This window comes from Pectobacterium cacticida (assembly GCF_036885195.1).
Taxonomy (GTDB): domain Bacteria; phylum Pseudomonadota; class Gammaproteobacteria; order Enterobacterales; family Enterobacteriaceae; genus Pectobacterium; species Pectobacterium cacticida.
Genome location: NZ_CP133656.1, coordinates 4,037,007 through 4,094,677, shown reverse-complemented (window position 1 = coordinate 4,094,677; position 57,671 = coordinate 4,037,007). Strand labels below are relative to the sequence as shown.

The window sequence follows — 57,671 nt, the reverse complement described above, 5'->3', positions numbered from 1 at the left end:
ACGGCTACGCCAACGTTCTCTGCGGTCTACCCGCAGAACTCCGCTCAGCGTTATTTAGCAGAATTATTAGCCATGAAGACGGGTGTACTGGAAGCTGACGCCAGTTTTATAGAATCGCCGCCAGAGGTAAGCTGGATTCCTGTCCCACTCCATATCTACAGCGAACACGTCGTTGAAGTGATTGTCAGAGCGATCCGAGAAAAAAGGACTGTGCGCATCTCCTATCAGTCCTCATCATCAATGGATCATTCGCCGCGACTCATTTCTCCACACGCATTAGGCAATGATGGGCTACAGTGGCGAGTCCGCGCTTATTGCCATATTAAGCAGCAATTTAAAGATTTTATTCTTACACGAATCCTTCACATCGAAGATGGCGAGCCCTCGACGATTGATCCCGCAAGCGATGACTCATGGAACAAGCATCTTCAGCTCATTTTAAAGCCTAATGACCAACTGCCTCAGGCACGCCAACGCGCGCTGGAACTGGAATATGGTATAACCGATGGGGAGTTAATTTTGTCCTGCCGTCTGGCATGCTTGCATGAAACTCTGAATCGTTTTCATATCAACCTTCTTGATGAGGATATGAAAGACAATCAGCCCTTTATTCTCATTAACAAGGAAGAGATTCTGGCATATCTCGGATCATGATCCCATTCCATTACTGATATGGGGGGTTCCTTGGGAGATATCGCTGTGCAAGGTCATAAGACACAAGTTGCCTATTGATTTTTCCCCCAACCCTAAAGTGTGTTTATTATTAATAAATACAGTTAGTTAATAATCTATGAGAAGCCAGATTTACCGGGAACGGAATCTGGCTGGCTAAGCATTCGCCTCCGGTGATAAACGGCATATTTCTCATTTAATGCCTATCCCAGTAGGCGTAATTAGCGCCGTCATTTCGGTCACGGACTGCGCGCAAAAACCAGAGCGTATTTGGCGTAAGTAAGGATTTCGGGCACTCACTGCCCAGGGCCAAAATGGCAGGTAAAATAGCCCTAATGGGATTGGGTCTTAATGACAATGCGTTTGCTTAGGCTTGTGGCTAAGATGAGTAAATGTGGTCAATGCATATGCCGTTAGACGTATGACAGGTTTAAAATGAGTTAAGATAAGAAGTATTTGGATGTCATGATTAAACTCATTTGATCTGAATCAAATACGCTAATCGGGGAAAAAATGAAAATTCGTCCTTATGAATTATTAGTTGTTTTCATTTCAACCTTAGTTATCAGCTCATTAGGATTAATTTTCCGTTTATTAGATGACACATCCTTATTCTGGCCAGCAGATACTCTCTTATTTTGCTTTCTGATATGTTATCGAAGTCGAGATAAAAGCATTAAAAAAAAATCATTGCATAGCGTTATTTTATGCATGGTTGGTTTTTTGGGAATATTACTACCAGCAATCTATTTTGAAAATAACCAATCATTCTTGGAAAAATTAATTTATACTGTCCTCAGTCTAGTATTTACCATTACCGCTTGGATTACATTTATAACGTTATTAAAAATAAAAGGTAAATCCTATAGTATATTAAGCAGGAATTATATTTTCTTTATATTTATTTCAATATTTACAGGTTCAATAATTTCATCCATGTTTTATGGTTTATACTTATACCCCCAAAGCGGTAATGAAAACACCTTCATCCTATCGAGGAAATGGTTTAGCGAAGAACTGAGTACTAGTGTTATTTTTGTTTTTCCATTTCTTAAAGGGATAAAAAAGATAGCAAATGGATTTATCACACCGTTTACCTCAATAAAAAAACATTTGGTTATCGTTTCCTATGTTCTAGTTATTATTTTGATGGCCTCTTTAGACATTACAACAAGTATATTAGCAATACTGCCGTTAATTTATCTTTCTTTGACTCATTCGTTTAATAAGATTATTTTTATCTGTTGTGCAACGGGTGTCTCATTGAATTACATCTATATAAACAGACTAATAGAGATCCATGATAAAGTGGAAAAAAACTACTTATTTGAATCATCCTACTTATTCCAGATGAACATTTCGTTTATTATGATAAGCATTATCACCGCATCGTCATTCATAAATAAAAATAAAAAAAACATTAAAAGAATAGAACTGATAAGCAATCATGACGCCCTTACTGGCATTTTAAATAGACGTTCTCTCAATCAGCATATGATGAATATCATTAACTCTATGCGAGGTGGGGAAAATAAGATGATGGCGCTTTTCTTCCTTGATATTGACCATTTTAAAAAAGTTAATGATACCTATGGGCATGCCATAGGTGATAATGTCATTAAAGCGTTTGCAACAACGCTTAAGCAATATACTCGACCTCAAGATTTATTATGCCGATGGGGAGGAGAGGAGTTTTTAATCCTAACACAGGGTCTCTCTGTGACAGACTGTTTAGATATAGCAGAGAGAATTCGCTTTATTATAGAAAATTCTTCATTATCACTGGCTGATGGCCGTACCGTCAAATATACAACCAGTATCGGAGTAAGCTTTTTTCATCTGGAAAAAATTGAAGATTTTCATGACGCATTTAAAGAAGCGGATTCTTTGTTATACAACGCCAAAAAGCAAGGACGTAATCGCGTAAATTCCAACTATGCAAAAAAGCCGATGGCAAAACCACTATCGTGAACATCTACTACGCGCGGGTTGCCTCCAGACTATTTTAGAAACAGGGACGTTGGGTGACAAGTAATGAGCACCAACCCCGCTACTGCCGATAAATCACCGTAAACCACATAAAAAACAAGGTCATAAGTTTCAAGAATATTACTTATCAGTAACATTATAAGCAACTGAAACGATTCAATAATTTTATTGCCACTCTACGCAAAATTTAACATTTACCGACTTTTTACCTGCTCTATATCAAGGTTGTGACGCTATCCAGCAATTAGGATAAAAGTCACGATCGAGGGATTCAGGGTGGGAGAAGGTAATGAACCGATTTGTTATTGCCAGTACTCAAGACTGTATGGGGTGCCACGCATGTGAGATTGCTTGTGTGATTTCACACAATGGTGAGCAGTATCCGGATAGCGCCACCGTGTTTCAGCCCAGAATCAAGGCATTCAATTCACCAGCGCTGCGAGCCGCCGTAACCTGTCGGCACTGTGAAGAGGCACCTTGCGCCAGCGTGTGCCCTACACAAGCGCTGATTAGAAAAGACAACAGTATTCATCTCATTCAGGAAAAGTGCATCGGGTGTAAAAGCTGCGTTGTAGCATGTCCGTTCGGCGCAATGTCTATGGTTACCAACCCCATGGATAATCGCACCGTTGCCCATAAATGCGATCTTTGCATCGATCGCCCACAAGGCCAGGCGTGCGTAGAAGCGTGCCCGACTCAGGCGTTACGCCTCGTCAGCGAACAAACGCTGGTGGCCGATCGTCAGGAAAAACAGCAAGCGATGGCGCAACGTTCAGCCACATACTGGCAGCGTGAAACGCCCGTGCGACAAACGATGACGACTAACCCACTCAGTAAAAGGAAGAACTGGCCGCGCCGGGATGCTGAGAAAAAACCTCTCACACAGCGGACATCGACTTTTGATGAAATCTATCACGGCTTCTCGGCACAGCAGACGGAAGATCAGGCCGGCCGCTGCCTTTCGTGCGGTAAACGCGCGATCTGTGAATGGACCTGTCCGTTACACAATAATATTCCTGAACTGCTGCGACTGGCGAAGCAGGGACGCATTCTTGAAGCCGTTACGCTGTCGCATCAAACCAGCAGCCTGCCGGAAATCTGTGGTCGGGTGTGCCCTCAGGATCGGCTCTGTGAAGGCGCCTGCACGCTAGGCAAAGAGTACGGCGCCATTACCATCGGCAATATTGAGCGCTACATTACCGACACCGCAATGGCAATGGGCTGGTCGCCTGATATGACGCATGTCGTCCCCAGCGGTAAACGCGCGGCGATTATCGGGGCGGGCCCGGCTGGGCTAGCCTGTGCCGATGTCCTGGCACGCAACGGCGTGGAGGCCGTCGTATTCGATCGCCATCCAGAAATTGGCGGGCTGCTCACGTTTGGCATTCCATCCTTCAAACTGGATAAAGCCGTTCTGATTCATCGGCGCGAGGTATTCAGCGCGATGGGAATAACATTTCGACTAAACACAGAAGTGGGCAAAGATATTGCGCTGGCTCAACTTCTGGACGAGTATGACACCGTTTTCCTTGGCGTCGGGACGTATCGTTCGATGAAGGCCAACATTGAAAATGAAGATGCTCCCGGCGTCTTTGACGCACTCCCTTTCCTGATTGCCAATACCAAGCACGTGATGGGGTTGCCAGAATCAAAGGATGAACCCTATATCTCGATGGCAGGCAAACGCGTCGTGGTACTTGGCGGCGGGGATACCGCGATGGATTGCCTGCGCACCTCTGTACGACAAGGCGCGCTATCCGTCACCTGCGCCTACCGCCGCGATGAAGCCAACATGCCCGGTTCGAAAAAAGAAGTGAAGAATTCCCGCGAGGAAGGTGTGGAATTCATGTTTAATGTACAACCACAAAAAATCTGCCTCAATGAACAGGGGGAAGTCTGTGGCATTCGTCTGGTGCGCACCGAACTAGGCGAGCCCGATGCAAGTGGCCGCCGTCGCCCTCGCCCCATTCCGGGTTCCGAGTTCGTACAACCCGCAGAAGCCGTAATAACCGCATTTGGTTTTCAGTCACACCGGATGCCGTGGTTGAAAGAGGCTGCCGTTGATCTGGATGATGGCGGGTACATCATGGCGCCCCTCAATGGTCAAATCCCGTGCCAGACCAGCCATCCGCGCATTTTTGCCGGTGGTGATGCCGTGCGCGGCGCCGATTTAGTCGTTACTGCTATAGCCGATGGGCGCAAGGCCGCATTGAGCATGTTAGCGACAATGGGGATCGCCGCCGTCACTGGCGCCATTCCAGCGTATCCGCAACATATCGAAGTGAACGCTACTCGTGAGGAGATCCACTCATGAATCAATTTGTTATCGCCGAAGCAGAAAAATGTATTGGCTGTCGAACCTGTGAGATCGCCTGTGCAGTAGCCCATAGCGGTGGTCAAAGCGCTGAGTTGCGACCTTCTCACTTCTTTCCCCGTTTAACAGTGATAAAAAGCGCCAGCGTTAGCGTCCCCGTGCTTTGCCGCCAATGTGAGAACGCGCCCTGTGCCAGCGTATGCCCTAATGATGCGCTGGTGCGCGATCGAAATAGTATCCAGGTTATTCAGGCCCGCTGCATTGGCTGCAAAAGTTGCATTGTCGCCTGTCCCTTCGGGGCCATCGATGTGGTTGCCACCGCGTCAAATGATGGAGAGGAGTTAACACTCTTGCAAAGCGAAGTGCATAAATGCGATTTATGTGCCGATGTGGCCCAAAGCCCATCCTGCGTCAGCGTGTGCCCAACATCGGCGCTGCGATTAGTGACAGCGGAGGAACTGCATAAACAAACGTTAGAAAAACAACGGCGCTCAGCCCTGGGATGGACAACCCCTTAACGCCGCAGAAATATAGCGAACATAGTACTGTTGCCACACAGCATGCAATACAGGAAATTCGGTGAACTTAATAAATAATTTTCGCCGATTTATCCACCGATTTTTCTTTAGATCATATATTAGTCTGATAATATGCATTGGTAATACCGGATAGATTCCCCTCTTTCATCACGATCACGGAGTGAACAATGACCTGTCATTTTGTCAGGTGGACAAGCATGGAAGCGCTTCCTGGCTTACAGAGGCTGCCAGACAGGCTGATCTCATCGACACAGGTATTTTCGGCTAAGCGCCGCGAGCGCTATTTGAAAAGCCGCGTACTACTGGCCGAAATGATGTTCTATTTTTTTGGCTACCCACTACTGCCCCCGCTACTGACCGCCCCGGAGGGACGCCCCTATTTTGCCGATCCGCACTTGCCCCATTTTAGTATCGGTTATGCGGGTAATACTATTGCCATTCTCCTGAGCGAAGAGGGCCGCGTAGGGATGGATATTGAGCTCATTCATGTCCGGCCAATGACCCAGGTTGTGCCACAGATGCTGGCACAGACGCAGGCCGAGCAGGCATGGATTGACGCTCAACGCGATCCGCTGGAAGCGGCGACTCAACTTTGCACCATCCGCCAATCATTGATGAAAATCCCTGGCGCAAATGCGCACCCTTCTCATACGCTAAAACTCCACCCCGCCTCTGGCAGACTACATTCCATTGGCATTCCCACCGTAGAAGTGATGAGCGATGTTGATGATTATCTGGTGTGGGCCTGTGCCCATATTCCGACGCTTAACCGGCTAATGATGTGGAAATACACATCAGCTACGGGAATGAATAAAACGGGAGAGATTCTACAGCAGCAGCGCCAATCCGTGCGCTATATGAAATTAACCGGTCATCATGTGGAAAAAGCCACATCCATCGCGCCAACGTAGCCAGCTACGTTGGCGCAGACGGTAGCGCCGGGGAGACAGGAGCAAAGCCCCATTAATGCCCGTCAATAAACACGATTTTCAGCAGGAATAACAACGCGACGACCATCACACACGGGCTGATTTCGCGCCAACGCCCCGTCGCCAACTTCATCACACAATAAGAGATAAAGCCAAGCGCGATCCCTTCGGTAATAGAGAAGCTGAATGGCATCATCACCGCGGTGATAAAAGCCGGAACGGCTTCGGTTAAATCATCCCACTTCACTCGCGCCAGGCTGGACGTCATCAATACGCCGACATAAATCAGCGCGCCAGCCGCCGCGTAGGCAGGCACCATACCCGCCAACGGTGACAGGAAAATAACCAGAAGAAACAGCAACCCTACGACCACGGCGGTCAGGCCAGTACGCCCACCGACAGAGACGCCGGAGGAACTTTCAATATAGGCCGTGACGGACGATGTCCCGATAAACGACCCTGCCACAGAGCTGATACTATCGACATACAGCGCCTGCTTCATGCGCGGGAACTTACCCTGCGCATCCACCAGACCGGCTTTATCCGTCACACCGATGAGCGTACCGGAAGAATCGAACAGATTAACCAACATGAAGGAGAAGATGATGCCCGACATCCCCAGATTCAGCGCGCCCGCCAGATCGACCTGGCCGACGACACTCGTTACGCTAGGCGGTAAGGAAAAAACGCCCGAAAACTTAACATCTCCCAGCAGCAGACCTATCGAAGTGGTCACCACGATGGAAATCAGTATCGCAGCGTGAATATTGCGTGAGGCCAGCGCCACAATGATGAAAAAACCCAGCGCACCCAACAGCACGCTGTGTGACGTCAGGTTACCAATCGTCACCAGCGTTTCAGGATTAGCAACGATAATGCCCGCATTTTTCAGCCCCATCATGGCGATGAATAACCCAATACCGCTGGCGATACCGAGTCTCAGGCTAAGCGGAATATTAGCGATCATCCAATAGCGGATCTGGAAAAGAGTCAGCAGCAGGAAACCGATTGCGCCCCAAAAAATAGCGCCCATCGCTACCTGCCATGGCAGCCCCATCGCCCCCACCACCACAAAGGCAAAAAAAGCATTCAACCCCATAGCGGGCGCCAGCGCCACCGGCAGATTAGCCAACAGCCCCATAAGAATACTGCCGAATGCCGCAATCAGGCAGGTGGTCACGAAAACGGCTTTGGTATCCATTCCCGCCGCGCCCAATATCTGCGGGTTAACAAAAACAATGTAAACCATCGTCAAAAACGTCGTGAAACCGGCAATGGTTTCCGTACGTACTGTCGTACCGTGCTGCTTGAGTTTAAACACACGCTCCAACAGGCCTTGCCCAGTAGCAAGATCGGGTTGTGATTTATTCATGAGTAACAATCCAAAGGAAGGAAATAACCGTCGTGGGGTATCCTATAACAAAACACCGTTTTTTACGCCGCTCCTCCCTTTTTTTTCATCATATAAGCGAAAGCAATGACCTCATGGCGATGGCGCCAAATATCTCCTGAATTAAGGCTCTACCTCTTAGGATCAAGGCCCAGAAACTAACATTGCTGGTCGTAATATCGCGCTAATGGGATAAAGTAGAGGCGTCAACGTTTATCTCATCATAAGGATAGGTCATGCCCCGTATTGAATGCGTCTTCTTCGACTGTGATGGCACACTGGTTGATAGTGAAGTGCTGTGTTGCCAGGCCTATGTAAATATCTTCATCCCCTATGGGGTGAACTTATCGCTGGAGGAGGTGATAAAAACGTATAAGGGCGTGAAGCTGTACGAGATCATAGCCCGCATCAGCCAGCAGCACGGCTTAACGGTATCGATAGAAGATGCGGAGCGCCATTTCCGGCAAGAGGTAAGACGTCTGTTCGATGAATTTCTGCAACCTATCGAGGGCGCACGTGAGCTAGTGCAGTCTATCACCGTTCCGATGGCCGTGGTTTCCAACGGCCCGGTCAGTAAGATGCAGCATTCGCTCGGCCTGACACAGATGCTCGATCTGTTTGGCGACCATCTCTATAGCGGCTACGATCTGAAAAAGTGGAAGCCCGATCCGGCGGTGCTGTATCACGCCGCCGAGCAACTACAGCTTCCCATCGAGCACTGCATTCTGGTTGAAGACTCCGCCGCAGGCGTACAAGCGGGCATCACGGCGGGTATTCCGGTGTTCTATTACTGCGCCGACCCCCACAATCAGCCGATTCATCACCCGCTGGTCACAATGTTTGACGATATGCGCGAACTGCCGCAAATCTGGCGCGAGAAAGGCTGGAATATCACGGCGTAGAAGCAAAGGCCTATTGGGATAGGCTCTTAAGGTGGCAGAGCGGGAGTAACGGAGAGATCGTAAAGACGCTGCAAGTACGTCCCTGCATGCTCGGCTGGCGCAAATGCTTTACTCTTCTATTCCGTTACGTCCGTTTTGTTCTGCCAAATAGGTTTTTGAACAATTATCATCTTCAGGCTGGTTTATTGCGCCACCACAGCAAACGGCGCTTTGGTTGTTTTTCCTGCGGGTTAAAACGGGCGTTAACCCGGTTTGCCAGCAGTTCCAGCGACAGGCAAAACACGAAGTAGACCAGCGCGACAAACAGGAAAACTTCCATCGGGTAGACCATGCTGCGGTTATTGACTTGTGTCGCAAGAAACGTCAGTTCACCGACGCCGACAATGTAGGCCAGTGAGGTGTCTTTAATCAGGGAAATCCACTGATTAATGAAGGAGGGCACCATCATCCGCAGCGCCTGCGGCAGGACAATCTGCCACAACACCTGCCAGCGGCTTAATCCCAGCGAGAGTCCGGCCTGCCACTGGCCGCGTCCAATCGCGACAATGCCCGCCTTTACGCCATGCGCCAGATACGCCGACGCAATCAGCGCCAGCGCACATACGACGGTGGTAATTTCAGGGATATCGACGCCAAAAACGATCGGGAGTAAAAAATAGGTCCAGAAAATCAGCATGATGACCGGTATTGCGCGGAAGAACCCTAGCACCAGTGCCAGCAGCGCGCTCCATACGCCGCGCGACATCGCCAGCGCCACGCCCAGAATCGTACCCAAGATAGCAGACGCGATACCCGCCAGCAGGCTCATCGCCAGCGTTAACGCCGCGCCGCCAAGAGGCCCATCCGGGAACGTCCCCCACATCAAATAGCCGAGGTTATCGGTGATAATGGTAAAATCCATCTCAATGTCTCTCCGCCACATTGCGCTGCTGACGCCACATACCCCAACCTTCCATCACGGCAATAATCACGATATATAACACCGTCGCCACGCCAAACGCCTGAAAGGTGCGTAAGGTTTCCGTCTCCACCTGTCGCGACGCATAGGACAATTCAGCGACGCCAATCGCCATCGTCAACGACGAGTTCTTGACGATATTCATGTATTGCCCAAGTAACGGCGGTAGCGCAATCCTTAACGCTTGCGGCAACACCACATAACGCATGGACTGCCACCCCGTTAACCCCAACGCCTGCGCGGCATACTTCTGTCCGCGTGCCACGCCACGCACGCCAGCGCGAATCTCCTCGGCGACAAACGCACTGGAATAAAGGGTTAGCCCGATCAGCCCTGCCAAAAACTCAAAAGAAGGCCAGACCAACGTACTACCGAATAACGAAAGCGTATGGGGTGAATTCAGCCATTGCATTATCACCGAGGGAAACAGTTGTCCAGCGCCGAAATACCAGAAGAACAGTTGTACCAGCAGCGGTGTATTACGGAATAGCGAGCTATAGGCGACAACGACGCTGCGCAGTGCCCAAATCTGGCTGTCTCTGGCCGCCGCCAGCAGAAAACCCAACGTGGTTGATAGCACGATTGCGCTAAAGGAAATGCCCAGCGTGATCAGGAAACCGTGCCATAACCAGAAAAGATATTGAGGCGCTAACAGCCATGACTCAAGCAAATGCAGCGCCGTATCCATGCGTTTTCTCTCTCGTTGTCATGAAGATATATACCCTAAATAAAAATGCCCCCTGTCAGGCAGAGGGCTTAGGTTCATAGCACTACACGCTTCCGCCATCAGGATTTAGGTTGCTGATCCAGCGGGGCAAAGGTGAAGTCGCCGCGCGGCTGAAATGATTTCGTATTCGGCCCGAACCAGCGATCGTAGATCGTTTTCGCTTCACCCTGCTTTTCCAAATTAATCAGCGTGTCGTTAATTTTTGCGGTGAGGCGCGTTTCGCCTTTGGGAATCCCGATCCCCTGATATTCTTTGGTAATGCTGAACGGGGAAATTTCAAACTCTGCCTTCTGGGCGTCAGGTACGTTCGCTAACAGGCCAACCAGCTTGGCATCATCCTGCGTGATCGCCTGAACGTTGCCGTTGCGCAACGCGGCGAAAGCCAACGGCGTATCGTCGTAGGAAATCACTTTGGCCGTCGGGTAGTGCTCACGCAGGGTGATTTCCTGTACGGTGCCTTTATCCGCACCGATACGCAGCGTTTTTATATCGTCCGGGGTTTTCAGCACGCCTTTACGGGCGATGAATTTTTGCCCGGTAGCAAAATAAGGGATACTAAAATCAACCTGCTTGGCGCGTTCATCAGTAATGGTGAAGTTAGCGGCTATCAGATCCACCTTCTTCGAGCTTAGCAACGGAATACGGTTAGCCGGGTTCGTCGCCCGCAGTTCGACCTTCACCCCCAGCGCCTTACCAATTGCCTCGGCGATATCCACGTCATAACCCACCAGTTTTTTGCTCTGCTGATCGACATAACCGAAGGGGGGATTACTGTCGAAGACGGCGATTTTCACAACGCCCGCTTTCTGAATCTCATCCAGTTTATCTGCCTGTGCAGCGCCAGAAACGGCAGTCAACCCGGCTAACAACGTCACTGTCAAAATCTGCTTTCTCATACCCTGCCTCTTAGTGATTTCTGTATTATCAGCAGGCTATCAGTAGGCTGAAAACGCGGGAAATAACATAAATAGCTATAATATAACCTTATGTTACATTGCATTTTTGGCAGATTATCCTGATAGATGACGAACTGGCGCGACGTAATCTATTACGCACAGGTAGAGGCTTTTCTTATTTTTATTAATCTCCTGCTCAAAAACCCGTAGATTAATTATCTGAATTGACGCGATGGCAAAATTCGACGTCGCAGATGCCAGCGGGAATCCCAAAATGAAAGAGAAAACCTCAAACTCCCAGCTTTTATCGGACGAGAAAAAGCCTTACGAACTGGATCGCTTTGATACCGCGATCTTACGTATTTTGCAGGCCGACTCGTCGATCTCAAATGTCGCACTGGCAGAAAAGGTCAGCCTTAGCCCGCCAGCCTGTCTGAGACGCGTTGAGCGACTCCGGCAAAGCGGCTTGATAAAAGGATTTGTGGCATTACTAAACCCGCAAGCGCTTAACGCCGGGCTGGTGGTATTAATCGGGGTGGTGTTGGATCGATCGACACCCAGTTCCTTTGAAGATTTCGAGGCCGCCGTTCAGAAGATCAGCGGCTGCATGGAGTGTCACGTGGTGACGGGGGAGTTCGATTATATGTTGACCATCAGAACGAAAGACAATCAGAGCTTCAATCGTCTACACGCGGAACAATTGCTGTTTCTACCCGGCGTGCGCCAGATTCGTTCCTTCATCGGGCTGAGGGAAGTGCTTTCCACCACACAACTGACGTTTTGATCCTGATACAAAGGAACTTATTAATGTCGGTTTTTATCACCATGATATAGATAAGTTCAATGAAGTTTCGTGCGCGAAAAGCAAGGTATTTTTATGCAACGAAGTAGCACGCGCCCGACAAGGAGCGCTCAATCGCCGCAGCTCCTTGACCTGAGGCTATTGGCGGAACGGGGCCGCTACGCGGTGCCCTCGCCGGGATCGGCCTTCTGACGGACCGCCAGTGACGCGTTCCCGACGCGGCACTGGCTTTCGCCGCATCCATGCGGCTCATCCTGAAGGCCACTCCCGACTCAGCCCCTTTTACGCCGGAAGGAAACAATCTGTTGCCCGGCGTTTCCTGCTAATAGATCAGCCATTGCGGAAAATGTAGCTGTAGGCGCTCAGTGCCGGCGCGCCGCCCAAATGGGCATACAAGACTTTCGATCCTTTCGGAAACTCACCGTTACGGATCATATCAATCATGCCCTGCATGGATTTTCCTTCATACACCGGATCGGTCATTACCCCTTCCATACGCGCACACAAACGTATCGCTTCCAGCGTGCCCTCATTCGGCAGGCCGTACTCTGGGCCGCCATAGCGAGTATCCAGCACCACATCCTCTTCGGTAATTTCACGGCCCAGCTCGACCAGATTGGCCGTATTCTGTGCAATACGCAGAATCTGTGCTTTCGTTTTTTCCGGTTTGGCCGAGGCATCAATGCCAATAACATTGCGTGAACGACCATCCGCGGCGAAACCCACCACCATCCCCGCCTGCGTACTACCAGTAACGGAACACACCACGATATAGTCAAACTTAAAACCCAGATCTTTTTCCTGCTGGCGCACTTCTTCGGCGAAACCAACAAAACCTAAACCGCCATATGGGTGCTCGGAACAGCCAGCAGGGATCGGGAAAGGCTTGCCGCCATTTCGCGAGGCTTCTTCCATCGCATTCTTCCAGCTTTCACGAATGCCAATATCAAAACCGGCAGCATCCAGACGGACATCGGCCCCCATAATACGAGATAATTCAATATTACCGACGCGATCGTAAACCGCATCGGCATAATTAACCCAATTCTCCTGCACCAGGATACATTTCATTCCCAAATGCGCAGCCACTGCGGCAACCTGACGCGTTTGATTAGATTGAATGCCGCCGATAGAAACTAACGTATCACACCCCTGTTCCAGCGCTTCGGGGATCAGATATTCCAGCTTGCGCGTTTTATTCCCGCCGAACGCCAGGCCGCTATTACAATCTTCACGCTTGGCATAAATTTCTACGTCTCCACCTAAATATTCACTGAGCCTTTTCATTGGCGTAATAGGAGAGGGGCCAAAAGTTAATGGATAACGAGGGAATTTTTCCAGATTCATAATTGTGCTCCGGTGAATAAAAAGGGGTCATTGGTTGCAGGGCATGCATATTTATCAAGGAAATACCGTCACGCCATGGGAACAATATTACCTGTATTAAAACGAATTTAAATTGCTAAATAATTATGTTTTTATCTTTTAAATTTCATTAAGCATGAATTTAAAATAAAATTATTTCGATATAAACCAAGAAATAGCAATAAAATTAAGCATAAAAAATCGTGCGCCTAAAGGTAAAAGTCCTGACGAAATAGGGCATCCTGCCGCACCAGCTCATCTTCTAAGAAATCAAAAAAATTTCTCAGCACGGTCGTCACTGGTTTGTTGACTTCAGTTTGAACCTGCAACGTTCGCTGTCCCAATTGCTCCAGACCGACGGACTTCACCTGAAGGCCATCGCGCCGGGCGCTATATAACACGGAAAAGTGGCTACATATGGCAATCGCACTCGGCGTGTTGAGCAAAAAGGTATACAGGGTGGAGAAGTGGTTAGAGGTAAAAACGGGGTCGATAAACACACCACTCATACGACAGGAGAGGTCAAATAGCTGGCGGACCGTCGCCGCCTGATCGGGCAAGACAACAGGATAAGCATTCAGATCGGCCAAATAAAAATCTTGATGCGCCAGCGGATGATCGTCCTTCATCACCACCATAAACGGGGCCGAAAACGTTGAGATCACCTTGATACCGTGCTCCGGCGACAGGCAGAACTTTAGCGCGACATCACATTCACCGTGGCGAATCAGTTCGGGGATCTGTCTGGCGCTACCAACCGTTAGCACAAAATTGACTGCCGGGTGCTGCTGCCGGTAGTTCGCCAGCAGCGTTGGCAACAGATTAAAGGCGATCCCATCGGTACACACGATACGAATCGTGGTTTGGCGGGAAGATTTCAGCCCTTCAATTTCGGCAATCGCCAGCTCCATATCCGCGATGCTGCGCCGGACATGATTTTCCAGAATATGCCCGGCATCGTTCAACACCATTCCACGCGCATGTCGCTCAAATAAAGGAGCGCCGATGCGGGTTTCCAGACGCTGTATCTGGCGACTGATGGCTGATACGGCCACAAACAACTGCTGGCTGGCCGCACTCAGTGATCCGGTACTCGCCACAGCCATGAAATAACGAATTTCGTTGTTATGCATGCGATCCCCCGCCTAAGTGTTAACCGACAGACACGGTATCCGTTTTTACAGTGCCGCTACCGACGGCGGTTTTTCCATCCGCAAACGTGCATTGGCGATATCCGCCCCTTGTTCAGCCAGATCCCAGAACAGTCCGGTCATGATTTTCAGTGCTTCCAGCGTCATATCCAGCAAAATATGCTCATTCGGCGCATGCTGAGAGCAAGCCGGATACGAATGAGGCACCCACAGCGTCGGTAAACCCAGGGTTTCCGAAAAGCAGGCATTAGGTAAGCCACCGCCAAAGTTCGGTAATACGGCCGCTTTTGCGCCAACCGAATGTTTGATGGATGCCACGCCCCATTCTACCCACGGATCGTTGGGGTTTAATCGGGTAGCCTGATAGTGGCTGGCGCCATTCCTTATCTCAACATCGTCAAAACCGTTGGCATCAAGATGCTGGCGAATATAGCGGGTAAAATTTTCGACGTCGCAGCCCACCACATAACGCATATGACAATGCGCTTTTGCCCACGGTGGAATCGCGTGAGCGGGCTTATCCGGGTTCCCCGTGACGAACGCCAATACATCCAGCGTGTTCCAGCCATAGACCTTTTCGGCGGCCGTCAAACCCGGTTCCCCCCATTTAGGATCGATGACGGGATCCGTCTCACCGCCGCCCAATTCAATGTCGGACAACAGGCGACGCAGATTATCTGAGAGCGCCGGCGGACGAAGCTCTGGAATTAAAATTTTCCCGTGTTCGTCAACCATACTGGCAATGGCATGCGCCAGTCTGATCCCCGGATTACTCAACAATCCTCCCCAGTTACCCGAGTGGTGAGCGCCCTCACGTAAATTTAGCTGAAGCTCAAAGTTAAATACCCCGCGAGAACCGAGAAACAGCGTCGGCCGGGAGGCTGAAACGCGAGGACCATCCGAAGCGATGAACAAATCGGCCGCCAGCCAGTCACGATACTGTTCACACACCGCATTCAACCCCGGCGAACCGTCCTCTTCCCCCATTTCCAGGATGATTTTCACGTTGTAGCCTAATCGCCCACCCCGCGCTTTCAACACCTGCTCCAGCGCCGCCAGATTAATGGTGTGTTGGCCTTTATTGTCCGCCGTTCCACGGCCATACCAGCGATTGTCGCTCCTGACCATATCCCAGGGCGATAATCCTTCACGCCATTGTTCATCGTATCCGCGCACTACGTCGCCATGACCGTAGGTCAACAATGTCAATGCCGCCTGAGGCTCAATACGGCGGGCCAACAAAAAAGGACACCTTTCATTCACCGGGTTTTCAACCAACAGGCATTCAAATGATAACGCCTGCAATGCCGGGATCATTTCCTCCGTTAGATAAGCTGCGAGCAGCGGCCCACTGTCTTTGTTCTGGCTTTCCGTACGAAACGCCACGCGGCGCGCCAGCGTCTGCGCGAATTCTCCTGAAGCAAAATAATCAACGGTTGCCTGAATCGTCTCTTCACGCGTCATGGTCCATCTATCCTCTTTCCAAGGGTTAATGCCGTTCAATATCTGGAATACCCAATTCCGGATCGGGCGTCAGTACCGACGCCAGTAGCGATCGGGTATACGAATGCTGCGGCGAGTGAAAAACCTGTTCACGCGTTCCCTGTTCGACAATCGTCCCCTGCTGCATAACCGCCACATGATCGACCAAATGTTCTACCACCGATAAGTTATGGCTGATGAGTAGATAGGTGAGGCCGAATTCCTGTTTGAGTTCAAGCAGCAAATTGAGGATTTGCGCCTGTACGGAAACATCCAGTGCCGATGTGGGTTCATCGCAAATCAGAATGTCAGGCCGCAGAATCAGCGCCCGCGCAATCGCTACCCGCTGACGCTGCCCCCCTGAAAGCTGGCCGGGGTACTGGTTGTGCGTTCGGGCGGGCATCCCCACCACATCCAGCATCTCCTTAACCCGCGCCTTTCTCTCATCCGGGGTGCCGATGCCATGAAGGTTCAGGGCGACTTCCACAATGTTGGCGACGGTTCGCCGCGGATTCAGGGAGGAATAGGGATCCTGAAAAATAGGCTGAATGCGGGAAGCCATTTCTTTGCGCTGGCTGATGTCAATCTCGCGCCCTTCGATCAACACATTACCGGACGTGGGTTCAAGCAATCCCAACAGCATTTTTGCCAGCGTACTTTTTCCACACCCCGATTCGCCCACTAACCCAAGCGTTTCACCGCGACGCACGCGCAAAGAAACGTTATCGACCGCGCGAATTTCGCCCGCACGGGAAAATAGGCCGCGGTTCAAGCGAAACACCCGGGTCAGCGCACATAGCTCCAGCGCGATATCATCGTTGCCAGGAATATGCGTCGGCAGTGCCGTAGGGCCAGGTTCCTGATGCGTTTGACGGTTCATGCGACTTCCTCCGGCTTCAACGCCCGAATGCAGCGCACCTCATGGTCGGGGGTCACATGCACATAAGGCGCATCCTGGCGACAAACGTCACGACAGTAGGTACAGCGATTGCTGAACGCACAGCCTTGTTGTTCGCCGATCAGGCTGGGCACGACGCCCGAGATCGCTTTCAACGGTTGGCCGGGCACGGTTTTCCCCTGTACGGGGATGCAGTCGAGTAATGCGCGGGTATAGGGATGTTGCGGCTGGGTAAACAAGGCTCTTACCGGCGCGGTTTCTACAATCTGTCCGGCATACATTACCGCCACCCGATCGGCGATACGCGCCACGACGCCCAGATCGTGTGTGATAAAAATCACCGCCGTACCCAGTTCCTGCTGAAGCTCGCGCAACATCCGTAAAATCTGCGCCTGAATCGTTACGTCCAGCGCGGTAGTGGGCTCATCGGCGATAATCAACGCCGGCTCGCACATCAGCGCCATGGCAATCATGATGCGCTGACGCAGGCCGCCAGAAAGTTGATGGGGATACTGATTCAATCGTGCGGAAGCCATTGGAATCCCCACCCGCTCCATCAGATACACCGCCCTGTCTCTGGCTTCGGCCTGTGATACCTTGCGGTGCGCCAGCAGCGTTTCACAAAGCTGGTTTCCCAAAGTGAAAGATGGATTGAGCGAGGTCATTGGCTCCTGGAAAATCATCGATATTTGATCGCCGCGCAACGCGGTAATCTGCCGCTTTTGCAGCGTCAGTAAATCCATTCCCTTGAAACGCATTCTGTCCGCCGAACGCACCGCCTTACGCGGCAGTAAATCCATCAACGCCAGCGAAGTCATGGATTTACCACAGCCCGATTCGCCTACCAGACACAGCATCTCCCCCCGCTTGACCGAAAAATCAATCCCCCGCACCGCGTGCAACGTCCCTTGGGAGGTGGGCAGAGCGACCCGCAGGTTTTTTATATCCAGCAATATGTCATTCGTCATGGCCATTTCCTCAGTTACGCCCGTCCAGCGCGGTGATATCACGTAGGCCATCGCCTACCAGATTGATCCCCAACACGACGATCGCCAACACAATGCCCGGAATCAGAATCACCCAGGGTTGAAAAAACATATAAGCCTTACCTTCGGCGATCATCAGCCCCCAGGACGGCATCGGCGGTTGAACGCCCAAGCCAAGAAAGGAGAGCGTGGCTTCCAGCAAAATGGCGTGGGCAATTTCCAGCGTCGCGACTACCGTCAATGGCCCGATCAGGTTGGGAAGGATTTCTCGCAGCATGATAAATAGCGACGATGCGCCCAGCGTTCTGGCCGCTGCGATAAATTCAGCCTCACGCAGTTGACGAGTCACCGATCGCGAAACAATCAGAAAACGGTCCCACAAGAGTAAACCGAGCAATAGGATAACCACCTTTACCGAGCCGCCCACCAACGCAGCGGTCGCCAGCGCCACCAGAATTACCGGCATGGAGAGACGAACGGTCAGAATGTAGCTGACGACAGCATCGACGCGCCCGCCGAAGTAGCCCGCCAGTACCCCCAAGGTGACACCGATAAACCCGGAGACCACCACGGCGACCAGCCCGATAATCAGGGAGACGCGCGCGCCGTACAGCAAGCGGCTTAGGTAATCACGCCCCAGCTTGTCGGTGCCCAATAGGTGATCCCAGCTTCCTTTCTCGTGCCAGACCGGCGGTATCAAACGCTGGCTGACGTCCTGCGCATAGGGATCGTGCGGGCTGATAAACGGAGCGAAGATCGCCGCCACCATAATGACAGCGAGAATAATCAGCCCCAGCGTCATGCTGTGATGACCCAGAATGGCCGTCAGTCCACGCCGCAGACACGTCGGTTTCGGTGTCAGCCCTGATTCAAGCACCGGCGCTTTCGCCGCTAACGTTGAAGAAAGTGATGATGAAGTTTTCATGGCTGCTCCTCATTGGGTACGTAAGCGCGGATCTAACGCCGCATTAAGCACATCCGCCAAAAATGTCAGCCCGATATAAAACACGGAAATAATCAATACGATGGCCTGCACCACCGGAAAATCATTTCGGGAGATGGAGTCCCACGCCAGTTGCCCTAATCCCTGTAGCGCGAAGATAGATTCAATGACCACCGACCCGCCCAACATAAAGCCCAGTTCAACCGTCGCCAGCGCTACCACAGGAATAATGGCGTTACGCAAACCGTGCTTAACAATCACGTTAAAGGCGCTCAACCCTTTCGCCCGCGCGGTGCGGATATAATCCGAACCCAGCACATCCAGCATCCCGGAGCGGGTCAGCCGCATCAGTGACGGCATCGCGTAATAGCCCAACGCCACCGCTGGCAATACAAAGTTATGCCAGCTCGTATTCCCTGCCACTGGCACCCACTTGAGCCCAACGGCAAAGATAAGAATCAGGATCAGGGCAAACCAGAAATTCGGCATGGCCTGGCCAATAACCGAGATAAAAATGGCGCATCGGTCAATCCAGGTATCACGAAATACCGCCGCCAATACGCCAAGCGGAATCGCCACTACCAGCGCCAGCAGCAGAGAAACTACGCCCAGCTTGAGCGTCACCGGCATTCTCTGACCAATTAGCTCCATAACCGTATTTTCAAAATAGAAAGAGCGCCCGAAATCGAGATGTAGCGCCGCCCACATCCAGTGCATGAACTGCGTGGTTAATGGCTGGTCCAGCCCGTGTTGAACCCGAATACTTTCAATGACATCGGCTGAGGCGTCCGGCCCGGCAATGGCGGCGGCCAAATCGCCGGAAAGGTTCAAGAGGGAGAAACTGATGACGGCAACGGTAAACAACACCGCCAGCGCCACCAGAAGCCGCTGTAATATATAGACAATCATGACCAGTTCCTCGTTATCATCAGATGCCAGAGGGAACCGGGAACCAATGCGCTGATTGATTCCCCGGCAACATTTTATACCCGTCATCTTTCAAGCCGCAGATGCGTTGGCTGCCCTTACTCACCCCAATCACTTACTGGTGTAAGCTCTTGGGGATTCCCTCGGTTGCCGCCTTCCTGCAACTTGAAATCTATTGGGTATCCTTCCAGCTAGCCATGGCAAAACGCGGCAGCTCATCCGGCCAGCTATCGAAGTTCAGATCGGAGGTAAACGCATAGTTTGTTGAGTAGGAGAACAGCGGCGCCAGATAGGCCTGAGAGGAAATACGGCCCAATAAATCGGCATATTGCGCGCTGCGAACGTTTGGATCGATGCTTTGGTCGGCTTTTTCCAACATGCTGGTGACGTCGGCATCTTTCCATATGTCGTCGCCTTTGCCACCAAAGTAGGGCGTAACGAACGCAGAAGCGTCATTGATGGAATACGATCCCCAGGTGCGGATCCCTATCGGCGCTTTACCTGAGATCAAATCGGCGGACATCACCTGGTACTGTACATAGTGCAGGCGGGCGCGAATGCCGACTTTGCGCAGGTCGCCAATAATCGCTTCCGCGTAATCACGCTCACGGTAAGCCCAGATATCGGTATCGAACCCATCGGGATAGCCCGCCTCGGCGAGCAATTGTTTCGCTTTTTCCGGGTTGTAATCGTACTGGATAACCTTGCTGGTATTACACGCTGTCTGAGCATGGAAACAGGCGGAATAAACTGGCTGGCTCCCTCCTTGCACCAGGTTATCGACAATCCCTTTACGGTTAATGGCGTAGTTTATCGCCTGACGAACACGCAAATCTTTTAATGGCGCCCCTCCCGCTCCGCTGGCGTTAATATTCAGCGCCAGGAAACCGACCCGCATGGTTTCGCCACTTTTTACCGTGATGTTCGGCATCGCCTCCAGTGACGGCATTTGGTCCGCTGACACGCGCCAGATCCAGTCGACCTGCCCAGTCATCAACTGCGCCAGCCGCGTTTCCGGATCGCGGATAACCACAAATTTCAGCTTGCCGATTTTGGGTTGCCCGATCGGACTTTCTTTGAAGTAATCGGGATTCTTTTCCATTGTGACCCCCTGACCCGGCGTCACGCTGGTTATTTTGTAAGGTCCGGTGCCTATCGGCGCCTTGCTGAAACCGGCTAATTTAACCTGCTGAAAATATTTAGCCGGAAGAATCGGCGTCGGACCGGATAAATACTCCAACGCCGCGGGGAAAGGCTTGGCCAGATGCAACTTTACGGTATAGTCATCTACCTTTTCCGTTTCTTTAATCCAGTTAACACTCTGCGGCATTACCGATCCGGTATTATTCCCGGCAATATTATTAAACGTATAAATTACATCGTCTGCGGTAAAATCATCGCCGTTGTGAAATTTAATGCCTTTACGTAGGTGCAGAACCAATATTTTCGGTGAATCCCACGCCCAACTTGCGGCTAATTGGGGTTTATATTCTCCCGTTTTGGGATCGCGATAAATAAGGCGATCCCAAACCAAATTCGAAATAATGACGCCCTCACGGAGCGTGTTGTGATAGGGGCTAACATTTTCTACCTCGTTATCCGAGGCATAAACTAACGTGTCGTTCTGTTTTCCCGCATAACTCTGTGAGGCGAAACTCATTAGTAATACGGATAAGGTATATTTATTTATCAGTCTTGCTAGGGAATGCATCATGCTATTCTCCATACCATCAGTGAAAAGACACCAGGTATTTATTGCAAGACTGAAGCCAATCGTCGGTTTATATCTTTACTGATTTTAGGGGATGCCTTTCTAAAAAGGAGAAACCGTAGTCGTGGCGTGCTTTATTTTTGAATACTGGGCATCAATAAATAACACGATCGGGGTCTACGATAAGTATTTCTTTGCGATTCTCGGTACGTCAATAGTGCATACCAGGCTAACACTGCACTATGAAAAAGCAGACACGGATCACCGTGCTAGAAAATTTTAGATTAATAACACTCACGCCCTGCTTGCAGGGCGTGAGTGTTATATTGAACGCAGATTGACTATTCCGCTTTCTTATCTTTCTGCACCAGCAGTTTTTCCAACGCATCACCACGAAGATGACGGAAATCATGTCCCTTGACGAAGTAGAAGATAAATTCACAAATATTCTGACAGCGGTCGCCGATACGCTCAATAGAGCGAGCACAGAACAACGCGGTCAATACGCTGGGGATAGTGCGAGAGTCTTCCATCATGTGCGTCATCAATTGGCGCACAATGCCTTCGTACTCTTTATCCACTTTCTTATCTTCGCGATAAATACGAATCGCTTCATCCAGATCCATACGAGCAAAAGCATCTAGTACATCATGCAGCATTTGCACGGTGTGACGCCCCAAGGATTCCAGGCTCACTAACAGCGGCTGATGCTGATGGGAGAACTTCTCCAATGCGGTGCGACAGATTTTATCCGCCACATCGCCGATACGTTCTAATTCAGAAATGGTTTTGATGATCGCCATCACCAGACGCAAGTCGCTGGCGGTAGGCTGGCGTTTCGCAATAATGCGCACGCAGGCTTCATCGATGGCCACTTCCATCATGTTAACGTCATCGTCACCTTCAATGACCTGCTGAGCCAGCTCCGCATCCTGATTGTGCATCGCGGTAATTGCGTTACTCAGTTGTTGCTCCACCAGCCCGCCCATCGTCAGAACCTGGGTACGGATATGTTCCAATTCGGCATTAAACTGACCGGAGATGTGTTTGTTCAGATTCAGATTATCCATGATGCTTCCTAATCAACCGTAACGACCGGTGATGTAATCTTCAGTCTGTTTCTGCCGCGGAGCAGTAAACAGGGTATCAGTATCGCTGAACTCAATCAGCTCACCCAAATACATAAACGCCGTATGATCGGAACAACGCGCCGCCTGCTGCATGTTGTGCGTAACAATAACCACGGTGTAATCTTTTTTCAGCTCGGAAATCAGCTCTTCAATGCGGCTAGTAGAAATCGGGTCAAGAGCAGAGCAGGGTTCATCCAGCAGCAACACATCCGGGCGAATCGCAATGCCGCGCGCAATGCATAAACGTTGCTGTTGACCGCCAGACAGGCTATAGCCGCTCTGGTGCAGTTTGTCTTTGGTCTCTTGCCACAGTGCCGCTTTAGTCAGCGCCCACTGAACACGTTCATCCATGTCGGCACGAGACAATTTCTCAAACAGACGGACGCCAAACGCGATGTTATCGTAAATGGACATCGGAAACGGCGTCGGCTTCTGAAAAACCATTCCCACCTTCGCCCGCAGCAGAGAAATATCTTGCTTATCCGTTAGAATGTTATTGCCATCCAACAGAATATCGCCTTCCGCGCGCTGTTCAGGATAAAGCTGATACATTTTATTCAGGGTGCGCAGCAGCGTGGATTTACCACAGCCAGACGGGCCGATAAACGCAGTAACCTGATTCGCAGCAATATCCAGCGTGATGTTTTTCAGCGCATGGTATTTTCCGTAATAAAAATTCAGATCGCGAACCTGAATTTTGTAGGATGTCTCAGTAGCCATACTCATCAAGACTTCTCTCTTTTACCTGGCGCTGTCGGGCAACGCCTTGAATTTGTTTAACGTTTCCCAGAAAAGAACGATTTTTAGCAAACTGCTTTTTCAGCAACCTAATGTTTCTTCGCCGAGAAAATAACACGCGCTAAGATATTGAGTAACAGAACGCACAGCGTAATCAGCAATACCCCCGCCCAGGCCAACTGTTGCCACTCGACAAACGGACTCATGGCGAACTTAAAGATAGTGACTGGCAGGTTAGCAATAGGATGCATCAGATCCGTACTCCAGAACTGATTCGACAACGATGTAAACAGCAATGGCGCGGTTTCCCCGGCGATACGCGCGATGGCCAACAATATTCCGGTGATAATGCCGGATACGGAAGCTTTCAGCGTAATCGCAGAAATCATTTTCCATTTCGGTGTCCCCAGCGCGTAAGCCGCTTCTCGCAAACTATCCGGCACCAGTTTGAGCATATTTTCCGTGGTACGAATCACTATCGGCACCTGCAATAGCGCTAACGCAATCACGCCCGCCCAGCCGGAGAAATGCTGCATCTTTGTCACCACAAGGGTATAGACAAACAGGCCCACCACAATGGAAGGTGCTGACAACAAGATGTCGTTGATGAAACGGGTCACTTCGGCAATCCAGGATTTACGGCCATATTCCGCCAGATAGATACCGGCCATAACGCCCAACGGCGTCCCCAGCAGCGTCGCCCATAAAATTAACAACCCGCTCCCGACGATGGCATTCGCCAGACCACCACCCGCCGTATTTGGCGGCGGCGTCATCTCGGTAAACAGCGCCAACGACATACCATCAAAGCCGCGGGTGATGGTAGAAACCAGAATCCAGATCAGCCAGAACAGACCGAAAGCCATCGTAGACATGGATAGACACAGTGCAATACGGTTTTTCTGTCGACGCCAGGCCTGCATTTTACGCCGCGAACGCGCCAGTGCGGTTTCTTGTTCTATACCTAAGGTCGCCATTAGCGCGCTCCCTCATTTTTTGCCAGTCGCATCACCATCAATTTTGAGCATGCCAGTACGATAAAAGTAATCACAAATAGGATCAGCCCCAGCTCCATCAACGCGGCCGTATGCAGCCCGGATTCGGCTTCGGCGAATTCGTTCGCCAACGCGGAGGTGATACTGTTGCCGGGCATATACAACGACGCACTATCGAGTTGGTAGGTATTACCAATGATAAAGGTCACAGCCATGGTTTCGCCCAGAGCGCGCCCCAGCCCCAACATGATTCCGCCGATAACGCCATTTTTGGTATAAGGCAACACGATGCGCCAGATCACTTCCCACGTAGTACAACCAATACCATAAGCGGACTCTTTCATCATGACTGGCGTCTGCTCAAACACATCGCGCATAACCGCGGCGATATAAGGGATAATCATGATAGCCAGAATGACGCCAGCCGCCAGAATACCGATCCCGAACGCCGGGCCGGAAAACAGCGAACCAACAATAGGAATGCCGGATAGGACGTTACCTACCGGCTGCTGGAAATACTTGGCAAATAGCGGCGCAAAAATAAACAGCCCCCACATGCCATAAACAATACTCGGAATGGCCGCCAGTAATTCAATCGCCACGCCAAGCGGGCGTTTCAACCATGCTGGCGCCAGTTCAGTCAGAAATAACGCAATCCCGAAGCTAATCGGGATGGCGATAATGAGTGCAATAAGCGAGGTCACGACAGTACCGTAAATCGGTACCAGCGCACCAAATTGTTCTGCGGGCGCATCCCATTCTTTCGTCCACAAGAAGGCAAAACCAAACTTTTCGATGCTCGGCCAGGATGCCACAATCAGGGAAACGATGATGCCTCCCAATAACAGCAACGTGACCAGCGCCGCCAGTTTTACCAGCGTGCCGAAAAGGATATCGCCATATTTCCCCGGGGCTTTGATAGTTGGCTTGTACTCAGCCATACGTCTCTCTTCTCGTTTTAACAACATTAAATAAGCTATTGAAGGCAGAGAAGTTACCATCACCTCTCCGCCCCGATACAACCTGTTGTTCTACTGCTTATTTTCCAGAATCTGACAACCTCATCATGATCTGGTTACCAACACGATGGATACGCTAAATTAGTACAGCGCTTTACCGCTGCTATCTTTTATCTGCGTTTTCCATGCTGCGCGGATTTGCTCAACAACTTCTTGTGGCAACGTAGCATAATCTAACGCTTCAGCTTGCTCACCACCCTTATTGAACGCCCAATCGAAGAATTTCAACACTTCAGCGCCCTGCTCAGGTTTATCCTGTTTAGTATGAACCAGAATAAACGTGGTTGACGTGATCGGCCAGGCATCCGCGCCTTTTTGATTGGTTAGATCCTGAGCAAATGACTTGCTCCAGTCGATCCCTTTAGCCGCATTACTGAAGTTAGGGCCTGTCGGGCTGACCGCTTTGCCATCAGCAGAAACCAGTTTGGTGTAAGCCAGGTTATTCTGTTTAGCATACGCGTATTCAACATAACCGATAGAACCAGGCAGACGTTGTACGAACGCGGCGATACCATCGTTGCCTTTACCACCCAGACCGGTCGGCCAGTTTACGGTAGAGCCGGCGCCAATCTTCTCTTTCCATTCAGGGTTTACTTTAGACAGGTAGCTGGTGAACACGAAAGAGGTTCCTGAACCATCAGCACGACGAACCACGGCGATATCCTGATCCGGCAGTTTGGCGTTCGGGTTCAGTTTAGTGATAGCCGGGTCATTCCATTTTTTGATTTTACCCAGGTAGATATCACCCAGCGTTTTACCATCCAGCGTTAAATCGCCAGTTTTAATACCCGGGATGTTGACTGCCAGCACCACGCCGCCGATCACGGTTGGGAACTGGAATAGACCGTCTTGCGCTAATTTGTCGTCAGACAACGGCGCATCGGAAGCACCAAAATCTACCGTTTTAGCAATAATTTGTTTTACACCGCCAGAAGATCCAATCCCTTGATAGTTAACTTTATTACCGGTTTCTTTTTGGTAGGAATCAGCCCATTTGGCATAAACAGGCGCTGGGAATGTCGCACCAGCGCCGGTGAGGTTAGCAGCAGCAAAAGCAGAAAATGCCGTTAGAGAAAGAGTTGCCGCAACAACACTGGCAAGAGTGGTACGCATCAGTTTCATAATCCCTCCTGTGGGATACTCGACGTGTCAACGTGGAGCCGTTATCAATCAGAGTTATCAAATCAGAGTGTAGTTTGCAGAAGGAAAAATAGGACAATTCAGTGACAGTAAAATGTAGATAATGTGACAGTTTTATGACAATGAAGATGTACAGGTAAAAAGTAAGCACCGCCGACCAGAATACCGGTTCAGATCGGTGCTGATAAAAAACAGTGAGTCAATCGATGGGGAGACAGATCATCAACCCCATCGACTTTCCCGGCTCAGAGAGCCGGGATCTCATCAGAATGTAACATTCAGCTTAGCCCAGAAGGTTCGTCCAGGCTCGTTAACCGACGTATTCGCCGAATAGCCGAAGCTGCTGTTACCCGCCAGATTTAAATGCTCGCTATAGGCCTTGTCAAATAAGTTGTCTACCCCGGCGCTTAGCTTAACGTGTTTATTGACCCGATAAGCCGCATTCGCAGAAAAGACCGCAAAACCGGCGCTGTGGTCGAAATCTTTCCCGACGACATTACCATTATTGTTATCGGTTCGATGCTGCGCGCTGACGATACGTAATAGCCCAGCGCTACTCCAATCCCCTTTTTCCCAGGTTAACCCCAGCCGCGCTTCCAGCGGCGGGATTTGTGGTAACGGTTGGTGGTCATCGGTATTTTTACCCCAGGAGTAGGCTACGCTGGCGTCTGTTTTCCACGCGTCGGTTAACTGATAGCTTACCCCAGCTTCCCCTCCCATGATTGTGGCGTCTATGTTATCGACCTGACTGTCACGCGGATTGGTGGGATCGTAGCGAAAGAGAATAAAATCGTTTACCCGCCCAACGTAAGCCGATACCCAACCATTGAGTTGGCTGCCTTTGTACTGCGCACCGATATCAATCTGGGTGGTTTTTTCCGTTTTAACACGGTCAAACGTATTGGTAGATCCATCCGGCCAATACTTTTTGGGCGAAAATAGCTCCCAATAGTCGGGAAATCGCTCGGTGTAGCCCACTCCGGCATAAAACATGACTGGAATATCAGCAAGATGATGCTCAAGACGGACAAACCCCGCCGGCAGCGTATCAGTGCGTTTAGAGGAACCTGTTTGGGTGAAATTATCGACAATCACCCGATCCAGACGCGCTCCGCTGATAACGCTGCTGTGCTCTGTAGCCATCCATGTCAGCTCGCTAAACACGCCATAATCATGGAAGCGGGCATCTTTCGTCCACCCTGCATTGCTTTTGTTGCGGTGGGTATTAAGTTGCGTATCCGCACCGCTGCGCAATTCCACGTCTGACCACTGCCAGGTTCCCATCATGCGGCCGCCCACCGTTCGGCGATCGAGCTCCATCGCCATTGGCCCGTTCATCATCATCTTGGCACCGGAATGCATCGAGGACCCCATTCCTGATCCCATCGATCCGCCGCCGTGCCCCGTTCCGCCAGGCGTAGTCATCCCCCCCGGTGAACGCAGTGAGTAATTATCCATAACGTGGTCAGCGTAGTTGTAATAAACATTGGCCTCAAATTTGTCAAAGACCTCACCGATATTGGACTTCTCAACGCGCATTCCCAGACTTTCTCGCTTGAACTGGGAGCCATCCATCCCCCGGCCGGCATAACGGGCTTCGCCATCCCCTTTTCCCGCCGTTAGCTCAATCAGTGTATCTTTGTCTGGCGTCCAACCGAGCGCCATATCGCCATTCCATTTATCCCATTTTGACGGTACACGTTTGCCAGCGCCGTCTTTATAGTCATCAGCACGTGATTTATTTCCCATCAACCGCAGATAGCCTTCTTCACTGCCTACGCTAATGTCTGCATTTTGATCCCACCGGCGGTTTGAGCCAGATAGCAGGCTGGCCGAACCTTGAATACCGGGTTGGTCAAATCGTGGCGGCTCACGGTCAAAGCGTAGCGTTCCGGCTGAATTTCCCGGCCCCCACAGTACGGTTTGCGGCCCCTTAATAAACGTCATAAGATCATAACTTTCCGGGGAAATATATGAACTGGGCGCATCCATGCGCGCCGGACAGGCACCCAGCATTTCTCCGTTGTTGGTCAAAATACGCAAGCGTGAGCCGAACATGCCGCGAAAGACCGGATCGCCATTGGTGCCGCCGTTACGAATCTGCGAAAAACCCGGAATCGTTTTCAGGTAATCGGAACCATCGCTCGCGGGGACAGGCTGGCGCGGCGTTTTGGGTGAAGTGACGATTTCCAGGGGCGAAGAAAGGGGCGCGGTTACGATCATAACAGGGCCTTCGTTCTGCTCATGGCTGTGCGGCTCATCGGCGAACGTTGTCCCCGAAAGAAGTGCTAACAAAACCATAGAAGCGATTGGTGTCAGTACAACATCATGTTTTTTCATCATATCCCTTACTGTTTTTCTGGCGTAAGCCCATCCGGCCCATCAAGAGATGAGCTAAAAGGCAACGCAATCGTGGTAATTAGTGGTTACACGGAAACAGAAAAGCAGCAGGGGGAGCACGCGCGCGCTGAGGCGACCAGGCGCGATAAATTGGCGTACAAACGATCGGCATTAACCGGATACGAATAATAAAACGCAGTAGCAGCCAGAGCAGTACCGCCAGTATCAATTGAACAAAAGGTAGGTGAACCAGCAATTGGCAGTAGCCGCAGGCGATCTCCTCCATTGGCGACATCGCGTGGCCGGGCATCATTTGGTGAACCTGAGAAAAGGTACCTTCACAAGGCATCGCCCCCATCATAGCGTGGTGCTTATCCGGCGTGTGCATTGACACAATGGCAGATGAAGGCTGGCAGGCGGCAGTTTGGCGGGTAATGGCTTTAGAGATTACGGGGGCAACAAACAACATGGCGATAGCTAACAACGCAAGCCATGACGCGATGAAATATGTCCGTGTACGCTCGTGCAAAATGCAGCCGGTTATCAGTGTCTTTTCGGTGTAAGTGAGTGTATCTCATTCGCATTGCGAATGTTACAAAAAACACGCAGAACCGGATTAAGAAGATAGAAAATCCGCCTTATGTTCATAGACATAAGGCGGATTTTAGCGACTCGCTACAAAGGGGATCGTTATTCGACAGTCACCGACTTCGCCAGGTTGCGCGGCTGGTCAACATCCGTGCCTTTAATCAGCGCAACATGATAAGACAGCAGTTGCAACGGCACCGTGTAGAAGATCGGGGCAATCACTTCTTCGACATGCGGCAGCGGAATAATCTTCATATTTTCGCTGCTGGTGAAGCCAGCATCTTCATCAGCGAAGACATACAGCTCACCGCCACGCGCGCGAACTTCTTCAATGTTGGATTTCAATTTCTCTAACAATTCGTTGTTCGGCGCCACGACAACCACCGGCATATCGGCATCGATCAGCGCCAGCGGGCCATGTTTTAATTCGCCCGCCGCATAGGCTTCAGCATGGATATAAGAGATCTCTTTCAGCTTCAACGCACCTTCCATGGCGATCGGGTACTGATCGCCGCGCCCTAAGAACAGCGCATGATGTTTGTCAGAGAAACCTTCCGCCAGAGATTCGATGAGTTTGTCCTGAGACAACATCTGTTCAATACGTGCAGGTAATGCCTGCAAGCCATGTACGATGTCATGCTCGATCTGCGCATCCATACCGCGCAGGCGACCAATTCGCGCCACCAGCATTAGTAGGACGGTGAGCTGGGTGGTAAAGGCCTTGGTCGAGGCGACACCAATCTCGACGCCCGCTTTGGTCATCAGCGCCAGATCGGATTCACGCACCAGAGAGGACCCCGCCACGTTACAAATAGCCAGCGACCCCAGATAGCCCAGATCTTTGGACAAACGTAACGCCGCCAGCGTATCTGCCGTTTCCCCTGATTGAGACAGGGTAATCATCAGGCTATTTTTACGTATGGCCGGTTTGCGATAGCGGAATTCGGAAGCGATCTCTACGTCACACGGCACGCCCGCCAACGCTTCGAACCAATAGCGAGACACCATACCGGAGTTATAGGACGTCCCACAGGCGATGATCTGAACATGCTCAACCTTAGCCAGCAGTTCATCCGCTTTCGGGCCTAATTCAGAAAGATCGATCTCACCGTGACTGAAACGCCCTTCAAGGGTGCTCTTAATCGCCATCGGCTGTTCGTAAATCTCTTTCTGCATGTAGTGACGATACGCGCCTTTGTCACCGGCATCGTAATTCACTTTTGATTCGATTTCTTCACGAGTAGCAAGCTGGCCTGATTTATCAAACACGCGCACGTCACGGCGGGTAATCTCCGCTACGTCACCTTCTTCCAGGAACATGAAGCGGCGCGTCACTGGCAGTAGCGCCAGCTGATCGGAGGCGATGAAGTTCTCGCCGACACCAAGACCAATCACCAATGGGCTACCGGAGCGTGCGGCAACCAGCACGCTGGGGTCGCGATTATCCAACACCACCATGCCATAGGCACCGCGCAGTTGTGGGATCACGCGTTTAACCACCTCAACCAGCGTCCCGCCGTTTTGCTTCTGTTCAAAATGAATCAGATGAGCGACCACTTCCGTGTCGGTTTCCGACACAAAACGATAACCGCGACCGATCATCAGTTCGCGCAGCGGTTCGTGATTTTCGATAATGCCGTTGTGGACGATGGTGATATGTTCAGAAACATGCGGGTGAGCGTTCTCTTCGGAAGGTTCACCATGCGTTGCCCAACGGGTATGAGCTATCCCCGTGCCACCGTGTAATGGATGTTCATCAGCGGCCTGAGACAGCACTTGCACTTTCCCCAGGCGACGCAAACGAACAACCTGTCCTTCATTATCCACAACCGCCAGCCCCGCAGAGTCATAACCACGGTATTCAAGACGGCGTAAACCTTCTAACAAGATCTCTGCAACATCACGTTGCGCAACTGCGCCTACAATTCCACACATCGATGGTATTCCTATAAAAGTGACATATTGTGTCACCAGGGATGTCTTAGACCTGATTGTTCCGGTTTTTCCGGATTCCCCGAGCCTTGTAGAGAGTTGGGGATTATTATGTTTTGGCCTGTGTTCTGGTATCGATAAAAACACAGGGCAAAACCGTCTCCGCCGCGTGCGGAGACGAGTAGATTATGGCTTTTTCACCGGGCGTTGCCAGCCAGCGATATGCTTCTGCTTCACTCGGCTGATCACCAGCTCGTTTTCTGCCACATCGCGTGTGACCGTGGTGCCCGCCCCAATCGTTACGCCGTTGGCAATGCTTACCGGCGCGACCAGTTGGGTATCCGATCCGACAAAAACGTCATCGCCGATAATCGTTCGATGTTTGTTCGCGCCATCATAGTTACAGGTGATCGTTCCCGCGCCGATATTAACACCGGAACCAATCTCCGCATCGCCCAAATAGCTCAGATGACCGGCTTTTGATCCTTTACCCAAGCGCGCCTTTTTCAGTTCGACAAAGTTGCCGACATGCGCGCCTTCTGCCAGTTCCGCCCCCGGACGCAAGCGGGCAAACGGGCCAACGGTGCACTGAGCGTCTAACACAGCGTCTTCCAACACAGAATAAGGGCTAATCTCACAGTCATCGCCAATAACGCAATTCTTAATTACACAGCCCGCACCAATTTTCACCCGATGACCTAGCTTAACATGGCCTTCCAACACCACATTGACATCAATCATCACATCACGACCGTGCGCCAGTTCGCCGCGTAAATCAAAACGTTCAGGATCGAGCAGCATAACGCCAGCCAGCAATAGTCTATCTGCCTGTTCATGCTGATAAACCCGCTCCAGCGCCGCCAGTTGACGACGATTATTAACGCCTTCAACTTCGCTCAATCGTTCGGGATGAACCGCTTCGACGCGCTGGCCTTCTTCTGCCGCCATCGCAATGATATCGGTAAGATAAAACTCACCCTGCGCGTTATTGTTGGTTAGCTGGCTTAACCAACGCTTCAAGTCCTTGCCGTTGGCAATCAAAATGCCGGTATTGATCTCATCAATCTGACGCTGTTGTTCGCTAGCATCCTTATGCTCAACGATCCCCACTACAGCCCCGTTTTCCCGCACAATTCGCCCATATCCCGTTGGATCGGCCAGCCTCACCGTCAACAGACCGATCCCTCCCGGCGGTTTAGCCTGGCGTAATCGCGCCAGCGTTTGTGGTGAAATTAGCGGCACGTCGCCATACAGTATGAGGATATCTTCATCGTCGGCAAAATGCGGCGCGGCTTGCTGCATTGCATGGCCGGTACCCAACTGCTCCGCCTGTAGCACCCAATTCAATGCTGGAGCGCTCAATTCTCGTTTTAGCAAATCGCCGCCGTGACCATATACCAGATGGATGCACTGTGCGCCCGTCGTCATGGCCGCATCAATAACATGCTGGACCATTGGTTTACCGGCTAGTTGATGTAACACCTTGGGAAGGTCGGAATACATGCGGGTTCCTTTCCCCGCCGCAAGAATCACCACACTCATCGCATTATTTGACATAAGCATCCTGACAGTGCGGAGCCATGACTCCGCGAGAAAAAATGGCTAGCCAGTGGCTAGCATGAATAATCAGAGTTTACCGAAACTCATGCATAACACGGATACTTTTCGCTGAGTTTTTTCTGAAAAACTCGCACAAAACAACGATGGTGCAGCACAGGTTGGCTCATGACGCAAAATAAAAATGGCACGCAGTTTCATAAAAAACAGACTTTTTTTTTAACTATTTTCATTTGTGACACACGCAAAAGAAACGGCGTTTCATTTATTGCAGTATACGCGGACGAAAAACTCAATAACGAAGGAGATACAATGAAACGTTGTTCTTCACCAACATGTCCGTCTTTACGAAAACACCGCGCTTTACGCCTTGCAGCCGTCACGTTGACGAATGCATTACTCTTTAGCTTTAGTTCGCACGCCGCAACAGAACCGACGCCCGTCTGGCATGGTATCGCCTTTGGTCAGTCAACCGACGTCAACTTTTCCTCCAATGTTCTGCCGGAAAAAATTGGCGTTAATGACGTCACCATTAATGGTAAGAAATTAACGCCGGAAGATAAGGCCGATTTGTCCGCCCCTATCACCATAGAGAGTCGTGGCGGAAAGATTGCCAACACCCATGATGGGCTGACGTTCTTCTATACCAAGTTACCTGCCAATGTGAATTTTACGCTTCAATCTGATATTACCGTGGAACAGTTTGGGCCTGAGAATGGCGCCAAACCCGCAGCGCAGGAAGGCGCTGGCATTCTGGTGCGCGATATTATCGGTGCGCCGCGTCAAAATCCGTTGAAAGTAGGGTATGAAGAATTTCCTGCTGCCTCCAACATGGTGATGAACGCCATTATGACGCAGGACAAGAAATCGCATACCGAAGTGAAGCTACAGGCTATTTTGCGTAATGGCGTGATACAGCCGTGGGGCAATGCCGGAGCAAAAATCACTAAAACCAGCTACCAGGAAAATATCAATCTGGAGAAAACGCCCACGTTTCGTCTGAAGATGGAGCGCACTAACGACGGGTTCATTGCCTCATATGCACCGAAAGGCACGGAGAATTGGGTATCGAAAGAGATTAAAGGTGCCGATATTGTTACCAGGCTGGATAAAGACCACTACTACGTCGGCTTTTTTGCCTCTCGTAATGCCAAAATCACCGTCAATAACGCACAACTAACGACGACGCCAGCCCAGACTAAAGCGTCACCGGAATTTAAGGCCAAAGCCTTAGCACCTTTGCTTCAAGTGATGTCCTCATCTAAAACCACGGGTGAAAACTATGTCGTGCAGGCTAAAGCCAATTACAACGGTACAATCTCGGTGCTGCAAGACGGAAAACCACTGGGGAACGCCAAGCAAATTAAAGCGGGAGAAACTTTCGCTCTGCCAACAAAAATTGTCGGTAACACGGCTGAATTTAAGGTTGTCTACCAACCAACAGACGGTGATGACAAAACGGTAAAAGAGAGCACGTTCAAAGTTGATAAGGCCGTTTATGCCGACGCTAAAAACCTGTACGTCTCGCCACAAGGCTCCGCCAGCAATGACGGCAGTAAAGATGCGCCACTCGATCTTGCCAGTGCTATCGCCGCGCTGCCAGCCGACGGCACGATTTGGCTCAACGATGGTGATTACAGCGCGACCGAAATTCCTGTCAACGCCAGCGGTCAACAGAAAGCCGTCAAGAACCTGTTTGCAGTCGGTAATAAAGCGGTTATTCACGGCTTACAACTGAAAGCAAGTTACTGGCATGTGAAAGGGATTGAAATTACAGAGAAACCCTTCCGCATCGAGGGAAGCTACAACACTATCGAGCGTGTTTTGGCACACCATTGTGATGACACCGGAATTCAAGTTAGTTCGCCAGCCAATGTAGGTAGGCCGCTGTGGGCTAGCCATAACCTAATCCTGAATTCAGAATCGCACAGTAACCAAGACCCCGGTAAAATCAACGCCGATGGTTTTGCGGTAAAAATGCGGGTAGGTGAAGGCAACAGGATCCACGGCGCGTTCTCCCACAACAACATTGATGACGGCTTCGACCTGTTTAACAAAATTGAAGACGGTGCCAACGGCGTTGTGGTGATCGAGAATTCTATCGCCATGAACAACACCAGCAACGGCTTTAAACTGGGGGGCGAAGGTCAACCGGTAGCGCATCAGGTTAAAAACAGTATTGCAGTGGGCAATAAACTCGATGGTTTCACTGACAACTTCAACCCTGGCGCCTTGATCGTTGAAAACAATATCGCGTTAGACAACGAACGCTTTAACTTTATTTTCCGTCCAAGCCCTTACTCTGGCCCGGAAAAACAAGGCGTCTTCAAGAACAATATTTCGCTAAAAACCAAAGCGGGTAAATACGATGATGCGGTTGTCGGCAATATCGATAACAGCAACTATTTCATCAAAAATCACCGCTCGGTTAACGCGCAAGGTAAGGAGATTACCGCGAATGATTTCGTCTCAGTCGCCATCCCTGAAACGTTTACGCGTGATGACAAAGGTAATCTGATACTTGGCGACTTCCTGAAGAAGAAATAAGTTTGCGCTGAGAGCATCACAGATTTTGCCATTATCCTGCGCAAAAAATTATGCTGAGGAGATAGCAGGCTTAGGATAAGCAGCATGGACGCTGCGAAAGCTTGCGCCATAATTTATCCGAAAGCCAGGGTCCGCAGGGCAGGGGCGACTGAGCGCCCCTGCGTCGGGCGCGTGATACGCAATAGTATGAAAATGGCGAAATCATCGCGCACGACCCCCTCTCTTAGTCTGCATAAAATGTAACTAAGAGGTGAATCTGTAAAGGGAGGATAGCGGCATCACCTTAAATACAAAAAGGCCAGTCAGTTCACACTGACTGGCCTTTAATTATTACAACCTTATCTGTTACATCGCTTTTCTGGTCAATTCGATAACACGCAGCTTCGCAATTGCCTTCGTCAGCTCAGCGGAAGCCTGCGCGTAATCCACATCGCCATGCGAATTGCGGATATGATCTTCGGCCTTGCGTTTTGCTTCCAGCGCGCGTGCTTCATCCAGATCCTGCCCACGGATAGCGGTATCAGACAGTACGGTGACAATATTCGGCTGCACCTCAAGGACGCCGCCAGAAAGATAAATATATTCTTCCTCACCGTGCTGCTTAACGATACGAATCATACCCGGCTTAATGGCAGTGAGCAGAGGGGCATGTCCCGGATAAATACCCAGTTCGCCTTCACTCCCCGTGACCTGGATCTTCTGCACCAGACCAGAGAACATTTGCTGTTCTGCACTCACGACATCCAGATGGTAAGTCATAGCCATGTCACCCTCCTACAAGGCGTTACAGTTTCTTGGCTTTTTCCACAGCTTCTTCAATGGAACCAACCATGTAGAACGCCTGCTCCGGCAGGTGGTCGTATTCGCCTTCCATGATCCCTTTAAAGCCGCGGATGGTATCTTTCAGGGAAACGTATTTACCTGGAGATCCGGTAAAGACTTCCGCCACGAAGAACGGCTGGGACAGGAAGCGCTGGATCTTACGCGCGCGGGATACCACCAGCTTATCTTCTTCCGACAGCTCATCCATACCCAGAATCGCGATGATGTCTTTCAGTTCCTGATAACGTTGCAGAATAGACTGCACGCCACGGGCGACATCATAGTGTTCCTGGCCCACCACTAGCGGATCTAACTGACGGCTGGTGGAATCCAGTGGGTCAACGGCCGGGTAGATCCCCAGAGAAGCGATCTGACGGCTCAATACCACGGTTGCATCCAAGTGCGCAAAGGTGGTAGCTGGTGATGGGTCAGTCAAGTCATCCGCTGGAACATAAACGGCCTGAACGGAGGTGATAGAACCCGTTTTGGTAGACGTGATACGTTCTTGCAGAACGCCCATTTCTTCTGCCAGCGTCGGCTGATAACCCACCGCAGAAGGCATACGACCCAGCAGTGCGGACACTTCCGTACCGGCCAGGGTATAACGGTAAATGTTATCGACGAACAACAGAACGTCACGGCCTTCATCACGGAATTTTTCCGCCATAGTCAGACCGGTTAATGCGACGCGCAGACGGTTACCCGGCGGCTCGTTCATCTGGCCATAGACCAGTGATACTTTATCGATAACGTTGGAATCGGTCATTTCATGATAGAAGTCGTTACCTTCACGGGTACGCTCCCCCACGCCAGCAAACACGGAGTAACCGGAGTGCTCGATCGCGATATTACGGATTAACTCCATCATGTTTACGGTTTTACCTACGCCGGCACCACCGAACAGACCCACTTTACCGCCCTTAGCAAACGGACACATCAGGTCGATAACCTTAATGCCTGTTTCCAGCAGTTCCTGTGAGTTTGACAATTCTTCATAGGTCGGTGCTGGGCGGTGAATAGCCCAACGCTCTTCTTCGCCAATATCGCCTTTCATGTCTACTGGCTCACCCAGTACGTTCATGATGCGACCCAGCGTCGCTTTACCTACCGGGACTTCAATCGGGTGATCCAAGTTGTTTACCGCCAAACCGCGGCGCAAACCGTCAGAAGACCCCATTGCGATACAACGAACAACGCCACCGCCTAACTGCTGCTGCACTTCCAGCACCAACTTTTCAGCACCGTTCTTTACCTCAAGCGCATCGTACACTTTCGGTACGGCATCTTGCGGGAACTCGACGTCCACCACGGCGCCGATTACCTGGATAATCTTTCCAGTAGCCATCTTGAATCCTCTACGTAATTCGTAAACCTGCTCTAAACCGCGGAGGCTCCCCCGACGATTTCGGTGAGTTCCTGGGTAATGCTGGCCTGACGCGCTTTGTTGTATACCAACTGAAGCTCTTTGATCAGGCTACCGCCGTTATCGGTCGCTGCTTTCATCGCAACCATGCGCGCGGCCTGCTCACTGGCCAGATTTTCTACGACGCCCTGATAAACCTGCGATTCGACATAACGACGCAGCAGAGTATCCAGCAGCGACTTTGGATCGGGTTCATACAGGTAATCCCAGGCTTTCTTCTTCAACTCACTGTCATCCGAAGGCGGTAACGGTAACACCTGGACAATAAGCGGTTCCTGAGACATGGTATTGATAAATTTGTTGCTGACGATATACAGCTTGTCCAGACGACCTTCGTCGTAGGCTTGCAGCATAACTTTAACCGGGCCGATCAATTCGGATACGGACGGGTTATCACCCATACCAGTCACCTGAGCAACAATATTTCCGCCAACCGAACTAAAGAAAGAAACCGCTTTGGAGCCAATCAGCGCTAGATCAGCTTCAACGCCTTTGTCGCTCCAGGATTTCATATCAGCCAGCAGCTTCTTAAACAGATTAATGTTCAAACCACCGCACAGGCCACGGTCAGTAGACACCACCAGATACCCGACACGCTTCACATCACGTTCTTCCAGGTAGGGGTGCCTATATTCCAGATTTCCTAACGCAAGGTGACCAATCACATTGCGTATCGTTTCCGCATAGGGACGGCTGGCCGCCATACGATCTTGCGATTTACGCATTTTGGAAGCGGCGACCATTTCCATTGCTTTGGTGATCTTTTGCGTATTCTGGACGCTTGCGATCTTACTACGTATCTCTTTTGCGCCGGCCATCTTTGCTTCTCCTCAAAGCCTTGCGGCCTGCTATAAAGCAGGCCACTGGGCGTTACCAGGACTGGGTTGCCTTGAAAGTATCGAGGATGCCTTTAAACTTGCTCTCGATCTCATCGTTATAAGCGCCAGTCTGGTCGATTTGTTGCAGAAGTTCGCCATGCTCACGATCGGCGTAAGCCAGCAGTGCCGCTTCAAAGCCACCGACTTTCGACAGCTCAACGTCTTCCAGATAACCTCGCTCTGCCGCAAACAAAACCAGAGACTGTTGTGCGACAGACATCGGCGCATACTGCTTCTGCTTCAGCAACTCGGTTACTTTCTGTCCATGATTCAACTGCTTACGCGTAGCCTCATCAAGATCGGAAGCAAACTGAGAGAACGCAGCAAGTTCACGATATTGCGCCAGCGCAGTACGAATACCACCGGACAATTTCTTCATGATCTTGGTCTGTGCCGCACCACCCACACGAGATACTGAGATCCCTGGGTTAACCGCAGGACGAATACCCGCGTTAAACAGATTAGATTCCAGGAAGATCTGACCATCGGTAATCGAAATGACGTTGGTCGGAACGAACGCAGAAACGTCACCCGCTTGCGTTTCGATAATTGGCAGAGCCGTCAGCGAACCGGTTTTCCCTTTTACTTCACCTTTGGTAAAGGCTTCAACGTAATCGGCGTTAACACGCGATGCACGTTCCAGCAAACGAGAGTGAAGATAGAAAACGTCACCAGGATAGGCTTCACGGCCTGGCGGACGACGGAGCAGCAGAGAAATCTGACGGTAAGCAACGGCTTGTTTGGACAGGTCGTCATAAATAATCAGCGCGTCTTCACCGCGGTCTCGGAAATACTCACCCATCGCGCAACCGGCATACGGCGCCAGATATTGCAGAGCAGCAGACTCAGATGCGGTAGCGACGACGACAATGGTGTTTTCCAGTGCGCCATGCTCTTCCAGTTTACGCACCACGTTAGAAATCGTGGATGCTTTCTGGCCGATAGCGACGTACACGCATTTGATGCCGGAATCACGCTGGTTGATGATGGCGTCAATAGCCAGCGCGGTTTTACCCGTCTGACGGTCACCGATAATCAACTCACGCTGACCACGGCCGATTGGAATCATGGCGTCGACAGACTTATAGCCCGTTTGCACCGGCTCATCGACGGACTGACGTTCGATAACGCCAGGCGCAATCGCTTCAACCGCAGAAAAACCGTCATGGTCCAACGCGCCCTTTCCATCAATGGGCGCGCCCAACGTATTGACCACGCGCCCTAATAGGCCGCGACCAACGGGAACTTCAAGAATACGGCCGGTGCATTTTACCTTCATGCCCTCGGCCAGATCCGCATACGGCCCCATGACAACAGCACCAACGGAGTCACGCTCCAGGTTCAGTGCGATGGCATAACGGTTGCCCGGCAGAGAGATCATCTCCCCCTGCATCACGTCGGCCAGACCGTGAATACGGATGATTCCGTCACTAACGGAAACGATAGTACCTTCATTGTGAGCTTCGCTCACCACATTGAACTGAGCAATGCGCTGCTTGATCAGTTCGCTGATTTCGGTGGAATTCAGTTGCATGCTCCAGTCCCCTTAAGACTGCAAGACGTCTGCCAGACGTTCCAGACGACCGCGAATGCTGCCATCTATCACCATATCGCCCGCGCGAATAATAACGCCGGCCATGACAGACTTATCAATTTTGCAATTCAGCTTCACTTTGCGTGACAGACGTTTTTCCATAGCAGCAGCGATCTTCGACAACTGCTGTTCATTCAATGTGTTAGCAGAAATCACCTCGACATCAACCGTCGATTCCATCGCTGCCCGTAGTTGAATAAATTGAGCCAGCACTTCGGGAAGCACTGGCAAACGTCCGTTTTCAGCCATCACCTTAACCAGGTTCTGACCGGCTTCATCAAGTTGATCACCACAAACGGCAATGAACGTTTTCGCCAGCTCAATGGGCGCTACCGCACCAGAAAGCAATTCGGCAATTTGTTCATTGCGCGCGACCTCCGCCGAGAACGCCAGCATGTTTTGCCAGCGATCCAAGGCCTGGTTTTCAACCGCAAAGTCAAATGCTGCTTTGGCGTAGGGGCGAGCTACCGTGACAAATTCAGACATCAGCCCCTCCCTCCTTACAGTTCAGCGACCAGTTTATCAACGATGTCGCTGTTAGCAGCTTCATCCACGGAACGTTCAATAATTTTCTCGGCACCCGCAATCGCCAATACGGCAACTTGCTTACGCAACTCTTCACGAGCACGTTTACGTTCGGCTTCGATTTCAGCCTGAGCTTGCGCCACAATCTTGTTACGTTCAGCTTCTGCTTCAGCTTTCGCTTCATCCAGTATCTGAGCGCGACGTTTGTTCGCCTGCTCAATGATAACCTGAGCGTCCGCTTTGGCTTTCTTCAGTTGATCTGTCGCATTGGCCTGAGCCAAGTTCAAATCTTTTTTGGCACGTTCAGCAGAAGCCAGACCGTCAGCAATTTCTTTCTGACGTTTCTCAATGGCAGCCATCATCGGCGGCCATACATACTTCATGCAGAACCAGACAAACAGGACGAACGCAATGGCCTGGCCGAGGATTGTTGCATTAATATTCACAGCACAATGCCTCTTTCAAAGTTTAATAAGTTGATGTTTTAACCTCTGCAGAAAACATTCTGCTTAGGCCACCGCAAACATCACATACAGCCCCAGACCAACAGCGATCATCGGGATGGCGTCAACCAGACCCATGACGATAAAGAACTGTGTGCGCAGCAAAGGAATCAGGTCAGGCTGACGTGCAGCGCCTTCCAAGAATTTACCACCCAGAATGCCGATACCGATCGCAGCACCGATTGCCGCCAAACCCATCATTAACGCGGCAGCCATGTACAGCAGATCCACACTCAGGTTTTCCATGACAGTCTCCAGTTTGTTTCAGTTAAAAACGTTATTTGTTGAAAGAAAATCAATGCTCTTCAGATGCCATCGAGAGATAAACAACCGTCAGAACCATGAAAATAAAAGCCTGAAGCGTAATAATCAAAATGTGGAAAATAGCCCAAGGCACATTTAACAGCCATTGTGACCACCACGGCAACAGACCAGCAATCAGGATGAAGATCAACTCACCCGCATACATATTGCCAAACAGTCGCAAACCTAAGGAAATCGGTTTGGACAGCAGGCTGACACCTTCAAGAATCAGGTTGATAGGGATAAATACTGGATGGTTGAATGGCTGCATGGTCAGTTCTTTAACAAAACCCCCAAGCCCTTTCATTTTGATGCTATAGAACAGCACTAGGATAAATACGCCCAGCGCCATTGACAGCGTAATGTTCACATCGGCGGTCGGCACGGCGCGCAAATAAGCATGCGCAGGGTCATATCCCAGCAGACTATAAACACTCGCCCAAACTTGCGGCAGGAGATCGATAGGCAGTAAATCCATCAGATTCATCAGGAAAACCCAGATGAAAATGGTCAACGCCAGCGGCGCAATCAACTTGCTTTTGCCGTGAAACATATCGCGCACGGTGCCATCTACAAAATCGATAATTAGTTCGACAGCCGTTTGCAGTTTACCTGGTACGCCGCTGGTTGCTTGTGTAGCGACGCGGCGGAAGATAACCAGAAAGAGGACCCCAAGAGCGATGGAGAAAAACATCGAATCGACATTAATTGACCAAAAACCCGTCCCGACCTGCAAATGGTGCAAGTGGTGACTGATATACTCTTGAGGAGTAGAGATTTCTCCAGCAGCCATGATGTCCCTTACCCTTTGTTGTTAACTACGGTAACGATTAATTACAGCCGGTGCGACGATCTGCATAATCAGCACCGATAAATAAGTTAGACCAAGCGGAAAGAATGCCGCGTTAAACGGGCCTAACGCCACCACCAACAGTGCAATGGTGATCAAGATCTTTAGCGTTTCACCCACCGCGAATGTCCACGCCACTCGCCCGTCAACGGGCTTACTGGACTGAAGCCGTAAGGCGTACAGTACAAATAAAACATTCGGCAACCAGGCTGATAACCCACCAGCCAATGCCGAAGCGGCGGCACGGGCGTCATTGATGCTGAAAAACGCACTCAACAAAGCAAAAGTCACTAACTGTAACAACAGTAGCCGGAAGGCTACTTTTCCGCTGTAAAGCGCTACAGACATGACGTTTACTCTCTCCGTACCTTTTCAGAGGTATACCGAATGATGTATGAAACTGCCTTTACACCGCAGAGTCAAGCTGCAAAAAACGAGCAAATTATACGGGTCATACCCGTGAATTCAATCGATAAGTAGCGAAAAGGTGAACAATTATTTAAATTTCTTTCTGAATCCTCATTTTCCTAACAATCCTCTCGGCCATTCTCAACGGAGATTGTCCGCTAAAGGGCGATAATCTGTGATATGACTCACATAAACGCATTTACGATTATTTATAACAGAAGATGTTTTTTTTTGTCTTTAGCAAAAGAAGTCATTTATCCTATTTAACTTCAATGAGTTATAAAAAAACAAATGTTAAAGTCGGCATAAGCAAGCCTTCAACCACCTATTGACATTATTTATATTATTTCTTTACCCAATTAACATAAAAATAACCAGATCCCAGTGCCGATGACTTATTTTCTCTCGTTATTATTTAGCGCCAAAGTATGAGAACCGCATTGAAAAATGCCAAGATGTAAAAATTGAGTGATCATGATGCACTCAGGAACGATGCCACCCAAGTACAAGGCGGCTGGCTAGACCACGATATTTAGTTATATTTTTTTTGATAAATGACAAAATTAGTTTGGTTTAAGCACGACCAAATGCCGCTCCCCCTCCAATTCAGGAACAGACAACCGAACAATCTGATCCAATACGATACCTTGCGGCAAGGATGCTAATTCCTCTTCAGGGAGTACGCCTTTCAGGGCATAAAACCGCCCGGTCGTCTTGGCTGGCAGATGATTGCACCAGCGAACCATATCCTGTAAGGAAGCAAATGCGCGGCTAAGCACGCCATCAAAAGGCGGCTCAGCGGGAAATGCTTCTACACGAGATTGCACCGGCACGATATTCTCGATCTGAAGTTCATGCTGAACCTGGCGCAGAAAGCGTACACGTTTACCCAGGCTATCGAGCAGAGTGAAATGCGATTCAGGACGAATAATCGCTAAGGGAATTCCCGGTAAACCTGGCCCCGTACCCACATCAATAAAACGCTGACCGTTTAAATGAGGCCCAACCACAATACTGTCCATAATATGGCGAACAAGCATTTGCTGCGGATCGCGTACCGATGTCAGGTTATACGCTTTATTCCACTTATCCAGCATCTCAACATACTGTATCAGAAGCGTTTTCTGTTTATCTGAAACCACAATGCCAGCCGTATCGAGCAAATGATCTAGCGTGTCACGCACAATAAAATTCCGATAAAAATGCGGTTAATCATAAAAATAGCCGGATGACCGGCTATTCAGGAGATAATTTACCCTAATCAGGCACTGCGACGCAGTAGACCTTGCTTTTTAAGCCAGACTAGCAAAATAGAGATCGCTGCCGGCGTAATGCCAGAAATCCGTGAAGCCTGACCAATAGACGAAGGTTTGTGATCGTTCAGTTTGGCAATAACTTCATTTGACAGCCCACTCACCTGTTTGTAATCCAGTTCGGCTGGTAGCAACGTACTTTCATTACGCAGTTGTTTCTCAATTTCATCCTGTTGGCGAGCAATATAGCCTTCGTATTTAACCTGAATTTCAACCTGCTCAGCCGCCTGCTCATCGGTTAATGCCGGTGCAAACAGCGGCAACGCGGTCAGTTGACGATAATCCACTTCTGGGCGACGTAATAGCTCCTCACCGTTAACTTCACGCGACAATGGGGTTTTCAGTAGTGAATTTACCCGATCGCGAAGCTCTGATTGAGGATGAATGTAAATGTCACGCAGACGCTGGCGCTCTTTCTCGATATTCTCACGTTTTTCATTGAAACAGGCCCAGCGGTGGTCATCGACCATCCCCAGTTCGCGACCGATTTCTGTTAAGCGAAGATCGGCATTATCTTCACGCAGCATCAAACGATATTCAGCACGTGATGTAAACATACGGTAGGGCTCTTTTGTGCCCAGTGTACAGAGATCGTCAACCAGAACACCAAGATAGGCCTGATCGCGACGTGGCGACCACCCTTCTTTATCGGCAGCCAATCGCGCCGCGTTCAGCCCGGCTAGCATTCCTTGCGCAGCGGCTTCTTCATACCCTGTTGTCCCGTTGATTTGACCGGCAAAGAACAGACCATGAATATATTTATTTTCCAACGTAGGTTTAAGATCGCGCGGATCGAAAAAATCGTACTCAATCGCATAACCAGGACGAACTATGCGCGCATTTTCCATTCCTGGCATTGAGCGAACAATTTGCCACTGGACGTCAAACGGTAAACTGGTCGAAATTCCGTTAGGGTATATCTCATTACTGGTCAGCCCCTCGGGTTCAAGAAAGATCTGGTGCGAATTGCGATCGGCAAAACGCATGACCTTGTCTTCGATCGAAGGGCAATAACGTGGGCCAACACCTTCGATAATCCCAGCGTACATCGGGCTACGATCTAAATTATTCCGAATCACCTCGTGAGTTTTTTCGTTGGTGTGTGTGATATAGCAAGGCATTTGTGCCGGATGCTGGCTTGCTGAGCCAAGAAATGAGAAAACCGGCATAGGATTGTCGCCATGCTGTTGAGCCAGCACGCTAAAATCGATCGTTCTGGCATCAATACGCGGCGGAGTACCCGTTTTCAGACGGTTAACCCGCAGAGGCAATTCCCTCAGTCGACGCGCTAGCGGGATGGAAGGCGGATCGCCGGCACGCCCTCCACTGTAGTTATCTAATCCAATATGAATCTTTCCGTCAAGGAACGTCCCTACCGTCAATACGACGGCTTTTGCACGGAATTTTAGTCCCATCTGCGTTACCGCACCGACGACACGATCGTTTTCTACAATCAGATCGTCAACGGCTTGCTGGAAGATCATGAGATTAGGTTGGTTCTCCAGGGCAGTACGCACGGCTTGGCGATAGAGCACCCGATCTGCCTGAGCTCGTGTGGCTCTGACCGCCGGGCCTTTACTGATGTTTAGTATCCTAAACTGTATCCCAGCCTGATCGACAGCCCGCGCCATCAACCCTCCCATGGCATCGATCTCTTTAACCAGATGGCCTTTTCCAATACCGCCGATCGCAGGGTTACAAGACATTTGTCCTAACGTATCGATGTTATGTGTAAGTAAAAGCGTCTGTTGGCCCATTCGGGCAGAAGCCATCGCGGCTTCCGTCCCGGCATGACCGCCACCGATCACGATGACGTCAAATGGATCTGGATAAAACATGGTACTGCTCCTCGCATTATTGCGAATGATGAGTGGCGAACGATCGTTATTAGCCCTGGGGTGGGGGATTCTACTCAACTTTGAGCCAACGACCAAGTCCGTTGGATCCTCGATAATTAAAGAAAGATCTTTTTATTTAAAGATCTCTTTATTAGATCTCTTATTAGGATCGTCATACTCTGTGGATAAGTAGATATTCGTTTTTAAGATCAAGACAATATCACCGATCCTTTCCTGTGAAAGATCGGTGATCCTGAACCGTATAAGCTGGGATCTTAATGCGTACTTATGCACAGGACAAAAAGTATACTCCGGTTGTTATTGGGATAACTACCGCTTTTACACCGGAATAAAGGCTACTTATCCACAATCAAACGGTTATTATTTCGTCTTATTTGAGTAATTTAACCCAGGATCCCAGCCATTCTTCGGCGGGATCTTCAGGAATCTGATGCTGAGTAATGTCGATCTTAAGGATATCGCCGATCCGTTTGGCGCCTAATTCCGTGAGCACGCGATCCGCCGTTTGGATCGCGCCACAAAATGTGTCGTATTCTTTACTGCCGATCCCCACTGCGCCAAAACTTACCTGGGAGAGATCGGGTTTTTGCTGTCCCAATTGCTCAAATAATGTTTTCACGTTGTCAGGAAATTCTCCGGCACCGTGCGTGGATGTCACTACTAGCCATATACCACTTTCAGAAAGCGCATCTAGCATCGGGCCATGAAGTGTTTCAGTGGAAAAGCCGTCCTTTTCCAATAGCTCTGCCAAATGTTCTGCGACGTATTCGGCGCTGCCAAGGGTACTGCCGCTGATTAGGGTAATATCTGCCATAGCGATCCCATCCAGTAAAAGAGGGAACATTGTACGCTGTGATCTGGCTGGGATCTACCTGTGGATAATAGGGGTATAAGAAAGAGCATACTATGGCGTGATAGTACGCATAATGGGGTTTTGCAGGGAGATCAGCGTTTCGGTAGATTGAATCTCATCAATGGTTTGGATCTTGTTGATAAGTACGTGTTGCAATGCCTCGATAGATCGGCACATAACCTTGATAAAGATACTGTAATGCCCGGTGGTATAGTAAGCCTCTACGACTTCTTCCAGGTTGTTCAGTTTTTCCAACGCTGAGGGATAGTCTTTCGCGCTTTTCAGAATGATGCCGATGAAACAGCAGACGTCATAGCCCAGCTGTTTGGGATTAACATCAAGCCGCGTGCCGACAATGATACCCGCTTGTTTCATTTTTTCGACCCGGACATGGATCGTGCCAGCGCTGACGGAAAACTGTTTTGCCAGCTCGGCATAAGGCGTGCGTGCATTTTCCATTAATGCGGAAAGAATGCCGCGATCGAGATTATCGATCTGATAAATTTCTGCCACTTCGAGCCTCCTATTTTAGCGAATAATGATTTTATACCGCGAAAAAATGACGAATTAAAAGCACAACAGCAATTTATCCATAAGATTATTGAATGGCTAGCGCTTTTTATTGCTTAATGAATAACTAAATACGATGAATAAGAGACGCGGCAATGAAAAAGCAGTACATCGAAAAACAGCAGCAAATCAGCTTCGTTAAATCTTTCTTCTCCAGCCAGTTGGAGCAACTTCTGGGATTGATTGAAGTCCAGGCACCCATTCTTAGCCGTATCGGCGATGGCACGCAGGATAATTTGTCCGGTGCGGAAAAAGCGGTACAGGTTAAGGTGAAAGCGCTGCCAGACGCCACATTTGAAGTCGTGCACTCACTGGCTAAGTGGAAACGTAAGACGCTGGGCGCGTACGATTTTAGCAGCGGTGAAGGTATTTATACCCATATGAAAGCGCTGCGCCCGGACGAAGATCGTCTGAGCCCGATCCACTCGGTTTATGTCGATCAGTGGGATTGGGAACGCGTGATGGGAGAGGGCGAACGCAATGTTGAATATCTGAAATCGACGGTCACGCGGATTTATCAGGGAATCAAGGCGACTGAAGCCGCGGTACATCAGGTATTCGGTCTTCAACCTTTCCTACCGGAACAGATTCATTTTGTGCATAGCGAGACTTTGCTACAACGTTATCCAGAGCTAGACGCTAAAGGGCGCGAGCGCGCTATTGCTAAAGAATTGGGCGCCGTTTTCCTGATTGGGATTGGCGGTAAGCTGTCCAGTGGTCGCTCCCATGATGTGCGTGCGCCAGACTATGATGATTGGACGACGCCAGGCGAGCAGGAATTAGCGGGTTTGAATGGCGATATTATCGTGTGGAACCCAGTGCTGAACGATGCCTTTGAGATTTCATCAATGGGAATACGTGTTGATGCCAACGCATTAACGCGCCAGCTGGCTCTGACGCAAGATGAAGAACGTCTGAAGCTGGAATGGCATCAGGCACTACTGCGTGGAGAGATGCCACAAACGATCGGCGGGGGAATTGGCCAGTCTCGCTTGGTAATGCTGTTGCTGCAATTGCCGCATATTGGTCAGGTTCAGTGTGGCGTGTGGCCACACGCGCTGCGTGAGTCGGTTGCCGGGCTGCTTTAAGCCGTACCATACTGCCAACGGCGCATTAAGCGGCTTTTTAACCCAGTATCAAAGCGCCAGATATGGTCAAAGATGCGCATGATGCCGGGTTTGCCATGATCGGACATCGCTACAGCATGAAAACGATGCTGTAGCCACTTCTGACGGCTTTTCACCTTATCCACCACCTCATCCGGCAACCGCTGGGCGATGAAATCCGAAATTACGACGGCATCGGCATCGTGCCAGAGAGCATCCTCCATCGTATCCAATAACATGGACAAACAGGCGCTTAAGTCTGTTCCGCCGCGAAAGGACTGGCTGAGAAAACGTATTGCCTGCTCTAATCCATCCTCGGACGTCAGCTCATACTTCACCACGCAGGTGGAAAACAGCATGATGTAACAGCGGCGGTTATCGGCGAGCGCGATGCGCATCAGCGCCAGACAGAAGGCTTTGGCACAGCGTTCATTGAATCCTCCCATCGAGCCTGACGTATCGACACAGACGATAAAGGGGCCACGTGGTTGCTGTTCATTTTGCTGATGAACCACGGGGCGCTCGGTGATCTTTTCTCTCCAGCTCTCACCTTGTAGGCGATACGTCAGCAGCCGATGTTCCAGCAGGCGACGATAAAATTCGTATTCCAGCTCGCTGATACCTAGCGTGGCCAGCTCTGTCGGCATCAAGCGCAAAATATCGTCGCTCTGGTGCACGCCGCTCACTTGTTCGGGCACGGTGGCGGGTTCCCGTATTCTCACCCTAAAGGCTTCCTGTGGCGCTTCCTGCGTGAGAATGGATTTAGTCTCACGGCTACGTCCCAGCCTTTCCGCTAGTTTTTGTAATGCAGGCTGGCGTTGCAAAAACGCGCCAAAATCCAGTAACGGACGCGGGTCAGTTTGCATATGTTGTGCCGCGCTGAGATCCCAAAGCCGCCCGGCAGCATTTTCATTCTCAGCCAAAATCGGTTCAAGTTTGCCACTGAGCGTCAGGCGCTGTTGCAATTCATCTAACAGGATTTCTCGTTCTTGTTCCATTAACTGTTGATGCAATGAAACGGTTTGCAATGTGAGACTCAACCGCCAGCGTTGAAGAAAGAGTGCGTGGAGCCCACTCGTTATCTTCTGCCCCAGGGGCCGTTCTGGTGCCGTGATAAGCTGCGAGGCCTGAGTCAGAAACGGTGACTCCACGGTGTGCAGTGTATCCATTATTGCTGGCAGGCGTGTCTGAAAGGCCTGATTGTCAATCGATTGCGAGCGTTGGTAGCAGCTAAATTCTTTTTCCAAGTCTGGCGGTACCTGGGTGGTACGCAAGCGCTGCTTTAAGGTTTCTTTCCAGTGAGGAAGATCATTGAGTAACGCTGACTTCAGGCTGGGGTACTTTTCAAAGAAGAAAACGAGCTGAGGCGTTGCCAGCAGTGTAACGACAAGATCGTCCAGTAGCTCGTTTTCATCGATAGACAGCAGCATTTCCAGTGATTCCAGCGTGATCATCGGCGTTAATCCTGTTGCTCTGATTGCTGGATTTGCTCGGCAACCTGTTGCAGGCTGGCCTCTATTTTGGCCAACCACTCGCTCGGAACGAACAGGCAAGGCTGATGCTGGCTGAATAGGCGGCGTTGTTCACGCAGCTGCATGTTTAGTTTTTCATATTCATCGGTAATTTCGGCAGGAAGCGCAACGTCGCGCTTTTCCGGCAGAGAAAGAATAGAGGTTTGCAGGCTAATATCGCGAATGACCAGATGCTGGCGATCGTCTACCAACAGATCGAGGCGCTGGGTAAAGCCAATTCCGTTGAGCTTACCTCGGATTTCTCCGCCCTTTTGCAACCACTCCTGCAGCGCATTCTTCTCAATAACCAGATGAATAACTTCCATATCATGCAATATTAATGGGCGTTGCAGCACAAAATCCACTGTATCCGTAGTGATGGTATCAGGTAAGGCGTAATGAGATTTACGTCCGAGAAAATGCCCTTGTTTCTCAACTGAAAATGCCTGTAATTCGCTCTGCTCACGCTGATATTGCTGACGTTTGGTATTCACCTGCTGAAGACGAAACAGCAGGCTTTTTTGCTGGTAGGCCTGCTCGGTCATCAACAGTTCAAGCTGGCGTTCGATGAGCGCCAGGGTACTTTGGTCATGCCAGAGACAATCTTTCAACAGAATAATATCCACTGGCGCGATAGCCTCTCGACCACAGAAAAACGCGCTGGCTTGAAGCAGGCGCAGCGCTTTTTTCCAGCGTCGATCGGAAATGTAAGGGGCCTGTTCCAGCGCATCGAGCTGTTGGCGCAGCGTATAAATCAGCTCGAAGCTGGCTTCCGGCAGTGCAATGTGTTCTATGTCCTTTTGCCATTGCTGATATTCTTCATCACTGACGCTGAGAGCGGGGGGAACAGGATTCTCGCGATCGCTACTGTTATTTACCAGCAGTGCCCGGAAATTCTGTTTTTCCTGTACCCTGTCGAGCCATAGACGGATGAGCATCCGATCGTAGAGCGCTTCCAGGCCGCCATCCGCCTCTGGTAGTTCATTAGAGGCCGCGACCAGCAATCGCATCGGAATGGTATCTTCGCTGTTGCCGTTACGAAAACGCCGCTCATTAATCGCTGTCAGCAAGGTATTCAGAATGGCAGGACCCGCTTTCCAGATTTCATCCAGAAACACGATTTCGGCTTCTGGCAGGTAGCCTGCGGTTAAGCGTTGATAGCGGCCTTCATCTTTTAACGCCTGGATAGAAAGAGGCCCGAATACCTCTTCGGGGGTGGAAAAGCGCGTCATCAAGTACTCAAATGCATTCGCATGACGAAAGGCGAATTTGAGGCGACGGGCAATCATACTTTTAGCGATGCCTGGTGGCCCCAGCAGAAAAACACTTTCGCCGCTTAGCGCTGCCAGCAGACAGAGACGAATGGCATGCTGCCTTTCGTAGAGCCCATGTTCTAGCGCATGGCTGAGGCGAGAAATTCTCTCAGCCAGTGCCGCCGCTTGACGCATCATTAATCCGTTTACCCCATGATGTAATGGTCTGAAATCATTTATCTCTGTACCCGAAAAATTCACTAATAGGGGGCTCAGAAGCGCTATTTTCAAGACAATAGTAATAATAAACGGCAGATCACAGTTTTTTATTAGAATACTTTTGTGGATTATTCACCTGAACAAGGTAGTAAGCAATAAATCACCTTTTACAGGATGTTTCGTATACAGGGGATTGCAAAATCGATCGCACAATAAGAATGGGCTTTTATCATGATTTATGCATACTGTGCGCTTTTAGACGAGTTGCTATGTATAAGTGATGCGCTTCGCAAACTGATTAATCACAGAAGACAGATTTATGAGCACAGAACATAAACGTTCGCTGTCAGCGGTTACGCTGGCGGCAATCGGGGTAGTTTATGGCGACATAGGAACCAGCCCGCTATATACACTAAGAGAATGTTTGTCAGGACAGTTTGGTTTTGGTGTTGAATCTGATGCGGTATTTGGCTTTCTTTCACTGATCTTTTGGCTGTTGATTCTCGTCGTATCGCTGAAATACCTGACCTATGTGATGCGTGCTGACAACGCTGGCGAAGGGGGGATTCTCACCCTCATGTCGTTAGCCGGGCGTAATACCTCCGATCGCATAACATCCGTGCTGGTCATTATGGGGTTGATTGGCGGCAGTTTCTTCTATGGGGAAGTCGTCATTACGCCGGCTATCTCGGTGATGTCGGCGATGGAAGGGTTGGAAATTGCCGCGCCGTCGATGGACAGCTACATCGTCCCGCTATCGATCGTCGTTCTGACGTTGCTGTTTATGATTCAAAAACACGGTACGGGTAGCGTCGGCAAACTATTTGCACCCGTGATGCTAATCTGGTTTTTGACGCTCGGTGTGCTGGGCGCGCGTAGCATTATTGCGAATCCTGATGTCTTGCAGGCGTTAAATCCAATGTACGCCGTTCATTTCTTTATCGAATATAAATGGGTGTCGTTCTTTGCCTTGGGCGCCGTAGTCTTGGCGATTACCGGCGTTGAAGCACTGTATGCCGATATGGGGCACTTCGGCAAATTCCCGATTCGTCTGGCTTGGTTTACGGTGGTGCTGCCGTCGCTGGTGTTAAATTACTTCGGACAAGGCGCGCTATTGTTGAAGAACCCGGAAGCGATCAAGAATCCCTTCTTCCTGCTGGCGCCGGATTGGGCGTTGATTCCACTGATGATATTGGCGACGCTGGCGACAATTATTGCTTCTCAGGCGGTGATTTCCGGTGTTTTCTCCCTGACGCGTCAGGCGGTGCGTTTGGGGTATTTACCTCCGATGCGTATTGTTCACACCTCGGATATGGAGTCAGGACAAATTTACATCCCTGCCATTAACTGGATGCTTTATTTCGCCGTCGTCATCGTGATTATCAGTTTTGAGCATTCGAGCAATCTGGCGGCGGCTTATGGTATTGCCGTAACGGGGACGATGGTATTAACCAGTATTCTGTTCTGTACGGTAGCGGTGAAGAATTGGCACTGGAATCGCTATCTGATCTGGGGATTATTGACCTGCCTTTTGATTATCGACGTGCCAATGTTTTTGGCGAACGTGGTCAAAATTTTGTCTGGTGGCTGGCTGCCGCTGGCGCTTGGCATGGTGATGTTTATTATCATGACGACGTGGAAAAGCGAGCGCTTTAGGTTGCTGCGCCAGTTACATGAACATGGTAACTCATTGGATGCCATGATTGCCTCGCTGGAGAAAGCGCCGCCAATGCGTGTTCCCGGTACGGCGGTCTATTTCGCGCGCGCGACTCATGTTATCCCATTTGCATTGTTACATAATCTCAAGCACAACAAGATCTTACATGAGCGCGTAGTGCTGTTAACCATGCGAACAGAGGATGCGCCTTACGTGCTCAACGCGCGCCGCGTGACGGTCGAACAGCTTTCACCGACATTCTGGCGTGTGATTGCCAACTATGGCTGGCGTGAGACGCCGGATGTGGAAACCGTCTTTCAGCGTTGTTGGCAGGAAGGATTAACCTGCCACATGATGGAAACATCTTTCTTTATGTCGAATGAGTCGCTGATTATCGGTGAACGGCCATGGTATCTGCGCCTACGCGGTAAGCTATTTATCATGCTCAGCCGCAATGCGCTGCGCGCGGCGGATCAATTTGAAATCCCGCCCAATAGGTTGATTGAGCTGGGAACACAGGTTGAAATTTAACTGAATCCATTACAGGACTTATGCTGACTTGAGCTTGAGGTAGACGCGTTCAGACAAACGTCAGACCGAGCCCCCATTTAATCAATGGGGGCTACAGCCTCAAACCCCTTAATTGATATCCTGATCAGTTTAAGGTGTAATCGTTTACACTACGTGACTGCTATCACGTTTTTTCACGCCATACCCTCCTACCCTTAATTTATCCCGAATCCATTTCAATGGAGGGCATCGTGCCTGAAAAAAGTAAATTACAGCATTCAAAAAGAATGATGACCTTTTTCGTCTGTTTTCTTGCTGCTTTAGCCGGTTTGCTATTCGGTCTGGATATTGGCGTAATTGCGGGCGCATTGCCCTTTATTGCAGATGACTTTCAAATCAGCGTACATACTCAGGAGTGGGTGGTCAGCTCCATGATGTTTGGCGCTGCAATCGGGGCCGTAGGGAGTGGCTGGCTTTCGTTTCGTCTGGGCAGAAAGAAAAGTTTGATGATTGGGGCCATTTTGTTTGTTGTCGGTTCCCTGTTCTCTGCCACGGCGCTGAACGTGGAAATCTTAATTATTTCACGCATATTGCTTGGGCTGGCGGTCGGTATCGCCTCCTATACGGCACCGCTTTACTTATCGGAAATTGCACCAGAAAAAATTCGCGGTAGCATGATTTCGATGTATCAACTGATGATCACCATCGGTATTCTCGGCGCATATTTGTCTGATACCGCTTTCAGCTACAGCGGCGCATGGCGTTGGATGCTCGGTGTGATTATTATTCCGGCTATTTTGCTGTTGATTGGCGTTATTTTTTTACCCGACAGCCCGCGTTGGTTTGCTGCTAAACGGCGTTTTATCGATGCTGAGCGGGTCCTGCTGCGTTTGCGTGATACCACCGAGGAAGCCAAACGTGAGCTGGATGAAATCCGTGACAGTCTGAAGATCAAACAGTCCGGCTGGTCTTTATTTAAAGACAACAAAAATTTCCGTCGTGCGGTTTATCTCGGTGTACTGCTACAGATTATGCAGCAATTTACCGGTATGAACGTGATTATGTATTATGCGCCTAAAATTTTTGAGCTGGCGGGCTATACGAACACCACCCAACAGATGTGGGGTACGGTGATAGTTGGTCTGACCAATGTGCTGGCAACCTTTATTGCTATTGCGCTTGTCGATCGGTGGGGGCGTAGACCAACTCTGCTCCTGGGGTTCATTGTCATGGCATCCGGGATGGGCGTCTTAGGGATCTTGATGCATACAGGGATCCACTCCACGTCAGTACAATACTTTGCTGTCCTGATGTTATTGATGTTCATCGTCGGCTTTGCAATGAGTGCCGGCCCGCTTATCTGGGTTTTGTGCTCTGAAATCCAGCCGTTGAAAGGAAGGGACTTTGGGATTACCTGCTCGACCGCCACTAATTGGATTGCCAATATGGTTGTAGGGGCAACTTTCCTGACGCTGTTGAATAACCTGGGCAGCGCTGGCACCTTCTGGATCTACTCCGGCCTCAATATTCTGTTTATTCTGCTGACATTATGGTTGATACCTGAAACCAAGAACGTCTCTCTTGAACATATTGAGCGAAATCTGATGCAGGGCCGTGCGTTACGTCATATTGGTAATCGCGACTGATCTGCTGCTGGCTACGAGAGCGTTCTAGCGTGGTCAGGTATGCTTTCGTGGCCGATGGAAGCGATTGGCCTTTGTCAGTATTGTGAAGGGGAGACGTTCGTACCACGGTTAGTCGGAATTCTGTGGCAGGACGACCATAACAACCAGCCCACCTTCGGGCTGATTGCTGAACGTAACCTGCATGTGGTGCAGTTTGGCGATGTTGTTCACAATGGAAATCCCCAGACCGCTGCCGGACTTTTCCTGTCCGGGAGGACGATAGAAACGTTCGCCAATTCTTGCTAGGGCCTCATCGCTGAGGCCTGGCCCGTTATCGGCGACCTTAACGCTATTTTCCGTCAGCGTCAGACTTACCGTCCCCCCTCGATGGCTGTAGCGAATGGCGTTATCCAACAGATTGCGCACCAGCAGAGTCAACAGCAACGGATGACCCTGCCGAATAATCGGGGTGTTCGGTAAATCCAGCGTCAGTTCGATACCCGCGGTTTGTGCTGTGTGGTAGTGCTCGATTACCGCCTGTTGCAGTAATTCATTGAACTCAATGGGGTGCATCCCTTCAGGGGACGATTCTGCATCCAGCCGCGACAGCGTCAGGAGCTGATCCACCAATCGAGAGGCGCGATCGATACCTTTATCCAGGTTAATTAATGCATGCCGACGCATGATCTCATCATCATGGGCTAGTTGCGCAACCTCAGTCTGAACTTTCAGCGCGGCCAGCGGACTGCGTAATTCATGTGCGGCGTCTGAGGTAAAACGGCGCTCGCGGACGAGCATATCGCTGATGCGGGAAAATAGGTGATTCAATGCGTTGACTAACGGACGAACTTCTTGCGGAATGTGCTGTGCCGCCAGCGGAGTGCTTGCGTCTGGAGCGCGCCGCTCAAGCTCGGTGGTAATTCGTTTCAACGGTGAGAGCTCGCGCGTTACTAGCCAGAATAGCAGTGCCAACATGATTGGTAGCGCAAATAACCATGGCATCAAGTTAGTTGTTACAATATCCAGCGTCATATCCTGACGGTATTCCCATTCTTGTCCGACGGCGATGACATAACGGTTATCCGCGGTCGTCAGCCAAACGATGCGCCAGGCATCATCATCATCGCGTAACTCGCCGTCAGTGAAACCGTTATGTCGGTAGTCAAAGATGAAATCTTTGCCGTTTTCACCATCGTTCAATACCATTTTCCCCTCACGAGTAAAAATGGCGAAGGCCAGCGCATCATCTTCCTGTCGGCCACGGTTTTGAGATACCAATCTTTTGGTTTTGGGCAAAGAAACAGATTGCGTTCGCAATTCATCGGGATTGATGACAGCCAATTGTTTGGCGAACAGCATTTGCTGGGTATCAAATAGCTCATTGATATTATGGCGTGTTTGATACCATGCAAGCAGGCTGGCTACGCTCCAGCACATCAGGGTCAGCAGTGTAAAACCGGTAATCAGGCGTAGGCGCAGGCTGAGACGGTTCAAGAGGCGTCTCCTAGAATATAGCCGATACCATGTACGGTACGAATAAACCCACTGCCCAGCTTTTTACGCAAGTGGTGAATGTGGACTTCAACCGCATTACTGGAGACATCATCATCCCATCCGTAGAGTTTTTCTTCCAATTGCGCGCGTGTGAGCACACGGTTTGGGTTAAGTAAAAAAAGTTCCAGTAATGCGAGTTCACGGGATTTTAATATCAACGGCTCATTGTTTAGCGTGACGCTTCGCGAGCCAGGCTCAAGGGAAACGGCTCCGTGCGTCAGGGTAGGTTGTAGCTGTCCGTGACGGCGACGAATTAATGCCTGGAGGCGAGCAGCGACTTCCATCAGTGCAAAAGGCTTACACAAATAATCATCAGCACCTTGCTGTAGCCCTTCAACACGTTGTTCCAAAGCATCACGGGCAGTCAAAATTAGCACCGGTTCATCATGCCCAGCCTGACGCCATTGGCGTAGGATATCCATGCCATCCAGACCCGGCAGGCTGAGATCGAGCACGACAGCGTCATAAGACGCCGCTTCCAATGCCGCGGCGCCAGCCTTTCCTTCCGTGAACCAGTCAATATTAAAACCCAGTTTACTCAGCCCCGCTTTCAGGCCGTCGCCAATCAGGCGATCGTCTTCAATTAACAAGACTCTCATGGCCGCCTCGCAAGTTATGTACTGTCCGCCGTATTCGTGCCTTTACGGGTTTTATACGAAATAGATAAACAACGTGTACAGGGCAAATCGCAAAAATTGAGGGGATTTACGCAATCTATAAAAATAAAGAGATAAAAATCGATCTCTTAAGATTCTGTTAAGAACGGCT

49 protein-coding genes (1 of these 49 only partly in view) are annotated in these 57,671 nt (G+C 50.2%); 11 read left to right on the top strand and 38 right to left on the bottom strand.

The features are described from left to right. From RFN81_RS18580 to RFN81_RS18560, 5 genes are all read left to right on the top strand, one after another. Positions 1-654, top strand: partial view of a helix-turn-helix transcriptional regulator gene (locus RFN81_RS18580; protein WP_264497218.1) — the 3' portion only. 231 nt of this gene lie to the left of the window's left edge; 654 of the gene's 885 nt are visible here — the last part of the coding sequence; its start codon lies off the left edge, out of view; it ends in the stop codon at positions 652-654. A 531-nt stretch (positions 655-1,185) separates the two neighbouring features. Next, entirely contained in the window at positions 1,186-2,643 is a 1,458-nt protein-coding gene (locus RFN81_RS18575; protein ID WP_264497217.1) for a GGDEF domain-containing protein, read from the top strand. A 307-nt stretch (positions 2,644-2,950) separates the two neighbouring features. Beyond that, positions 2,951-4,975: a formate-dependent uric acid utilization protein AegA gene (aegA, locus tag RFN81_RS18570; protein WP_264497216.1), complete on the top strand. Its 2,025-nt coding sequence runs from the start codon at positions 2,951-2,953 to the stop codon at positions 4,973-4,975. Then, the gene (locus RFN81_RS18565; protein WP_264497215.1) at positions 4,972-5,493 is read left to right on the top strand and encodes a 4Fe-4S dicluster domain-containing protein; all 522 of its coding nucleotides are present in this window, start codon (positions 4,972-4,974) and stop codon (positions 5,491-5,493) included. Before aegA ends, RFN81_RS18565 begins: the two co-directional genes overlap by 4 nt. A 188-nt stretch (positions 5,494-5,681) precedes the next feature. Further along, a complete protein-coding gene (locus RFN81_RS18560; protein WP_264497214.1) occupies positions 5,682-6,425 on the top strand; it encodes a 4'-phosphopantetheinyl transferase family protein in 744 nt (247 codons plus the stop codon). A gap of 52 nt (positions 6,426-6,477) precedes the next feature. On the opposite strand, the gene RFN81_RS18555 is transcribed toward RFN81_RS18560, so the two are convergent. Beyond that, positions 6,478-7,815 carry an NCS2 family permease gene (locus RFN81_RS18555; RefSeq protein ID WP_264497213.1) on the bottom strand — a complete coding sequence of 446 codons (1,338 nt, stop codon included), beginning with the start codon at positions 7,813-7,815 and terminating at the stop codon, positions 6,478-6,480. A 254-nt stretch (positions 7,816-8,069) separates the two neighbouring features. Between RFN81_RS18555 and yieH the strand changes: the two genes are divergently transcribed. After that, positions 8,070-8,735 carry a 6-phosphogluconate phosphatase gene (yieH, locus tag RFN81_RS18550; protein ID WP_264497212.1) on the top strand — a complete coding sequence of 222 codons (666 nt, stop codon included), beginning with the start codon at positions 8,070-8,072 and terminating at the stop codon, positions 8,733-8,735. A gap of 172 nt (positions 8,736-8,907) precedes the next feature. On the opposite strand, the gene RFN81_RS18545 is transcribed toward yieH, so the two are convergent. The 3 genes from RFN81_RS18545 to RFN81_RS18535 all read right to left on the bottom strand — a co-directional run bounded on the left by RFN81_RS18545 (position 8,908) and on the right by RFN81_RS18535 (position 11,316). Next, positions 8,908-9,636, bottom strand: a complete 729-nt coding sequence (locus tag RFN81_RS18545; RefSeq protein WP_264497211.1) for an amino acid ABC transporter permease — start codon at positions 9,634-9,636, stop codon at positions 8,908-8,910. 1 nt (position 9,637) lies between these two features. Further along, positions 9,638-10,381, bottom strand: coding sequence for an amino acid ABC transporter permease (locus RFN81_RS18540; protein WP_264497210.1), 744 nt, complete (start codon positions 10,379-10,381; stop codon positions 9,638-9,640). Positions 10,382-10,479: 98 nt separating this feature from the next. Further along, entirely contained in the window at positions 10,480-11,316 is an 837-nt protein-coding gene (locus tag RFN81_RS18535) for an ABC transporter substrate-binding protein (RefSeq protein WP_264497209.1), read from the bottom strand. Positions 11,317-11,590: 274 nt separating this feature from the next. On the opposite strand from RFN81_RS18535, the gene RFN81_RS18530 reads away from it, so the two are divergent. Continuing rightward, entirely contained in the window at positions 11,591-12,100 is a 510-nt protein-coding gene (locus RFN81_RS18530) for an Lrp/AsnC family transcriptional regulator (protein ID WP_264499041.1), read from the top strand. A 348-nt stretch (positions 12,101-12,448) separates the two neighbouring features. Here RFN81_RS18530 and RFN81_RS18525 read toward each other — a convergent pair whose 3' ends face one another. From RFN81_RS18525 to glmU, 17 genes are all read right to left on the bottom strand, one after another. After that, positions 12,449-13,465 (bottom strand): 1-aminocyclopropane-1-carboxylate deaminase, encoded by a 1,017-nt coding sequence (locus RFN81_RS18525; protein ID WP_264497208.1) that lies wholly within the window; start codon positions 13,463-13,465, stop codon positions 12,449-12,451. A gap of 227 nt (positions 13,466-13,692) precedes the next feature. Beyond that, entirely contained in the window at positions 13,693-14,616 is a 924-nt protein-coding gene (locus RFN81_RS18520; protein ID WP_264497207.1) for a LysR family transcriptional regulator, read from the bottom strand. Between the two features lie 45 nt (positions 14,617-14,661). Beyond that, complete coding sequence (locus RFN81_RS18515; protein ID WP_264497206.1) at positions 14,662-16,098, bottom strand: M20 family metallopeptidase; 1,437 nt, start codon at positions 16,096-16,098, stop codon at positions 14,662-14,664. Between the two features lie 25 nt (positions 16,099-16,123). Next, positions 16,124-16,996, bottom strand: a complete 873-nt coding sequence (locus RFN81_RS18510; protein ID WP_264497205.1) for an ATP-binding cassette domain-containing protein — start codon at positions 16,994-16,996, stop codon at positions 16,124-16,126. Next, positions 16,993-17,982: an ABC transporter ATP-binding protein gene (locus RFN81_RS18505; protein WP_264497204.1), complete on the bottom strand. Its 990-nt coding sequence runs from the start codon at positions 17,980-17,982 to the stop codon at positions 16,993-16,995. Before RFN81_RS18505 ends, RFN81_RS18510 begins: the two co-directional genes overlap by 4 nt. A 10-nt stretch (positions 17,983-17,992) precedes the next feature. Next, the gene (locus RFN81_RS18500) at positions 17,993-18,925 is read right to left on the bottom strand and encodes an ABC transporter permease (RefSeq protein ID WP_264497203.1); all 933 of its coding nucleotides are present in this window, start codon (positions 18,923-18,925) and stop codon (positions 17,993-17,995) included. A 9-nt stretch (positions 18,926-18,934) separates the two neighbouring features. Continuing rightward, positions 18,935-19,852 carry an ABC transporter permease gene (locus RFN81_RS18495; protein ID WP_264497202.1) on the bottom strand — a complete coding sequence of 306 codons (918 nt, stop codon included), beginning with the start codon at positions 19,850-19,852 and terminating at the stop codon, positions 18,935-18,937. 190 nt (positions 19,853-20,042) lie between these two features. Beyond that, positions 20,043-21,584 carry an ABC transporter substrate-binding protein gene (locus RFN81_RS18490; protein WP_264497201.1) on the bottom strand — a complete coding sequence of 514 codons (1,542 nt, stop codon included), beginning with the start codon at positions 21,582-21,584 and terminating at the stop codon, positions 20,043-20,045. A gap of 338 nt (positions 21,585-21,922) precedes the next feature. Continuing rightward, entirely contained in the window at positions 21,923-22,651 is a 729-nt protein-coding gene (gene phoU, locus RFN81_RS18485; RefSeq protein ID WP_264497200.1) for a phosphate signaling complex protein PhoU, read from the bottom strand. Between the two features lie 12 nt (positions 22,652-22,663). Next, positions 22,664-23,437 (bottom strand): phosphate ABC transporter ATP-binding protein PstB, encoded by a 774-nt coding sequence (gene pstB / locus RFN81_RS18480; protein ID WP_264497199.1) that lies wholly within the window; start codon positions 23,435-23,437, stop codon positions 22,664-22,666. A 101-nt stretch (positions 23,438-23,538) separates the two neighbouring features. Continuing rightward, positions 23,539-24,426 carry a phosphate ABC transporter permease PstA gene (gene pstA, locus RFN81_RS18475; RefSeq protein WP_264497198.1) on the bottom strand — a complete coding sequence of 296 codons (888 nt, stop codon included), beginning with the start codon at positions 24,424-24,426 and terminating at the stop codon, positions 23,539-23,541. After that, positions 24,426-25,385: a phosphate ABC transporter permease PstC gene (gene pstC / locus RFN81_RS18470; protein ID WP_264497197.1), complete on the bottom strand. Its 960-nt coding sequence runs from the start codon at positions 25,383-25,385 to the stop codon at positions 24,426-24,428. Before pstC ends, pstA begins: the two co-directional genes overlap by 1 nt. A gap of 159 nt (positions 25,386-25,544) precedes the next feature. Beyond that, positions 25,545-26,585 (bottom strand): phosphate ABC transporter substrate-binding protein PstS, encoded by a 1,041-nt coding sequence (pstS, locus tag RFN81_RS18465; protein ID WP_264497196.1) that lies wholly within the window; start codon positions 26,583-26,585, stop codon positions 25,545-25,547. Positions 26,586-26,867: 282 nt separating this feature from the next. Further along, entirely contained in the window at positions 26,868-28,943 is a 2,076-nt protein-coding gene (locus tag RFN81_RS18460; RefSeq protein WP_264499040.1) for a TonB-dependent copper receptor, read from the bottom strand. Positions 28,944-29,022: 79 nt separating this feature from the next. Next, positions 29,023-29,472: a DUF2946 domain-containing protein gene (locus tag RFN81_RS18455; protein WP_264497195.1), complete on the bottom strand. Its 450-nt coding sequence runs from the start codon at positions 29,470-29,472 to the stop codon at positions 29,023-29,025. 161 nt (positions 29,473-29,633) lie between these two features. After that, positions 29,634-31,466, bottom strand: a complete 1,833-nt coding sequence (gene glmS, locus RFN81_RS18450; protein ID WP_264497194.1) for a glutamine--fructose-6-phosphate transaminase (isomerizing) — start codon at positions 31,464-31,466, stop codon at positions 29,634-29,636. A 183-nt stretch (positions 31,467-31,649) separates the two neighbouring features. Next, entirely contained in the window at positions 31,650-33,020 is a 1,371-nt protein-coding gene (gene glmU, locus RFN81_RS18445) for a bifunctional UDP-N-acetylglucosamine diphosphorylase/glucosamine-1-phosphate N-acetyltransferase GlmU (protein WP_264497193.1), read from the bottom strand. Between the two features lie 312 nt (positions 33,021-33,332). Between glmU and RFN81_RS18440 the strand changes: the two genes are divergently transcribed. Continuing rightward, complete coding sequence (locus RFN81_RS18440; RefSeq protein WP_264497192.1) at positions 33,333-35,567, top strand: right-handed parallel beta-helix repeat-containing protein; 2,235 nt, start codon at positions 33,333-33,335, stop codon at positions 35,565-35,567. Positions 35,568-35,912: 345 nt separating this feature from the next. Here the strand turns inward: RFN81_RS18440 and RFN81_RS18435 are convergent, their stop codons facing one another. The 13 genes from RFN81_RS18435 to asnC all read right to left on the bottom strand — a co-directional run bounded on the left by RFN81_RS18435 (position 35,913) and on the right by asnC (position 47,411). Then, positions 35,913-36,332: a F0F1 ATP synthase subunit epsilon gene (locus RFN81_RS18435; RefSeq protein WP_010300077.1), complete on the bottom strand. Its 420-nt coding sequence runs from the start codon at positions 36,330-36,332 to the stop codon at positions 35,913-35,915. Between the two features lie 19 nt (positions 36,333-36,351). Then, positions 36,352-37,734 (bottom strand): F0F1 ATP synthase subunit beta, encoded by a 1,383-nt coding sequence (gene atpD / locus RFN81_RS18430; RefSeq protein WP_264497191.1) that lies wholly within the window; start codon positions 37,732-37,734, stop codon positions 36,352-36,354. Positions 37,735-37,766: 32 nt separating this feature from the next. Continuing rightward, entirely contained in the window at positions 37,767-38,630 is an 864-nt protein-coding gene (atpG, locus tag RFN81_RS18425) for a F0F1 ATP synthase subunit gamma (RefSeq protein ID WP_264497190.1), read from the bottom strand. 52 nt (positions 38,631-38,682) lie between these two features. Next, positions 38,683-40,224 carry a F0F1 ATP synthase subunit alpha gene (atpA, locus tag RFN81_RS18420; protein ID WP_264497189.1) on the bottom strand — a complete coding sequence of 514 codons (1,542 nt, stop codon included), beginning with the start codon at positions 40,222-40,224 and terminating at the stop codon, positions 38,683-38,685. 12 nt (positions 40,225-40,236) lie between these two features. Further along, positions 40,237-40,770, bottom strand: coding sequence for a F0F1 ATP synthase subunit delta (atpH, locus tag RFN81_RS18415; protein WP_264497188.1), 534 nt, complete (start codon positions 40,768-40,770; stop codon positions 40,237-40,239). A gap of 14 nt (positions 40,771-40,784) precedes the next feature. Then, on the bottom strand, positions 40,785-41,255 hold the full coding sequence (gene atpF / locus RFN81_RS18410; RefSeq protein WP_010681466.1) for a F0F1 ATP synthase subunit B: 471 nt from the start codon (positions 41,253-41,255) through the stop codon (positions 40,785-40,787). 63 nt (positions 41,256-41,318) lie between these two features. Then, the gene (gene atpE, locus RFN81_RS18405) at positions 41,319-41,558 is read right to left on the bottom strand and encodes a F0F1 ATP synthase subunit C (protein WP_005976545.1); all 240 of its coding nucleotides are present in this window, start codon (positions 41,556-41,558) and stop codon (positions 41,319-41,321) included. Positions 41,559-41,607: 49 nt separating this feature from the next. Then, positions 41,608-42,408, bottom strand: a complete 801-nt coding sequence (atpB, locus tag RFN81_RS18400; protein ID WP_264497187.1) for a F0F1 ATP synthase subunit A — start codon at positions 42,406-42,408, stop codon at positions 41,608-41,610. Between the two features lie 21 nt (positions 42,409-42,429). Further along, positions 42,430-42,813, bottom strand: a complete 384-nt coding sequence (gene atpI / locus RFN81_RS18395) for a F0F1 ATP synthase subunit I (RefSeq protein WP_264497186.1) — start codon at positions 42,811-42,813, stop codon at positions 42,430-42,432. Between the two features lie 623 nt (positions 42,814-43,436). After that, the gene (gene rsmG / locus RFN81_RS18390; RefSeq protein ID WP_264497185.1) at positions 43,437-44,057 is read right to left on the bottom strand and encodes a 16S rRNA (guanine(527)-N(7))-methyltransferase RsmG; all 621 of its coding nucleotides are present in this window, start codon (positions 44,055-44,057) and stop codon (positions 43,437-43,439) included. 77 nt (positions 44,058-44,134) lie between these two features. Next, positions 44,135-46,024 (bottom strand): tRNA uridine-5-carboxymethylaminomethyl(34) synthesis enzyme MnmG, encoded by a 1,890-nt coding sequence (mnmG, locus tag RFN81_RS18385; protein ID WP_264497184.1) that lies wholly within the window; start codon positions 46,022-46,024, stop codon positions 44,135-44,137. A gap of 391 nt (positions 46,025-46,415) precedes the next feature. Further along, entirely contained in the window at positions 46,416-46,859 is a 444-nt protein-coding gene (gene mioC, locus RFN81_RS18380) for an FMN-binding protein MioC (protein ID WP_264497183.1), read from the bottom strand. Positions 46,860-46,949: 90 nt separating this feature from the next. Continuing rightward, on the bottom strand, positions 46,950-47,411 hold the full coding sequence (asnC, locus tag RFN81_RS18375) for a transcriptional regulator AsnC (RefSeq protein ID WP_264497182.1): 462 nt from the start codon (positions 47,409-47,411) through the stop codon (positions 46,950-46,952). Positions 47,412-47,563: 152 nt separating this feature from the next. Between asnC and asnA the strand changes: the two genes are divergently transcribed. Further along, entirely contained in the window at positions 47,564-48,556 is a 993-nt protein-coding gene (asnA, locus tag RFN81_RS18370) for an aspartate--ammonia ligase (RefSeq protein WP_264497181.1), read from the top strand. Here asnA and viaA read toward each other — a convergent pair. Both viaA and ravA read right to left on the bottom strand, forming a co-directional pair. Continuing rightward, positions 48,553-50,028, bottom strand: a complete 1,476-nt coding sequence (gene viaA / locus RFN81_RS18365; RefSeq protein WP_264497180.1) for an ATPase RavA stimulator ViaA — start codon at positions 50,026-50,028, stop codon at positions 48,553-48,555. The genes asnA and viaA overlap by 4 nt on opposite strands. 5 nt (positions 50,029-50,033) lie before the next feature. Then, positions 50,034-51,533, bottom strand: coding sequence for an ATPase RavA (gene ravA / locus RFN81_RS18360; RefSeq protein WP_264499039.1), 1,500 nt, complete (start codon positions 51,531-51,533; stop codon positions 50,034-50,036). A 343-nt stretch (positions 51,534-51,876) separates the two neighbouring features. Here ravA and kup point away from each other — a divergent pair, with 343 nt between their 5' ends. Continuing rightward, positions 51,877-53,745, top strand: a complete 1,869-nt coding sequence (gene kup / locus RFN81_RS18355) for a low affinity potassium transporter Kup (protein WP_264497179.1) — start codon at positions 51,877-51,879, stop codon at positions 53,743-53,745. Between the two features lie 230 nt (positions 53,746-53,975). Further along, the gene (locus tag RFN81_RS18350) at positions 53,976-55,370 is read left to right on the top strand and encodes a sugar porter family MFS transporter (protein WP_319800186.1); all 1,395 of its coding nucleotides are present in this window, start codon (positions 53,976-53,978) and stop codon (positions 55,368-55,370) included. A 108-nt stretch (positions 55,371-55,478) separates the two neighbouring features. Here RFN81_RS18350 and qseC read toward each other — a convergent pair whose 3' ends face one another. Both qseC and qseB read right to left on the bottom strand, forming a co-directional pair. Then, the gene (qseC, locus tag RFN81_RS18345; protein ID WP_264497177.1) at positions 55,479-56,843 is read right to left on the bottom strand and encodes a quorum sensing histidine kinase QseC; all 1,365 of its coding nucleotides are present in this window, start codon (positions 56,841-56,843) and stop codon (positions 55,479-55,481) included. Next, positions 56,840-57,502: a quorum sensing response regulator transcription factor QseB gene (gene qseB / locus RFN81_RS18340; protein WP_264497176.1), complete on the bottom strand. Its 663-nt coding sequence runs from the start codon at positions 57,500-57,502 to the stop codon at positions 56,840-56,842. The genes qseC and qseB overlap by 4 nt, the downstream gene beginning before the upstream one ends. Positions 57,503-57,671: the final 169 nt, after the last annotated feature.

Excerpts from the sequence above, each read along its gene's own strand:
- RFN81_RS18575 (WP_264497217.1), top strand. The coding sequence starts at position 1,186 with ATGAAAATTCGTCCTTATGAATTATTAGTTGTTTTCATTTCAACCTTA.
- aegA (WP_264497216.1), top strand. The coding sequence starts at position 2,951 with ATGAACCGATTTGTTATTGCCAGTACTCAAGACTGTATGGGGTGCCAC.
- RFN81_RS18565 (WP_264497215.1), top strand. The coding sequence starts at position 4,972 with ATGAATCAATTTGTTATCGCCGAAGCAGAAAAATGTATTGGCTGTCGA.
- RFN81_RS18560 (WP_264497214.1), top strand. The coding sequence starts at position 5,682 with ATGACCTGTCATTTTGTCAGGTGGACAAGCATGGAAGCGCTTCCTGGC.
- RFN81_RS18555 (WP_264497213.1), bottom strand. The coding sequence starts at position 7,815 with ATGAATAAATCACAACCCGATCTTGCTACTGGGCAAGGCCTGTTGGAG.
- yieH (WP_264497212.1), top strand. The coding sequence starts at position 8,070 with ATGCCCCGTATTGAATGCGTCTTCTTCGACTGTGATGGCACACTGGTT.
- RFN81_RS18545 (WP_264497211.1), bottom strand. The coding sequence starts at position 9,636 with ATGGATTTTACCATTATCACCGATAACCTCGGCTATTTGATGTGGGGG.
- RFN81_RS18540 (WP_264497210.1), bottom strand. The coding sequence starts at position 10,381 with ATGGATACGGCGCTGCATTTGCTTGAGTCATGGCTGTTAGCGCCTCAA.
- RFN81_RS18535 (WP_264497209.1), bottom strand. The coding sequence starts at position 11,316 with ATGAGAAAGCAGATTTTGACAGTGACGTTGTTAGCCGGGTTGACTGCC.
- RFN81_RS18530 (WP_264499041.1), top strand. The coding sequence starts at position 11,591 with ATGAAAGAGAAAACCTCAAACTCCCAGCTTTTATCGGACGAGAAAAAG.
- RFN81_RS18525 (WP_264497208.1), bottom strand. The coding sequence starts at position 13,465 with ATGAATCTGGAAAAATTCCCTCGTTATCCATTAACTTTTGGCCCCTCT.
- RFN81_RS18520 (WP_264497207.1), bottom strand. The coding sequence starts at position 14,616 with ATGCATAACAACGAAATTCGTTATTTCATGGCTGTGGCGAGTACCGGA.
- RFN81_RS18515 (WP_264497206.1), bottom strand. The coding sequence starts at position 16,098 with ATGACGCGTGAAGAGACGATTCAGGCAACCGTTGATTATTTTGCTTCA.
- RFN81_RS18510 (WP_264497205.1), bottom strand. The coding sequence starts at position 16,996 with ATGAACCGTCAAACGCATCAGGAACCTGGCCCTACGGCACTGCCGACG.
- RFN81_RS18505 (WP_264497204.1), bottom strand. The coding sequence starts at position 17,982 with ATGACGAATGACATATTGCTGGATATAAAAAACCTGCGGGTCGCTCTG.
- RFN81_RS18500 (WP_264497203.1), bottom strand. The coding sequence starts at position 18,925 with ATGAAAACTTCATCATCACTTTCTTCAACGTTAGCGGCGAAAGCGCCG.
- RFN81_RS18495 (WP_264497202.1), bottom strand. The coding sequence starts at position 19,852 with ATGATTGTCTATATATTACAGCGGCTTCTGGTGGCGCTGGCGGTGTTG.
- RFN81_RS18490 (WP_264497201.1), bottom strand. The coding sequence starts at position 21,584 with ATGATGCATTCCCTAGCAAGACTGATAAATAAATATACCTTATCCGTA.
- phoU (WP_264497200.1), bottom strand. The coding sequence starts at position 22,651 with ATGGATAATCTGAATCTGAACAAACACATCTCCGGTCAGTTTAATGCC.
- pstB (WP_264497199.1), bottom strand. The coding sequence starts at position 23,437 with ATGAGTATGGCTACTGAGACATCCTACAAAATTCAGGTTCGCGATCTG.
- pstA (WP_264497198.1), bottom strand. The coding sequence starts at position 24,426 with ATGGCGACCTTAGGTATAGAACAAGAAACCGCACTGGCGCGTTCGCGG.
- pstC (WP_264497197.1), bottom strand. The coding sequence starts at position 25,385 with ATGGCTGAGTACAAGCCAACTATCAAAGCCCCGGGGAAATATGGCGAT.
- pstS (WP_264497196.1), bottom strand. The coding sequence starts at position 26,585 with ATGAAACTGATGCGTACCACTCTTGCCAGTGTTGTTGCGGCAACTCTT.
- RFN81_RS18460 (WP_264499040.1), bottom strand. The coding sequence starts at position 28,943 with ATGAAAAAACATGATGTTGTACTGACACCAATCGCTTCTATGGTTTTG.
- glmS (WP_264497194.1), bottom strand. The coding sequence starts at position 31,466 with ATGTGTGGAATTGTAGGCGCAGTTGCGCAACGTGATGTTGCAGAGATC.
- glmU (WP_264497193.1), bottom strand. The coding sequence starts at position 33,020 with ATGTCAAATAATGCGATGAGTGTGGTGATTCTTGCGGCGGGGAAAGGA.
- RFN81_RS18440 (WP_264497192.1), top strand. The coding sequence starts at position 33,333 with ATGAAACGTTGTTCTTCACCAACATGTCCGTCTTTACGAAAACACCGC.
- RFN81_RS18435 (WP_010300077.1), bottom strand. The coding sequence starts at position 36,332 with ATGGCTATGACTTACCATCTGGATGTCGTGAGTGCAGAACAGCAAATG.
- atpD (WP_264497191.1), bottom strand. The coding sequence starts at position 37,734 with ATGGCTACTGGAAAGATTATCCAGGTAATCGGCGCCGTGGTGGACGTC.
- atpG (WP_264497190.1), bottom strand. The coding sequence starts at position 38,630 with ATGGCCGGCGCAAAAGAGATACGTAGTAAGATCGCAAGCGTCCAGAAT.
- atpA (WP_264497189.1), bottom strand. The coding sequence starts at position 40,224 with ATGCAACTGAATTCCACCGAAATCAGCGAACTGATCAAGCAGCGCATT.
- atpH (WP_264497188.1), bottom strand. The coding sequence starts at position 40,770 with ATGTCTGAATTTGTCACGGTAGCTCGCCCCTACGCCAAAGCAGCATTT.
- atpE (WP_005976545.1), bottom strand. The coding sequence starts at position 41,558 with ATGGAAAACCTGAGTGTGGATCTGCTGTACATGGCTGCCGCGTTAATG.
- atpB (WP_264497187.1), bottom strand. The coding sequence starts at position 42,408 with ATGGCTGCTGGAGAAATCTCTACTCCTCAAGAGTATATCAGTCACCAC.
- atpI (WP_264497186.1), bottom strand. The coding sequence starts at position 42,813 with ATGTCTGTAGCGCTTTACAGCGGAAAAGTAGCCTTCCGGCTACTGTTG.
- mnmG (WP_264497184.1), bottom strand. The coding sequence starts at position 46,024 with ATGTTTTATCCAGATCCATTTGACGTCATCGTGATCGGTGGCGGTCAT.
- mioC (WP_264497183.1), bottom strand. The coding sequence starts at position 46,859 with ATGGCAGATATTACCCTAATCAGCGGCAGTACCCTTGGCAGCGCCGAA.
- asnA (WP_264497181.1), top strand. The coding sequence starts at position 47,564 with ATGAAAAAGCAGTACATCGAAAAACAGCAGCAAATCAGCTTCGTTAAA.
- viaA (WP_264497180.1), bottom strand. The coding sequence starts at position 50,028 with ATGATCACGCTGGAATCACTGGAAATGCTGCTGTCTATCGATGAAAAC.
- ravA (WP_264499039.1), bottom strand. The coding sequence starts at position 51,533 with ATGCGTCAAGCGGCGGCACTGGCTGAGAGAATTTCTCGCCTCAGCCAT.
- kup (WP_264497179.1), top strand. The coding sequence starts at position 51,877 with ATGAGCACAGAACATAAACGTTCGCTGTCAGCGGTTACGCTGGCGGCA.
- qseB (WP_264497176.1), bottom strand. The coding sequence starts at position 57,502 with ATGAGAGTCTTGTTAATTGAAGACGATCGCCTGATTGGCGACGGCCTG.